At 64.6% G+C, this 53,844-nt stretch carries 60 protein-coding genes and 1 pseudogene (2 of these 61 cut by a window edge); 30 read left to right on the forward strand and 31 right to left on the reverse strand.

From position 1 onward, the window contains the following. On the reverse strand, positions 1-425 hold the start of the coding sequence (locus tag ACFEMD_RS03980) for a polysaccharide deacetylase family protein (RefSeq protein ID WP_394739590.1). Its footprint begins 949 nt before the window's first position; the window shows 425 of its 1,374 coding nt (coding positions 1-425); its start codon is at positions 423-425; its stop codon lies beyond the left edge, outside the window. 170 nt (positions 426-595) lie between these two features. On the opposite strand from ACFEMD_RS03980, the gene ACFEMD_RS03985 reads away from it, so the two are divergent. Further along, entirely contained in the window at positions 596-982 is a 387-nt protein-coding gene (locus ACFEMD_RS03985) for a hypothetical protein (protein ID WP_394739591.1), read from the forward strand. Positions 983-1,033: 51 nt separating this feature from the next. On the opposite strand, the gene ACFEMD_RS03990 is transcribed toward ACFEMD_RS03985, so the two are convergent. The 4 genes from ACFEMD_RS03990 to ACFEMD_RS04005 form a co-directional block, all read right to left on the reverse strand. Then, positions 1,034-1,492, reverse strand: coding sequence for a MaoC/PaaZ C-terminal domain-containing protein (locus ACFEMD_RS03990; protein WP_394739592.1), 459 nt, complete (start codon positions 1,490-1,492; stop codon positions 1,034-1,036). After that, positions 1,493-3,454 (reverse strand): 3-hydroxyacyl-CoA dehydrogenase/enoyl-CoA hydratase family protein, encoded by a 1,962-nt coding sequence (locus tag ACFEMD_RS03995; protein WP_394739593.1) that lies wholly within the window; start codon positions 3,452-3,454, stop codon positions 1,493-1,495. Between the two features lie 113 nt (positions 3,455-3,567). After that, complete coding sequence (locus ACFEMD_RS04000; protein ID WP_394739595.1) at positions 3,568-4,023, reverse strand: MaoC family dehydratase; 456 nt, start codon at positions 4,021-4,023, stop codon at positions 3,568-3,570. Then, the gene (locus ACFEMD_RS04005; protein ID WP_394739596.1) at positions 4,023-5,132 is read right to left on the reverse strand and encodes a phosphotransferase family protein; all 1,110 of its coding nucleotides are present in this window, start codon (positions 5,130-5,132) and stop codon (positions 4,023-4,025) included. Before ACFEMD_RS04005 ends, ACFEMD_RS04000 begins: the two co-directional genes overlap by 1 nt. A gap of 155 nt (positions 5,133-5,287) precedes the next feature. Between ACFEMD_RS04005 and ACFEMD_RS04010 the strand changes: the two genes are divergently transcribed. Further along, complete coding sequence (locus ACFEMD_RS04010; RefSeq protein WP_394739598.1) at positions 5,288-6,502, forward strand: acyl-CoA dehydrogenase family protein; 1,215 nt, start codon at positions 5,288-5,290, stop codon at positions 6,500-6,502. Between the two features lie 15 nt (positions 6,503-6,517). Here the strand turns inward: ACFEMD_RS04010 and ACFEMD_RS04015 are convergent, their stop codons facing one another. From ACFEMD_RS04015 to ACFEMD_RS04025, 3 genes are all read right to left on the reverse strand, one after another. Next, a complete protein-coding gene (locus tag ACFEMD_RS04015) occupies positions 6,518-7,639 on the reverse strand; it encodes a GNAT family N-acetyltransferase (RefSeq protein ID WP_394739772.1) in 1,122 nt (373 codons plus the stop codon). A 185-nt stretch (positions 7,640-7,824) separates the two neighbouring features. After that, complete coding sequence (locus tag ACFEMD_RS04020; RefSeq protein ID WP_394739600.1) at positions 7,825-8,559, reverse strand: HAD family hydrolase; 735 nt, start codon at positions 8,557-8,559, stop codon at positions 7,825-7,827. Continuing rightward, positions 8,556-9,740 carry a lactate 2-monooxygenase gene (locus ACFEMD_RS04025; RefSeq protein WP_394739602.1) on the reverse strand — a complete coding sequence of 395 codons (1,185 nt, stop codon included), beginning with the start codon at positions 9,738-9,740 and terminating at the stop codon, positions 8,556-8,558. Before ACFEMD_RS04025 ends, ACFEMD_RS04020 begins: the two co-directional genes overlap by 4 nt. A gap of 165 nt (positions 9,741-9,905) precedes the next feature. Between ACFEMD_RS04025 and ACFEMD_RS04030 the strand changes: the two genes are divergently transcribed. Together ACFEMD_RS04030 and ACFEMD_RS04035 are read left to right on the forward strand one after the other, a co-directional pair. Then, the gene (locus ACFEMD_RS04030) at positions 9,906-10,682 is read left to right on the forward strand and encodes an SDR family NAD(P)-dependent oxidoreductase (RefSeq protein ID WP_394739603.1); all 777 of its coding nucleotides are present in this window, start codon (positions 9,906-9,908) and stop codon (positions 10,680-10,682) included. After that, a complete protein-coding gene (locus ACFEMD_RS04035; RefSeq protein ID WP_394739604.1) occupies positions 10,679-11,686 on the forward strand; it encodes a TIGR04024 family LLM class F420-dependent oxidoreductase in 1,008 nt (335 codons plus the stop codon). Before ACFEMD_RS04030 ends, ACFEMD_RS04035 begins: the two co-directional genes overlap by 4 nt. Positions 11,687-11,733: 47 nt before the next feature. Here the strand turns inward: ACFEMD_RS04035 and ACFEMD_RS04040 are convergent. Then, a pseudogene (locus ACFEMD_RS04040) lies at positions 11,734-11,910 on the reverse strand (arsenic resistance protein); the annotation flags it as partial. Between the two features lie 22 nt (positions 11,911-11,932). Between ACFEMD_RS04040 and ACFEMD_RS04045 the strand changes: the two are divergent. Both ACFEMD_RS04045 and ACFEMD_RS04050 read left to right on the forward strand, forming a co-directional pair. Next, positions 11,933-12,490 (forward strand): hypothetical protein, encoded by a 558-nt coding sequence (locus ACFEMD_RS04045; protein WP_394739605.1) that lies wholly within the window; start codon positions 11,933-11,935, stop codon positions 12,488-12,490. A 140-nt stretch (positions 12,491-12,630) separates the two neighbouring features. Next, positions 12,631-13,587 (forward strand): tyrosine-type recombinase/integrase, encoded by a 957-nt coding sequence (locus ACFEMD_RS04050; protein ID WP_394739606.1) that lies wholly within the window; start codon positions 12,631-12,633, stop codon positions 13,585-13,587. 126 nt (positions 13,588-13,713) lie between these two features. Here the strand turns inward: ACFEMD_RS04050 and ACFEMD_RS04055 are convergent, their stop codons facing one another. The 3 genes from ACFEMD_RS04055 to ACFEMD_RS04065 form a co-directional block, all read right to left on the reverse strand. Further along, on the reverse strand, positions 13,714-14,475 hold the full coding sequence (locus tag ACFEMD_RS04055) for a hypothetical protein (protein WP_394739609.1): 762 nt from the start codon (positions 14,473-14,475) through the stop codon (positions 13,714-13,716). 41 nt (positions 14,476-14,516) lie between these two features. After that, entirely contained in the window at positions 14,517-14,897 is a 381-nt protein-coding gene (locus ACFEMD_RS04060; protein WP_394739611.1) for a hypothetical protein, read from the reverse strand. Between the two features lie 367 nt (positions 14,898-15,264). Further along, the gene (locus ACFEMD_RS04065) at positions 15,265-17,328 is read right to left on the reverse strand and encodes a hypothetical protein (protein WP_394739613.1); all 2,064 of its coding nucleotides are present in this window, start codon (positions 17,326-17,328) and stop codon (positions 15,265-15,267) included. A gap of 971 nt (positions 17,329-18,299) precedes the next feature. On the opposite strand from ACFEMD_RS04065, the gene ACFEMD_RS04070 reads away from it, so the two are divergent. The 4 genes from ACFEMD_RS04070 to ACFEMD_RS04085 all read left to right on the forward strand — a co-directional run bounded on the left by ACFEMD_RS04070 (position 18,300) and on the right by ACFEMD_RS04085 (position 20,170). After that, the gene (locus ACFEMD_RS04070; protein ID WP_394739615.1) at positions 18,300-18,914 is read left to right on the forward strand and encodes an adenine nucleotide alpha hydrolase family protein; all 615 of its coding nucleotides are present in this window, start codon (positions 18,300-18,302) and stop codon (positions 18,912-18,914) included. Beyond that, the gene (locus ACFEMD_RS04075) at positions 18,907-19,107 is read left to right on the forward strand and encodes a hypothetical protein (protein ID WP_394739616.1); all 201 of its coding nucleotides are present in this window, start codon (positions 18,907-18,909) and stop codon (positions 19,105-19,107) included. Before ACFEMD_RS04070 ends, ACFEMD_RS04075 begins: the two co-directional genes overlap by 8 nt. Before the next feature lies 1 nt (position 19,108). Next, entirely contained in the window at positions 19,109-19,330 is a 222-nt protein-coding gene (locus ACFEMD_RS04080) for a hypothetical protein (protein WP_394739617.1), read from the forward strand. Positions 19,331-19,567: 237 nt separating this feature from the next. Beyond that, complete coding sequence (locus ACFEMD_RS04085; protein WP_394739618.1) at positions 19,568-20,170, forward strand: hypothetical protein; 603 nt, start codon at positions 19,568-19,570, stop codon at positions 20,168-20,170. Positions 20,171-20,236: 66 nt separating this feature from the next. Here the strand turns inward: ACFEMD_RS04085 and ACFEMD_RS04090 are convergent, their stop codons facing one another. Further along, positions 20,237-21,244 carry an arsenic resistance protein gene (locus tag ACFEMD_RS04090; protein ID WP_394739620.1) on the reverse strand — a complete coding sequence of 336 codons (1,008 nt, stop codon included), beginning with the start codon at positions 21,242-21,244 and terminating at the stop codon, positions 20,237-20,239. Between the two features lie 97 nt (positions 21,245-21,341). On the opposite strand from ACFEMD_RS04090, the gene ACFEMD_RS04095 reads away from it, so the two are divergent. Then, the gene (locus tag ACFEMD_RS04095; protein WP_394739622.1) at positions 21,342-21,743 is read left to right on the forward strand and encodes an arsenate-mycothiol transferase ArsC; all 402 of its coding nucleotides are present in this window, start codon (positions 21,342-21,344) and stop codon (positions 21,741-21,743) included. 95 nt (positions 21,744-21,838) lie between these two features. Beyond that, positions 21,839-22,849, forward strand: coding sequence for an AIR synthase family protein (locus ACFEMD_RS04100; RefSeq protein ID WP_394739623.1), 1,011 nt, complete (start codon positions 21,839-21,841; stop codon positions 22,847-22,849). On the opposite strand, the gene ACFEMD_RS04105 is transcribed toward ACFEMD_RS04100, so the two are convergent. The 4 genes from ACFEMD_RS04105 to ACFEMD_RS04120 form a co-directional block, all read right to left on the reverse strand. Continuing rightward, positions 22,813-23,949, reverse strand: coding sequence for an ion channel (locus ACFEMD_RS04105; protein WP_394739625.1), 1,137 nt, complete (start codon positions 23,947-23,949; stop codon positions 22,813-22,815). The two genes, ACFEMD_RS04100 and ACFEMD_RS04105, sit on opposite strands and share 37 nt — an antisense overlap. A 66-nt stretch (positions 23,950-24,015) precedes the next feature. Continuing rightward, entirely contained in the window at positions 24,016-25,359 is a 1,344-nt protein-coding gene (locus ACFEMD_RS04110) for a lactate racemase domain-containing protein (protein ID WP_449560115.1), read from the reverse strand. Between the two features lie 56 nt (positions 25,360-25,415). Further along, complete coding sequence (locus ACFEMD_RS04115; RefSeq protein ID WP_394739628.1) at positions 25,416-25,643, reverse strand: hypothetical protein; 228 nt, start codon at positions 25,641-25,643, stop codon at positions 25,416-25,418. Positions 25,644-25,750: 107 nt separating this feature from the next. Then, entirely contained in the window at positions 25,751-28,510 is a 2,760-nt protein-coding gene (locus ACFEMD_RS04120) for an AAA domain-containing protein (RefSeq protein WP_394739629.1), read from the reverse strand. 164 nt (positions 28,511-28,674) lie between these two features. Here ACFEMD_RS04120 and ACFEMD_RS04125 point away from each other — a divergent pair, with 164 nt between their 5' ends. Next, complete coding sequence (locus ACFEMD_RS04125) at positions 28,675-29,196, forward strand: SPW repeat domain-containing protein (protein ID WP_394739631.1); 522 nt, start codon at positions 28,675-28,677, stop codon at positions 29,194-29,196. Between the two features lie 65 nt (positions 29,197-29,261). Here ACFEMD_RS04125 and ACFEMD_RS04130 read toward each other — a convergent pair whose 3' ends face one another. The 5 genes from ACFEMD_RS04130 to ACFEMD_RS04150 form a co-directional block, all read right to left on the reverse strand. Next, on the reverse strand, positions 29,262-30,026 hold the full coding sequence (locus ACFEMD_RS04130) for an amino acid ABC transporter ATP-binding protein (RefSeq protein WP_394739632.1): 765 nt from the start codon (positions 30,024-30,026) through the stop codon (positions 29,262-29,264). Next, the gene (locus ACFEMD_RS04135) at positions 30,026-30,742 is read right to left on the reverse strand and encodes an ABC transporter permease (protein ID WP_394739633.1); all 717 of its coding nucleotides are present in this window, start codon (positions 30,740-30,742) and stop codon (positions 30,026-30,028) included. The genes ACFEMD_RS04130 and ACFEMD_RS04135 overlap by 1 nt, the downstream gene beginning before the upstream one ends. A 9-nt stretch (positions 30,743-30,751) precedes the next feature. Beyond that, positions 30,752-31,681, reverse strand: coding sequence for a substrate-binding domain-containing protein (locus tag ACFEMD_RS04140; RefSeq protein WP_394739634.1), 930 nt, complete (start codon positions 31,679-31,681; stop codon positions 30,752-30,754). Between the two features lie 234 nt (positions 31,682-31,915). Continuing rightward, a complete protein-coding gene (locus ACFEMD_RS04145) occupies positions 31,916-32,221 on the reverse strand; it encodes a hypothetical protein (RefSeq protein ID WP_394739635.1) in 306 nt (101 codons plus the stop codon). A 47-nt stretch (positions 32,222-32,268) separates the two neighbouring features. Further along, positions 32,269-32,514 carry a hypothetical protein gene (locus tag ACFEMD_RS04150; protein WP_394739637.1) on the reverse strand — a complete coding sequence of 82 codons (246 nt, stop codon included), beginning with the start codon at positions 32,512-32,514 and terminating at the stop codon, positions 32,269-32,271. A 119-nt stretch (positions 32,515-32,633) separates the two neighbouring features. Here ACFEMD_RS04150 and ACFEMD_RS04155 point away from each other — a divergent pair, with 119 nt between their 5' ends. The 3 genes from ACFEMD_RS04155 (at position 32,634) to ACFEMD_RS04165 (ending at position 33,890) form a co-directional block, all read left to right on the forward strand. Beyond that, a complete protein-coding gene (locus ACFEMD_RS04155) occupies positions 32,634-33,185 on the forward strand; it encodes a hypothetical protein (RefSeq protein ID WP_394739638.1) in 552 nt (183 codons plus the stop codon). A 61-nt stretch (positions 33,186-33,246) separates the two neighbouring features. Continuing rightward, positions 33,247-33,672, forward strand: coding sequence for a nuclear transport factor 2 family protein (locus tag ACFEMD_RS04160; RefSeq protein ID WP_394739639.1), 426 nt, complete (start codon positions 33,247-33,249; stop codon positions 33,670-33,672). Next, positions 33,669-33,890 (forward strand): hypothetical protein, encoded by a 222-nt coding sequence (locus tag ACFEMD_RS04165; protein ID WP_394739640.1) that lies wholly within the window; start codon positions 33,669-33,671, stop codon positions 33,888-33,890. The genes ACFEMD_RS04160 and ACFEMD_RS04165 overlap by 4 nt, the downstream gene beginning before the upstream one ends. Positions 33,891-33,908: 18 nt before the next feature. Here the strand turns inward: ACFEMD_RS04165 and ACFEMD_RS04170 are convergent, their stop codons facing one another. Next, on the reverse strand, positions 33,909-34,865 hold the full coding sequence (locus tag ACFEMD_RS04170) for a zinc-dependent metalloprotease (RefSeq protein WP_394739641.1): 957 nt from the start codon (positions 34,863-34,865) through the stop codon (positions 33,909-33,911). A gap of 416 nt (positions 34,866-35,281) precedes the next feature. Between ACFEMD_RS04170 and ACFEMD_RS04175 the strand changes: the two genes are divergently transcribed. Continuing rightward, the gene (locus ACFEMD_RS04175) at positions 35,282-35,464 is read left to right on the forward strand and encodes a hypothetical protein (protein ID WP_394739642.1); all 183 of its coding nucleotides are present in this window, start codon (positions 35,282-35,284) and stop codon (positions 35,462-35,464) included. A gap of 35 nt (positions 35,465-35,499) precedes the next feature. Here the strand turns inward: ACFEMD_RS04175 and ACFEMD_RS04180 are convergent, their stop codons facing one another. From ACFEMD_RS04180 to ACFEMD_RS04190, 3 genes are all read right to left on the reverse strand, one after another. Further along, positions 35,500-36,291, reverse strand: a complete 792-nt coding sequence (locus ACFEMD_RS04180) for an ABC transporter ATP-binding protein (protein ID WP_394739643.1) — start codon at positions 36,289-36,291, stop codon at positions 35,500-35,502. Positions 36,292-36,293: 2 nt separating this feature from the next. Then, positions 36,294-37,940 (reverse strand): hypothetical protein, encoded by a 1,647-nt coding sequence (locus ACFEMD_RS04185; protein ID WP_394739645.1) that lies wholly within the window; start codon positions 37,938-37,940, stop codon positions 36,294-36,296. Between the two features lie 112 nt (positions 37,941-38,052). After that, entirely contained in the window at positions 38,053-38,394 is a 342-nt protein-coding gene (locus tag ACFEMD_RS04190; RefSeq protein ID WP_394739646.1) for a carboxymuconolactone decarboxylase family protein, read from the reverse strand. 140 nt (positions 38,395-38,534) lie between these two features. Between ACFEMD_RS04190 and ACFEMD_RS04195 the strand changes: the two genes are divergently transcribed. The 5 genes from ACFEMD_RS04195 to ribB all read left to right on the forward strand — a co-directional run bounded on the left by ACFEMD_RS04195 (position 38,535) and on the right by ribB (position 42,344). Then, positions 38,535-38,840 carry a hypothetical protein gene (locus tag ACFEMD_RS04195; protein ID WP_394739647.1) on the forward strand — a complete coding sequence of 102 codons (306 nt, stop codon included), beginning with the start codon at positions 38,535-38,537 and terminating at the stop codon, positions 38,838-38,840. 107 nt (positions 38,841-38,947) lie between these two features. Further along, positions 38,948-39,979, forward strand: coding sequence for a 4-demethylwyosine synthase TYW1 (gene twy1, locus ACFEMD_RS04200; protein WP_394739649.1), 1,032 nt, complete (start codon positions 38,948-38,950; stop codon positions 39,977-39,979). A gap of 75 nt (positions 39,980-40,054) precedes the next feature. Beyond that, on the forward strand, positions 40,055-40,822 hold the full coding sequence (locus ACFEMD_RS04205; RefSeq protein ID WP_394739650.1) for a DICT sensory domain-containing protein: 768 nt from the start codon (positions 40,055-40,057) through the stop codon (positions 40,820-40,822). 125 nt (positions 40,823-40,947) lie between these two features. Beyond that, positions 40,948-41,655, forward strand: coding sequence for a DUF120 domain-containing protein (locus ACFEMD_RS04210; protein ID WP_394739651.1), 708 nt, complete (start codon positions 40,948-40,950; stop codon positions 41,653-41,655). Further along, positions 41,652-42,344 carry a 3,4-dihydroxy-2-butanone-4-phosphate synthase gene (ribB, locus tag ACFEMD_RS04215; RefSeq protein WP_394739653.1) on the forward strand — a complete coding sequence of 231 codons (693 nt, stop codon included), beginning with the start codon at positions 41,652-41,654 and terminating at the stop codon, positions 42,342-42,344. The genes ACFEMD_RS04210 and ribB overlap by 4 nt, the downstream gene beginning before the upstream one ends. 9 nt (positions 42,345-42,353) lie before the next feature. Here ribB and ACFEMD_RS04220 read toward each other — a convergent pair whose 3' ends face one another. After that, positions 42,354-42,704: a DUF7471 family protein gene (locus tag ACFEMD_RS04220; protein ID WP_394739654.1), complete on the reverse strand. Its 351-nt coding sequence runs from the start codon at positions 42,702-42,704 to the stop codon at positions 42,354-42,356. A 141-nt stretch (positions 42,705-42,845) separates the two neighbouring features. Here ACFEMD_RS04220 and ACFEMD_RS04225 point away from each other — a divergent pair, with 141 nt between their 5' ends. The 4 genes from ACFEMD_RS04225 (at position 42,846) to ACFEMD_RS04240 (ending at position 47,826) form a co-directional block, all read left to right on the forward strand. After that, the gene (locus tag ACFEMD_RS04225) at positions 42,846-43,373 is read left to right on the forward strand and encodes a winged helix-turn-helix transcriptional regulator (RefSeq protein WP_394739655.1); all 528 of its coding nucleotides are present in this window, start codon (positions 42,846-42,848) and stop codon (positions 43,371-43,373) included. A 141-nt stretch (positions 43,374-43,514) separates the two neighbouring features. Next, entirely contained in the window at positions 43,515-44,771 is a 1,257-nt protein-coding gene (locus ACFEMD_RS04230) for a YncE family protein (RefSeq protein ID WP_394739656.1), read from the forward strand. 3 nt (positions 44,772-44,774) lie between these two features. Further along, positions 44,775-46,823, forward strand: a complete 2,049-nt coding sequence (locus ACFEMD_RS04235; RefSeq protein WP_394739658.1) for a copper resistance CopC/CopD family protein — start codon at positions 44,775-44,777, stop codon at positions 46,821-46,823. 73 nt (positions 46,824-46,896) lie between these two features. Next, positions 46,897-47,826: a branched-chain amino acid transaminase gene (locus tag ACFEMD_RS04240; RefSeq protein ID WP_394739659.1), complete on the forward strand. Its 930-nt coding sequence runs from the start codon at positions 46,897-46,899 to the stop codon at positions 47,824-47,826. A 50-nt stretch (positions 47,827-47,876) separates the two neighbouring features. Here ACFEMD_RS04240 and ACFEMD_RS04245 read toward each other — a convergent pair whose 3' ends face one another. The 4 genes from ACFEMD_RS04245 to ACFEMD_RS04260 form a co-directional block, all read right to left on the reverse strand. Further along, on the reverse strand, positions 47,877-48,356 hold the full coding sequence (locus ACFEMD_RS04245; protein ID WP_394739660.1) for an acyltransferase: 480 nt from the start codon (positions 48,354-48,356) through the stop codon (positions 47,877-47,879). 69 nt (positions 48,357-48,425) lie between these two features. After that, positions 48,426-48,863 carry a hypothetical protein gene (locus ACFEMD_RS04250; RefSeq protein WP_394739661.1) on the reverse strand — a complete coding sequence of 146 codons (438 nt, stop codon included), beginning with the start codon at positions 48,861-48,863 and terminating at the stop codon, positions 48,426-48,428. 89 nt (positions 48,864-48,952) lie between these two features. Continuing rightward, positions 48,953-49,675, reverse strand: a complete 723-nt coding sequence (locus tag ACFEMD_RS04255; protein ID WP_394739662.1) for a DUF502 domain-containing protein — start codon at positions 49,673-49,675, stop codon at positions 48,953-48,955. A gap of 39 nt (positions 49,676-49,714) precedes the next feature. Then, positions 49,715-50,551 (reverse strand): proline dehydrogenase family protein, encoded by an 837-nt coding sequence (locus tag ACFEMD_RS04260; RefSeq protein ID WP_394739663.1) that lies wholly within the window; start codon positions 50,549-50,551, stop codon positions 49,715-49,717. 106 nt (positions 50,552-50,657) lie between these two features. Between ACFEMD_RS04260 and ACFEMD_RS04265 the strand changes: the two genes are divergently transcribed. From ACFEMD_RS04265 to ACFEMD_RS04280, 4 genes are all read left to right on the forward strand, one after another. Continuing rightward, positions 50,658-51,203, forward strand: a complete 546-nt coding sequence (locus tag ACFEMD_RS04265) for a CDP-2,3-bis-(O-geranylgeranyl)-sn-glycerol synthase (RefSeq protein ID WP_005559961.1) — start codon at positions 50,658-50,660, stop codon at positions 51,201-51,203. Between the two features lie 219 nt (positions 51,204-51,422). Beyond that, a complete protein-coding gene (locus tag ACFEMD_RS04270; protein ID WP_394739664.1) occupies positions 51,423-52,805 on the forward strand; it encodes an aspartate aminotransferase family protein in 1,383 nt (460 codons plus the stop codon). Positions 52,806-52,816: 11 nt separating this feature from the next. Continuing rightward, complete coding sequence (locus ACFEMD_RS04275) at positions 52,817-53,212, forward strand: Rid family detoxifying hydrolase (protein WP_394739665.1); 396 nt, start codon at positions 52,817-52,819, stop codon at positions 53,210-53,212. 96 nt (positions 53,213-53,308) lie between these two features. After that, positions 53,309-53,844 carry the 5' portion of an amidohydrolase gene (locus ACFEMD_RS04280; RefSeq protein ID WP_394739666.1) on the forward strand. Its footprint extends 745 nt past the window's final position, so only the first 536 of its 1,281 coding nucleotides appear in the window; its start codon is at positions 53,309-53,311; its stop codon lies off the right edge, out of view.

Genomic DNA, 53,844 nt, shown 5'->3' on the forward strand with positions numbered 1-53,844 from the left:
ATCTCCCGCTCGACGATGACGTCCTCGCCGTCCTCGGCGGAGAGTCGAAGGCTCTGGGAGCCCTCGAACGCGACCTCCTCGTCGGGCTCGGCGGAGCCGCGAACGACCTCCCACTCCTCGGCGTCCTCGAAGTCGTCGAACCCCTCCCCGGGCTGGCCGAACTCCTCGCGGCTGTCGTACTCGGTCTCGAGTGCGAGTTCGGGGGACTCGACCTCGTCTTCGTCCTCCTCCTCGTCTTCGGATTCGTCGTCACCCTCGTCTTCAGTGTCGTCCTCCGGTGGGTCGTCGTCACCGTTCGTCGTCTCGTTCGTCCCATTGCCGTCGTCCTCGGACGTGTCGGAGTCGGAACAGCCGGCCAGGCCGGTGGCCATCGTCGCTCCGGACAGCGCGAGGAATCGTCGTCGAGTGTTCGGTCGGTCCACCATAATATAACTTGTATTGAAAGTCAATCCTCTTTATACTTCTGTCTGACTTGCTGACGAATCCCTCCGACGAAGCGGTTCGGAGCCCATGGCCGGCTCGAGCCAGGGTCTCGATACGTCCCTCCACACGAAAGCCCCGACCTCTTCCCGTCGCCGACGCTACGACAAGCGCTATGATTGGCGCATTCACCGTCGGGAAGAAGGCCGTCACGTTCGGGTACAAACGCTTCGGCATCCCGGGAGCCGTCGCCTCCGGAGGGGTTGCCCTGGCGGGATACGTCGCCGTCCGTCGGGCGCTGCAGTCGGCCTCGGAATCGGGCGACGTCGATTCGGCCATCGACGCGACGACGATCGAATCCGCCGTCGAGGACGACGGAATGGGCGCGGTTACCGATTCCGAGGTCCTCGAGGATGCGATCGACCGGGACGAACTCGAGTCGGACGTCGAGATGGACGACGTGCAGTCGTCGGTCGAGGACGAGGCCGACGCCGCCGAGGACGAACTCGACGACGTCGACGGCGAAGACGACGAGACGACGGACGAAGGCGACGAGAGCTAGACGTCGGCGGTCGAGCGATCCTGCCCCGTCTTCGAGAAGACACCCACGCCGTTATCTCACGAGCGTCAGCAACTCACAGGAGAGCGCGACCGCCCCGTCGTCGGTCACGAGGCGCGTCTCGTAGCGGGCGAGGCCGTTGCCCACGGGGTGATCGCGAGGCTCTTTCTCGATCAGTTCGGACTCCGCGTGAACCGTCGTTTCCATCGTGACCGGCTCGGTAAACCGCAGGGAGTCGACGCCGTAGAACGCGACCGTCTCGGGTCGCTCGTGGCGGTGTTGCCAGAGCAGCCCCGTCGTCACGGCAAACAGCAAGGCGCCGTGAGCGATCGGCTCGCCGAACGGCAGATCGGCCGTGTAGCTCTCGCTCAGGTGCAGCGGGTTGAAGTCGCCGCTGACCCCCGCGAACTCGCGCACGTCGGCCTCGGTGAGCGTCCGCGAGTGGGTGATCGTCTCGTCGCCGACCTCGAGATCCGCGAACCTGACGGCCCCGTCGTCGTTCGCGTCGCCCATCTACCGGCCCTCGAACTCCGGCTCCCGGTCCTCGGCGAACGCCGCGGTCCCCTCGCGGACGTCGTCGGTGCCGATGAGCAGGCCGAAGCCCTGGCTCTCCATCGCCAGCGCCGCCTCGAGGCTGGCGTCCTCGCCGCGGTTCATCACCTTCTTCGCCACCTCGAGGCCGATCGGCGGCCCCTCGCGTAGGTCGTCGACGAACGCCTCGACCGTCTCGTCGAACTCGTCGCGATCGACCGCGCGGTTGGCGAGCCCCCAGTCGGCGGCTCGCTCGGCGTCGATGTGGTTACCCCGGAAGACCAGTTCCTTCGCGCGCGTCTCGCCGAGGACGCGCATGAGTCGCTGCGTCCCGCCGCCGCCGGGAATGAGTCCGAGGCCGATCTCCGGCGCGCCGAACGACGACCGCTTCGTCGCGATCCGGAGGTCGCAGGCCAGCGCGAGCTCGAGGCCGGCGCCGAGGCAGTAGCCGTCGACCTTCGCCAGTACGGGGCGAGGGAACTCGTTGACCGTCTCGAAGGCGGGCGTCACGTCCATCGCGTCGGTGGGCTCGAGCGAGCCGAAGCCGCCGATGTCCGCGCCGGCGCTGAACGCGCGGTCGCCGGCTCCCTCGATCGTCGCGCAGCGAATCTCGTCGGTGTCGACCGTCGAGAACAGGTCGTCGATCTCGCCAAGCAGGTCCGCGGAGAGGGCGTTCATCCGCTCGGGACGGTCGAGTTCGACCTGCAGGACGCCGTCGTCGATCTCGGCGTCGAGATAGCGGTAGGAGTCGAGGTCGCCCGCGTCGGCGTCGCCGTACTCGTGAAAGCCCGCGCCGGCGTCCTCGCCCGTTTTCCCCGCCGCGACGAGCTCGCGCAGGTACGGGTGGGGCTCGAACCGATCGTCGCCGGTCTCCTCGAGTTTGGTCTCGAGCTTCTCGAGGACGGTATCGAGCCCGATCTTGTCCGCGCGACGGCAGATCCCCTCGGGGAAACCGAGACCGAGGCGGACGCCGATATCGATCGCCTCCGGCGTCGCGACGTCCTCGCCGACCAGGTAGGCCGCGCGGTTGATCATCCGGGCCTCGACCTGCAGCGTGTCGAACCCCTCCCCCTGGCCGGGTTCGTAGTCGGGACCGTCACCACTCTCATAGTCGTAGAACCCTCTGCCAGTCTTCTTGCCGAGCTCCCCCGCCTGCACCTTCTCCGCCGTAATCGGCGGGACGTCGTCACCGGCCTCCTTGCGGACGTGGTAGCCGACGTCGATGCCCGTCAGGTCGGCGAGTTCGAACGGCCCCATCGGGTAGCCCCGTTCGTGGACCATCGCGGCGTCGGCCTGCCGAATCTCCGCATCTCCCGCCGAGACCATCCAGGCCGGTTCGCCGACGAACGGACCGACGATGGTGTTGACGACGAAGCCGCGGACGTCCTTGCGGACGTAGATCGGCGTCTTGCCGATCGACTCGACCCAGTCGTGGCCGGCCTCGGCCGCCCCGTCGCTCGTCTCCGCGCCGTAGATGACCTCGACGAGGTCCATCTTCACCGGCGGGTTGAAGAAGTGCAGGCCGAGGACGCGCTCGGGGGTGTCGACCGCCTCCGCGATGTCCGTGATCGGCAGACTCGAGGTGTTCGTCGCCAGCAGGGTGTCCTCGTCCGCGTAGCGCTCGAGGTCGGCGAAGATATCGTGTTTCAGCTCGAGGTTCTCCGGCGCGGCCTCGATCACGAGATCGGCGTCGGCGACGGCGTCCTCGAGGTCGGTCGTGGTCTCGATCCGCTCGAGGATCGCGTCGGCGGGCTCGTCGAGACGGTCCTTCTCCTCGAGTTTCTCGAGGCTCCACGCGATCGACTCGTAGCCGTCTTCGACGTACTCGGGCTCGATATCCCGGAGCGCGACGTCGTACCCCGCGATCGCGGTCACTTCGGCGATTCCGTGACCCATGTTCCCCGCGCCGAGGACGGCGACGCGTTCGATGGTGTCGTCTGACATGGCCGTGTGATCGGTCGGAGTCGTCTTAACTCCACCGAACTTAGTTACCAATGTTAACCAATTAGCTGTAGCGGCGTACGAACTGTGTCAAATCAACTCAGACGCGTACGACGCTAACTGACGTCGTCGCGTCGTCGATAGATCGTGTCCGCGACCCAGCTCATGACAAGCTCGTCGTCCCCGTTGTACGTCTCGAGCCGGCTCGTCACGTACCCCCGATCCTCGCGGCTCTCCGAGGGCCGCTTCTCGAGCACTTCGGTTCGCACCGAAAGCGTGTCGCCGGGTTTAACGGGCTGGTGCCAGCGCAGCTCCTCGACGCCGGGGGACCCCATCGCGGCCCGGTCGTCCTCGTCGTCGGGACCCTCAACGAGCAGCCGCATCGACATCGCGGCGGTGTGCCAGCCCGAGGCGACCAGCTCGCCGAACATCGACTCCTCGGCGGCCTCCCTGTCGACGTGGAACGGCTGGGGATCGTACTGCTCGGCGAACTCGACGACCTCCTCTTCGGTCACCTCGTACTCGCCGAACTCGCGGGTCTCGCCGACCTCGACGTCCTCGAAGTACCGCATCAGAGCGGTTCCTCCCCCTCGATGATCCGCACCGCGCGCGCGGCCAGCGCGGGCACCCGTTCCTCCATCTTCGGGTACATCGGATCGTCGCTGTTACCCTCGAGATAGCGCCGGAAGAACATCTCCCCGAGCGCCGCGAGCTTGTACACCGCGAGCGTGCGGTAGAACCGCTCGTCTGCGAACTCGAACCCGGTCCTCGACTCCCAGCGCTCGACCAGCTCGAGCCGGCTCGGATACCCCTCCCGTTCCATGAACGTCGCCGTCAGCTCCGGAACGGCGGGGTCGGGGTCCTTGGGGTCGCGCCAGTAGGATAGCATCCACCCCAGGTCGGCACGGGGGTCGCCCAGCGTGGCCATCTCCCAGTCGAAGACGCCGACGAGTTCCGGCGTCGCCGGCTCGCGGATGTCGTCCGCTCGCTCGTCCCGGGACGCGTCGCGTCCCGCTGGGCCATACATTACGTTATCCAGTTTGTAGTCGCCGTGAACGAGCGCGTGCGGGTGCTCCTCGGGGACGTTCTCCTGGAGCCACGAGCCGACCTCGTAGAGGTCCGGCACCTCACGCTCTTCGACCGTGGTCTCGAAGGCCCACATCAGCTGCTGGCCCCAGCGTTCGACCTGCCGTTCCGTGTACCCCGGCGGGTAGCCGAACTCCTCGAGCCCGACCGCCTCGTAGTCGACCTCGTGGATCGCCGCCAGCGTGTCGACCAGCTCCTCGCCGATCCGCTCGCGCGAGTCGGGATCGGCGAAGCGGTCGGGTTCGTCGTCCCGGAGAACGTCGCCCGCGAGTCGCTCCATCACGTAGAAGTCGCTGCCGATGACGTCGTGGTCCTCGCAGGCGAGCACCGGCTCGGGGATGGGGACGTCGGTGTCGACCAACGCCTTCGTCACCCGGTACTCCCGGAGGACGTCGTGGGCGGTGTCGGCCGTCTCGCCCGGCGGCGGCCGCCTGATCACCAGCTCGTGGTCGCCCCAGGTGAGAAGCAGCGTCTCGTTGGAGTGACCCTCCCGATGACGTTCGATCTCGTAGGTCTCGACGGTGCCAAGCTGGTCCTCGAGGTAGGCCGCCAGGGCGTCCTCGTCGACCAGCCGCTCGTAGTACGTGTCGGTCATGGCTCGAGCCGATCGGCCCGCTGGTCCGTCGAGGCGTCCCGATTCGTCGACTGCGTCGAGTGGGTGGGTGCACGCGGCATGGTACTACCCGCGGTCCGATTAACGAAAATAGTTACGACCGAAACCTTATCTTACAATGTTCGTGTAGCTAGGGTATGGAGTACCACGACAGCGATCGGGCGCGCGAGCTGGCTGCTGACGTTCGCGAGTTCGTCGACGAGGACGTGATCCCCGCCGAGCGGGAGGTCCTCGGCGAGGGTCCCGTCTCGGAGGGGACGGTCGAAGAGCTACGCGAAGCGGCCCGCGAGCGCGGCCTGTACGCCCCGCAGGTCAGCGAGGAGTACGGCGGACTGGGCCTCGCCTTTCGCGACGTCCTGCCGGCGTTCGAGGAGGCGGGCCGCAGCCTGCTCGGCCCGCTGGCGCTGCGGGTCGACGCGCCCGACGAGGGGAACATGCACACCCTCGAGATGGCCGGCACCGACGAACAGAAGGAACGGTGGCTCGAGCCGCTGGTCGACGCCGAGATCCACTCGGGGTTCTCGATGACCGAGCCGATGCAGGGCGGGGGGTCGGATCCGAAGATGATTCGGACCGAAGCTCGAAAGGAGGGCGACGAGTGGGTAATCGACGGCCACAAGTGGTGGACAACCCAGGGCAGCGAGGCCGACGTCCTGCTGGTGATGGCCCGAACCGATCAGGAGGCCCACCCCTACGAGGGGTGTTCGATCTTCCTCGTGCCGAGCGACGCCGACGGCGTCGAGTACCAGCGCGACATCCCCCACGTCGGCGGCGAGGTGACGGGGACGAGCCACGCCGAGATCGTCTACGACGGCGTGCGGATTCCCGAGGAGAACCTGCTGGGAGCCGAGAACGCCGGCTTCGCCATCGCCCAGAAACGACTCGGCCCCGCGCGGCTCACGCACTGCATGCGCTTTTCGGGAATGGCCCAGCGCTCGCTCGAGGTCGCGAAGGCCTACACGAGCGAGCGAGAGGGGTTCGGCAGCGCGCTCTCGGAGAAACAGAGCCTGCGCTACGGGATCGCCGACGCCGAGACGCGGCTCCACGCGGCCAGAACGATGGTCCGCCACGCCGCCCGCGAGATCGGTGAGGGGCGGGAGGCCCGCGTCCCGGTCTCGATGGCGAAGGTTTTCACCGCCGACGTCGTCCAGGACGCCGTCGATCTCTCGATCCAGTGCTGTGGCGCCAACGGGATCGGCAAGGACCTGCCGCTGGCGGACTTCTACGAGAACGTCCGCGCGTTCCGCCTCGTCGACGGCGCCGACGAGGTCCACAAGCGCGTGATCGCCCGCGACGCCTTCGAGGACGTCGACGAGCGCGAACTCGACCCCGTAACGCGGTTCCGCGGCTGAGGTCCGCTGACCCGCTCAGGTCGTGTCGAGATCGAGCCGCGAGAACGTCCAGTCGTCGATCGAGCTGTTTTCGACCGCGGCGCTGCCGTCGAGGTCCCGCGCCAGCAGCGTTCGCGACGACGGCCGAACCACCGTCGAGAGGGGTGGCCGCGTATCGGGGAAGAACCGGTACCGAATCGGCCTCGGCAGCGTCTCGCCGAAGGCCGTGACGAACTCCCGGCGCTCGCGGTCGGCGAGCGCGGCGACCAGCAGTCGTTCGAGCGCACCCCGTTCGGCCTCGAGCGCTCGTGGGACCGCCTCGACGATCCGGACGCGGTCGTCGACGTCCGCGGTGACGAGCGCGGCCACCGGCTCGCCGTCGCGTCTCGCGACGTACGTCGTGTACGCGTGTTCGGGGTTGGCGAGCCGCCAGCGGTAGAACGTCGCCGTTCGGTTCGTGTGCATCGCCTCGGGGATCGATCGTCGGTAGGCCGTCGCGAGCGCCTCGGCGGGCGTCGATTCGTGGCGCTCGAGGGCGATCTCCGCGTCAGGCGCCAGGAGCCGATCCCCGGTTCGATGGGCACCCTCGGCGACCCGAGTTGTAAACGATTTCGCGACCGCGGTCGCAGCGCGTCCGTCGGCCCGCGCCGGCGCTTCGGCTCCCGTTCCGGCAGTCCAGCGCTCGAGGGCGCCGACGGGATCCCGAACTCGGTAGTACAGCGGGACGGTGCCGATCTCCCGCCAGCCGTGGTTGAGATTTCCTCGCTTCGAGGCCTCGTTCGGGAAATTGAAGAAGAAGGCGGGGCCGCGTTCGGCGTACCGCTCGAGGGTCCGTTCGTTCATTCGGTCGAACAGCCCGCGCCGACGGTAGTCGGAGTGAACCATCGTATCGCAGGGCTGGAACGCCGTCCGAACCGCGCCGTGGCCGCGCATCTCCTGGGCGAACAACGAGCGACAGCCGACGAGTCTGCCGTCGTCCTCGGCGACGACGATCGGAACGTGGTCGACGTAGGGGTTGTCCTCGTACTTCCAGCGGAACCAGGCGGACGACCGCCCGCGACCGAACACCTGCTCGTACAGCGAGAGGAACGCCTCTCGGTCGCCGGACTGGAACTGCCGGATCGTAACCCGTGACGTCCGTCGACTGGCCGTTTTCATGGTGTGGAGATTGTACAGCGGTTCATCCGGGATCGAGCGCGCCACCGATCACGTTCGTTCTCCACCGGACTCGTAGATAGTTCTTGAGCCTGAATACGCCGTAATTTACGGGATAGAGAACTTCTAGAGTCGATCGACGTCATATACGCGTACACGTTTTGGAGCGAGATCGCCTCCCCGATCCGTCAGGCGTCTCGCTCTCCGTCGACGATCTCGAGGACCTCGAGCGGTGACTCGATACGGTAGGCGACGGCGGGGCCGTCCTCGGCGCCGAAGGCGACCCCGTGCAGTCCCGCCTCGTCGGCCCCGCGGACGTCGTGGTCGTACCGGTCGCCGATCATCAGCGATCGTTCGGCCGGGACGCCCGCCTTCTCGAGAGCCGTCTCGAACATCGCGAGATCGGGCTTCGTTCGGCCGACCTCCTCGGAGGTCGTGATCGAGTCGAACCGCTCGCGGACGCCGAAGCGCTCGAGCATCCACTTCCCCTCGTCGTCGTCGACGTCGCTGACGACGCCGACGTGAAGCTCTCGGTCGGCCAGCCGCTCGATCGTCTCCACGGCGCCGGGAACGGGTTCGATGGATTCCCGGGCGGCTGCCCGAAACGCCGGCTCCCACTCCTCGCGGGGGACCGGGTCGCCGACGACCGCCTCGACGCCCTTCCGGTAGCCGTCGCGGGCGGCCCGAAACTCCGTACCCTCGCGTCCGCGGAAGTGATCGCCGACCGTCGACCGCCAGGTCGCGAGCGCCTCCTCGATCGTCGCGTCGACCGCGCGGCGCTCGAGGAGCTCCGCGACGAACGCGACGTGAGCGCTCCGGACCGACTCGAGGTCGAGGATGACGCCGCCGATATCCCAGAAGACGGCCTCCCACTCCTCGACTGTGTCCGGATCGCCGGCGCCGTCGTGCGAACCCGGACTCATCGCTCGGCCCGCCGAATCGTCGATCGGTCGAGTTCGTCGACGCTCGCACAACCCGAGAGTCCGACGGTGAGATCGAGGTCGGCGAGGAAGTTCCGCAACACGGCCTCGACGCCGTATTCACCGCCGATGCCGAGCCCGTATGCGTACGGTCGTCCGAGCAGGACGGCGTCGGCGCCGAGCGCGATCGCCCGGACGGCGTCGCTGCCCCGGCGAATTCCGCTGTCGAACAGCACGGGGACGTCGTCGCCGACGGCCTCGGCGATCTCGGGGAGGGCCTCGAGCGCCGGGACGGCACCGTCGACCTGGCGCCCGCCGTGGTTCGAGACGATTAGGCCGTCGACGCCGTGCTCGACGGCGCGTCTGGCGTCGTCGGGGTGGAGCACGCCCTTGAGGACGATCGGCAGATCCGTATGCTCGCGCAGGAACGAGAGGTCGTCCCAGGTGAGCGAGGCGTCGCCGAAGCAGTCGATAAACGACTCGAGCGAGGCCTCGGGGTCGGCCCACGGATCATCGGTCTCGAGGCGGTCGCAGAAGGCGTTGTCCTCGAAGTAGTTCCTGATCCCCTGGCCCTCGAGGAAGGGCAGGTAGGCGAGTTCGATGTCGCGTTCGCGCCAGCCCATCTTCGGCGTGTCGAGCGTGACGACGATCGCCTCGAACCCCGCATCCTCGGCGCGCTCGAGAAAGCTCGCGGCCACGTCGCGGTCGGCGCTCCAGTAGAGCTGGAACCAGCCCGTCGTCTCGAGTTCGTCGGCGATCTCCTCCATCGTGTACGAGGAGACGGAACTGGAGATCATCGGTACCCCGACGGCGTTCGCTGCACGGGCGACCGCGAGTTCGGCCTCGTCGTGGAGGATTCCCTGGACGCCGATCGGCGCGAGAAAGACGGGTGCGGAGAGCTCGCTGCCGAACAGTTCGACCGAGAGGTCGCGATCGGAGACGTCCCGAAGGATGCGCGGGACGATCTGCCAGGCGTCGAAGGCGCGGTCGTTCGCCTCGACGGTCGATTCGGCGCCCGCTCCGCCGGCGACGTAGGCGAACGCCTTCTCGTCGAGCTCCTCGCGGGCCCGCTTCTCGAGGTCCTCGTAGGCGACGGGAAACTCGGGCGGCTCACCCTCGAGCATTCCCTGTCGGTACACTGTCTCCTGTCGCTCCGGCCCGTAGTTGGTGTCTTCGCCTGTCATAGTGGTGCGAAAGCGGCGACGAGCGTCGCCAGAGTGTGCGTACTGGTGACGATTCACCTCGACGCCCTTAACGATGCGGGAGTTGTACCTATCTTTATTAACAGTGTCTTCATATTGTCTACTGCATCTAACAATGGTAAGCATACTCGCAGCGGGTGATCGCCGATGAGCACCGACCAGTTCGGCGTCGACGGCGACGTCGCGATCGTTACGGGCGCCTCGAGCGGGATCGGCGCGGCGATCGCGAAGGGGTTCGCCGACGACGGGGTCGACGTTGTGATCTGCTCGCGCGAGCAGGACAACGTCGATCCCGTCGCCGAAGAGATCGAGGAGAGCGACCGACCGGGCGGGGCCCTGCCCGTCGAGTGTGACGTCACCGACCGGGAGGCCGTCGACGCGCTGGTCGAGGCGACCGTCGAGGAGTTCGGCGGACTGGACGTTCTCGTCAACAACGCGGGCGCCTCGTTCATGGCGAGCTTCGACGACATCTCCGAAAACGGCTGGAAGACGATCGTCGACATCAACGTCCACGGCACCTACCACTGCACGCAGGCCGCCGCCGAACACCTCAAGGACGGCGGCGGGATCGTGATCAACCTCGCCAGCGTCGCGGGGCAGCTGGGGTCGCCGTACATGAGCCACTACGGCGCCGCGAAAGCCGCGGTCGTCAACCTGACGACGACGCTGTCCTACGAGTGGGCCTCTGAGGGAGTGCGGGTCAACTGCATCGCGCCCGGCTTCGTCGCGACGAAGGGCGTCGAAAACCAGATGGGCATCTCGGCCGACGAGGTCGACCGAACGGAGGTAAAACGGCGGATGGGGACCGTCGACGAGATCGCCGACCTCACGCAGTTCCTCGCGAGCCCCGCCTCCTCCTATATCGTCGGCGAGACGATCACCGCACAGGGGGTTCCGCGCGTCGAGGAGTCCCCCGAGATATGACCGACCGGGACGTCCACCTGCCCGTCGCGGCCCAGCCGAGCGTCGACTCGCTGGCCGACTACGCCGGACGGGCCGAGAGCGGCGGGTACGACTGCGTCTGGCTGCCCGAGACGTGGGGTCGGGACGCGGTGACGGTGCTTTCGACGATCGCCGAGCGAACCGACGAGGTCGACCTCGGCTCGAGCATCGTCAACGCCTACTCCCGGTCGCCCGCCCTGCTGGGCCAGACCGCGGCGACGCTCCAGGAGGCCAGCGACGGCCGGTTCCGGCTCGGGATCGGCCCCAGCGGCCCCGTCGTGATCGAGAACTGGCACGGCCTCGAGTACGGGAACCCGCTCAAGCGGACCCGCGAGACCGTCGAAATCGTCCGGCAAGTGCTGTCGGGCGAGCCCGTCAACTACGACGGCGACGAGTTCTCGCTGTCGGGGTTTCGGCTCCGCTGTGGAGCGCCCGACCCCGCCCCGCCCGTCGAGGTGACCGGGATGGGACCGAAGGCGGTCGAACTCGCAGGGCGGTTCGCCGACGGCTGGCACGGCATTATGCTCACTCCCGACGGCGTTCGGGATCGGCTCGCGGATCTCGAGCGCGGCGCCGACCTCGGTGATCGGGATCCGGCGGACGTCGCGGTCACCGTCGGCGTCACCTGCTGTGCCCTCGGGGACGACGCCCGTGCCCGCGAACTCGCCCGCCAGCACGTCGGGTTCTACGTCGGCGGGATGGGCACGTTCTACCGGGACGCCCTCGAGCGCCAGGGGTACGACGAGGCCGAGACGATCCACGACGCCTGGCAGGACGGTGATCGAGAGCGGGCGCTCGAGGCAGTCTCCGACGAGTTGCTCGACGATCTCTGTGCCGTCGGTGATTCTGAGACGGCTCGAAAGCGACTCGAGCGGTTCGAGACCGTCGACGGCATCGACGCCGTCGCGGTCAGCTTCCCGCGGGGTGCCGAGGAGAGCGAGATCGAGGCGACGATGGACGCGCTGGCCCCCGCCCCGAAGAACTGACCGGCCCGGAGACGGGCGACGAACGGCGAATCCGCTCGTCGCGGTTTTTAGCTTCTCTCCGGGAACGAATCGATCGGCCACCAGCCCCGATCGGCGATCCCCGTGTGGATCTGCGCGATCAGCCCCAGCAGCGGGAGCTCGAGCAGCGGCCCGATAACCAGCGCCAGCGGGATCAGGGGCTCGTGGGGGGAGTCTGATTCGAGGTGGGTAAAGTTTATACAAACAGCTATGGAAATCGGAGTCGAGATGAGCGAGAAAACCAAGCGAGTCAATCTCGCAGTGTCCGAAGAAAAGAAGCAGAGATGGGAGGAATACCAGCAGAACGATCCTGAACTACAGTCGATGGCTGATTTGGTTCGGACTGCTGTCGAACGTGAGATAGCTCGAGATAGCCAAGAGACTCCCGTTGAATCGGGAGCATCGGATCGAAAGGTAGCAGAGGTCTTGGATGAAGTGACTCGGCTCAGCGACCAAATGAGAAGCTTCGAGGGCCGTCTCAAGAACATCGAGGATCAGACGACGACTAATCCTGAGATCGAGCGGCTGAAGGGAGAGGTCTATGATCTCCTTCCCGATGAAAAGCCCGGTACTGAGGGATGGGAAGATGAGGTCTATACGATCAATAAGGCGAGTGGAGAGGGAACGACAGAGGGTATGCCGGACGGATGGGAGGGAACTCCGGACGCTTTCGCTGATGCTCTCAGTGAGCCGATTCATCTCGTAGAAGAAGCCGCTGAGAAGCTCCACTCGGAGAGTCGGAGTGTTCTGAAAACTGAGGATGGAGAGTACTACATTCACCGATGAGCGACTCTGAACTCTGTGGAGTCACTCTGAACGATGGGGTGAGTAGTTGCTCGAATAAGGCCAACTACGAGGATGGGAAGTGTGGGATCCATAGCGACTATTCGGATTATCAATCCAGTCGAACGATCGAGGATCGAGAGATGCAGCAGTTCCTCCGAAGGGAGCAGCGTGATCCGAATAGTAGCTCAGGGATGTATAGGAACCGAAAGACGGGCTTGAAAGCACTATCAGAGTGGCTCGAGGTAGAAGGCCCGGATGGAGTTCGAGAGATGACTCCTCTCGATGTAGAAGACTATGCGATTTGGCTTCAGTCGGCCGATGGCCGGGGAGTATCGGAGCCGACTGCTCAGAACTACATCGATCAGTTATCAGCCTATGCTCAGCATCTCGAGAAGAAGGGTGAGGATATCGAAAACCCAGTTCGTGATGCTGATCTCCGGCTCAATACCGAGTCTGAGATGAGCAAGCAGCTCAAGAACGATACTGGATACGTCGCTATGAGTCCTGATCAGTTCGATCAATTCATGGATCACCTCCCCGCTCCGACTTCGAGGAATCAGTTGCTCTTTCAGTTGATTTGGGACTGTGGTCTCCGACCGATCGAGGCCACTCAAATCGAATACCGTTCCGATATAGACCGTGAGAAGCGTCAGATTCGGATTCGCTCGGAGAAGAATAAAACGAACAGTAGCCGAGTAGTCTTCTATAGCGAGACTGCTGAGACGATGCTCGCTGAGTGGCTGGATTGGGGAGAACGGAATCGCTTCAATACCGCTGAAAGCTCTCCATACCTGTTTATCAGCCGAGAGTCAGAGCAAATGACCTCGAGAGGTATCAACTACATTTTCCGACAGACTGCTCAGGAGGCTGACCTCTACGGAGAGGAGGTCTATACTGATGCTGGAGGGAACCCTCAGTACGATCTAAAAACCTACTCACTTCGCCACGGGTTCGCTGAGAGGATGGTTGATAGGGGAGTAGACCTCGAGACTCTCAGGGCTACGATGGGTCATGAGACGATTGAGACGACGAAACGCTACGTCAATCCCGACCTCGAGACTCGCCGCCGCCGGATCCAAAGCGCATTGGACGACTGAAGGCTACGATCGATTCTAAGGCTTCTGAGTGTCGCTCTCATCAATCTCCTCGAGTTGTAAGTCCCAACCACTGTAGAGAGATAGGATCGATTGTATGGAGCCTCACGGACTCTCAAAAACCGATCATTATGATCCAATCATAGGATCCAGCAAGATAAGATAGGTTAGAGTAGCTACTGGAACCGTTATTAGAAAATAGATGAGAACTGGGTTGATTCGATTTGTGATTTTTTGACCGGTATTCGTGGCTTCAAGTAATTTCTTCGCTATCCAAAATGCCACTATAGCGGGAAGCAACGAGAGTGAGAAAAGCAACAAGTCTGGGAAAAAGTAGGTTATAAACCCAACAGGTAGTAGAATACTTGATCCGATGATCACAAATTGTAATTTATTGTACACTTCGGTTAAGTCGGAGCTGTGTTCATCAATTGTATTCTGATTTTGCTTGATCCAGCTCTCATATTGTGAGATAGTTGCCGAATGAGGCTTCTTACTCACTTTTAGATGAGTATCTTGCTCTGAGAAGGGTTTCAGCTTTGGAGCAGATAGAATACTGATTGCGATTTTTATCCCGTCATATAGCTCGCCTAACAATAGTATTGATCCCAAGATAACGATTACAGTCGAAAAGAGGACGACCAAAGTGAAAAACGCTGAATCGACTATATCTGGGTTATAGACCGGGAGAAAGGGATCAAACTGGATGCTGAAATTCGTAATAAATATAGATAGAGCAGCTATGGCTATTCCAAAGAAAGCTAATAATGATCTCACAACGGAGAGAGCTTGATCTTGGATATGCTGATAGACGGTTATTTGGCCAGAGAATATGTCTGCCGCTTCTTCTTCGGAGATATAGACTGTCTCACCTTCCCCTTCTTCAGCCATCACCCCATATCTGAATTATCGGATGATAGTAGTTTCCGTTCCTACCAGTTGCAGTCGGCTGCAGAGTTCATGAGAGGCTCCGATGAAGCTCCCTCACTCGAAGGCCCCCATACGGCTCTCTCAGGCGATTCAGGCGATTCAGGACTATCGATAGTATCTCCATCATCCTTCTCCGAAGAATCGCTTGAGCTGTCGCTCTCGTCTCTCTCGACTACCTCAAGATCATCGTTCAACTCGAGTCCGGAGTGAGCATCGTCACTGCTCTGAGCAACGTGGGAGAATAATCCAACTCGATCATTAACGACTACCCGGCCACACTCGTCGATGGGGCAGCGATAGATCGTAGGACTACTCGAGTCATCGTCTCCCTCTCGAGCTTCTCTGATCCTATTAAGATCCTCCGAGGGATCAATGAGGCTCATCGGTGATCACCCGAGTAGTGCTGATTCAAGCAGTCGATCGAGCAGTAGTACTCTCCTCGATCTCCCTCTACCGGATCGAACTCTCTCGAGTAAGACGAGAGTCCACAAGCAGGACACAGAGAGGCAGGGATCGGATCAGTATGGTGACTTCTCGTAGAGGGATCCTCTCGATCCGGAGCGTTGATGCTCCAGGCAAACTCGGTGCCGAACTTATCCGAGTCCTTCGAGTCGATGAGATCAAACTTCGAGAGATATCCGAGATGCTCTCGGACTTCCCCCCTCTCGAGACTGAGACTATCTGATATGTCTTTGACTGTCGCTCCACTCTCCCCCTGATCCTGCAGGTAGGAAGCGATCACTTCTCTATTCATGCTTCACCTCGGAGGTACTGCTTCTCCTGTTCCTTATTCCATGAGACTCGAGCCTTACGCTGAATCTCTCTTATCCAGTCCGGCTCTCTCCTCTCCTTATTCGCCAGAGGATCACGAACCGGAACGATCGGATCTGATTCTATCGGGAAAATCCCGTTACTACTACTATTGAACGGAGTTTTACCGATAGAACTGAGATCGACATCTCCAGCAGCATTGATCTCATCGAGTCCGGTATCGTAGTATCTCGCCCATCGACGTTCTCCTTCTTTCTCGACGAGTCCTTTCTCCTGTAACGACTGTCGAATTTTCTTGGCCGCTTCTTTCTTCACCCCCTCGTTTGCTAATTTGTTAGCAGACTCAACGATTTCACTCGCAGAGATTTCTTCTGCTCCCTGCATTGCCTCGATAACTGCTTTCTGTTTCTCAGTCCGAGTACTCCAACAGGCATCAAACTCCCCGTTAGACTTTCTCTGGCCGACTTTCTTAGTCTCGAGCCACTCAGGAACCATCCCGGTAGCGATATAGACGGTCGCTTCAGTCCCATCTTCTCGCCCTGCTCTCATCGCTGCTTGGAACACTCCCCCTCTCCGAGTAGTCTCAAGAACATCGTTTGCGACTTCACTCTGGTAGTCCCTATCTACTCCTCGAAGGAGATTCCCATCACTGTCAGTAGCTCGCTCAGCGTGTTCTCTGAATAGAGCAGCGATACGCTGATAGTGTTCATCCGACCGAGATGGAGATCCAAGAACTACCAGCAGCTCCGAGTCTTTGAGATCGTTTTTGCCTCTAAGGTTTCCGTAGTGCATCTCCCGATCCCAGAGGTGATCCAGTCCTTTCTCTCTGAGAGCCTTGATCACGGCCTCGCTCGTAATAACATCAGGCCGCTCACCATGCTCTCGATGTGCTTCTCGGAGGTAGGCTTCAGACTTTTCGAGATTAAGATTCCCTCCCTGAGAAGGCCATACATGGGAGTTCAGTTGGATTAACTCATGACCCTGCTCTCGGAGGTACTGATTTCGCTTCTGATCATCGAACAGTCGGTAGTGCTCGAAGTCATCTCCGAGGATGAACTCCCACTGTTTAATCGAGGGAGTAGCATCGAGAGCTAACACTGATTCCGCTCCAGAGAGATCCGGGGGGTTCGGGATCCACATCACAGGCTTGCCATCGTTGTGTTGATCTCCGTTCACCTCGTGAATCCGCTTGAAGTTGGCATGACCTCCAGAGGGGAGTTTCCGAGCGACGAGACTCCCTTTACCCTTTAGACGAGTCCCTCCAATGATCGTATAGGCCATCTTAGGAGCGAGAGCATGGAAATCCCCGACTGAATTGGGATAGTCAGTTGATTCGAGTCCCTCCTCCTTGATCATCTCAAGGGCTTTCTCCTGCTTCTCCTCCTCTCCCAGTTCGGGACGACGGACTTCATCAAAGGGGAACTCATCACCGAATACGTGGTCTACGAACTCCTTAGCCTTCTTAGCGGGATGTTGGATACGATCGATGAAGGTATTGATGCAGTCTTCATCGATAACGACCACTCGATCCTCGATGTATGCAGGATTGTATCCCTGAGAGTAGTGTCCGATGAGCATCTCCCCTCCATCAGGATCGATCTCAGAGAGTTTCTCGAGGTATGAGCAGGTTTCTCCGTTCTGCTCACAGGGAGGATCGAAAATTCGATGAACCTCACTCAGCGACCAACCAGACTTCAATGCAGCCCGTGCTTTCTCAGCTTCAGGATCGTCTGGATGAGTAGGATCCTCGTTTCGGAGAGGGGGACAGTCTTCCCGAGTAGGAACCTTCTGACCTTCTACTCCGTGTTCCTCCGACCACTCCTCCATCTGATCGTAGTTATCAGTGAGGCTGGTAAGGTAGGTGATCGGCTTCTGAGTCCCATCGGCTATCCGGGGAATAGCTCCCGTCTTTCCGATACTCGGGAGAACATCGAATAGAGCCGTCTCTCCATTGAGTACAGGCTCCGTTTCTCCGTACTTCAGAACTTCTCGGGGACGATACTTGGCGGTAGGTCTATCCGTTAGAATCTCTTTGTTACTCATGGCTCGATTGATTGACTCGATTGAATTGACTCGATTTGAATCGGATCGATTGAATCGGCGAAGATTGACGGTCGAAGTTCAGTCGCTCGATGCGGCTCAATTCGGAACTGACCGAGCCAACCTCTCCATCCTCAGCATCCCGGGAGATCCCTACTCTCCCGATCAATCCCTGCATCATCATTGAGCTTGCTCGCTAAGCTGGCTCAGTTCGTTCTCAAGCGCTTTGATACTCAGGAGGAGGAACAGGACTCCCATCACTCCGAAAGCGACTTGAGCGACTGTCACGGCTTCTAAAATGATGATGAAACAGGTGCATGCTGTCATCATCAGCGAATAGCGAGTGGACTCTCGCAACATTTTCTTAGTCGTTCTCCTCGTGAAGTTCCTCGACGGCCATCTGGAGCCACTCTCCGTAAGTCATCCCAGCCGAGTCTTTCGCTTCTCTCACTTTGTCTCGAGTTGATTTCCGGACTCGGATCGATTTCGTATTCTTGAACGGCATAGTAAATCAGTAGGACACTACCTACTTTAGTTTACTGCTCCTGAAAGGGGACAAATATGTGCTCTCTCAACCCCCTATTGCGGTTTTACTGAGAGCCCTCAGATATGAATGATACATTCACCGATGGCTCTAAAGGTGATCCTCTCCTACTCGATAACACCGAGGAATTGACTCCTCGGACTCGACTCGAGCGCATCAGTTGGGCTTTTGCATGATCGGTTCGGATCCTCACCGGATCCTCCTTTCCGATCTCAGGCAACTCAGATATCCGTCAGTCGCTTCTCTCTCCCGCTCGGTCCCAGTGATCGGACTCATCTCAAATCGATTCAGCGGCTTCTCACGACTTTGAGAGGATAGCTGATCAGAGGGAGGTAATCGAGGAGAGAATATCGAGGATATAGGCTCTGTTGAGAGTGTTATCGACCGTTTCGCCGATATTCTTTTGACTCTCGATGAGGAACTGATAGGTATGGCAAGTCCGATTGTTGAGAACGCGCTTCGAGTGGGTGGAAAGCAGTTTGCAAAAGAGGTCGCTCGGTTCGAAGCTCACCTTGAGGAAAAGGCCAACACTGCCGATGAGGAGGAACAGCTCAATCAGCGTATTCGTGCCAATAGCTCGATTCCTGAGTCTGCTCTCGAGGAGATGACTCGGGGCGAAAAGCGGGAAGTCGCTGAGGAGTTCGAGGGTTCGAACTCTGAGGAGATCGAGATTCCGGTCGCTGGTAGCCGGACTAATTCGAACTCGACTCAGGTCAATCGAGATAGTAACTCTGAGACGTATACTGAGGAGATTTCGATCCCCTCTCCCGGGAGTGGAGCAAAGGGAGATGATCAGAATACGATCGAAGTTGAGCGAGAACGAACCCCTGATCTCATGGAGCAGAAAGGGCGCTTCAACCGGGAGATGAAGTCGCTTCGAGAGGAGCGAAAACGAGAGAAGAAAGAGCGAAAGGAGAAAGCCAACTCCGGACAGACTAATGATGGAGTCTATACGGGCTTCTCAACGACTAACGTCGATACTGATGGCTCGATGGATATCCCAGAACCCGGCTCTGGTGCTCAGGAGGATGATGACGATGAGTGATGACCTCACAGAACGTCAGAAGAACGTCAGAAAGGCTGTAAAGCACAATGTGAACCATCATCGGAATCCGGTCGTTACGACCGAGGAGGTCGCTGAGGAACAGGATATTCCGATCGATGTGGCTCTGGAGCTTCTTCGAGATGAGCCGACTGTCTCGAGTAAGCAGATTGGCGATCACTACGTTTGGTGGTAAGATGACGGGACGTAGGTTCGATTACCAGAGAGCTAAACGATACGGTACTGAAGTCGATGAATGGGTCATCGAGCAGACTGGTACATGGGATAACCCAGTTGTAGGCTTCAAGGAGATCGTTGATGAGTTCGATGAGATGGATCAGAAGGAGCTTCGAGAACATCTCCTAACCAGTGAGCATCTCTCGAACAAAGAAGTCGGTAGTGAGACTGTCTTCTGGTAGCCTTCATTCTCCCTCTCATCCGACTCATCATCATCCGAGGGGAGATAGTAGTAGAACAATCCGATCGATTAGAAAGCGACTGAGAGCCTTAGAAAAGAAATCCATGAGTCGATACAACATCAGTAGAGAAGAAGAAGATACGATACCAGTTACAGAAAATATCCTCAATACCTTGCCTAAGCATCCTCGAGAGCAGTCATTCTCAATATCAGATATTAAAGTCATGGAGGAGATCCGATGAGCCTCGAGAGGGAGGATGAACTGATCGGAGAACCCTCCGAGGATGTTCCGAAGATAGAGCCGGGAGAGGATTGTAACGGGAAGAAGATTGACCGGACTGATGAGGGAGATGTTCTATTCAATGGATACTGTAACAATCCAGCCGGGTTCTCGACTGATCACGTAGGAGAGGGCCGATGTAAGTTCCATGGAGGATACTCGAGCGGACCACCGGAGGGTTCTCGGAACGCGGCTACTCATGGCCTCTCATCGGATCCTGAGACGTACTTCGAGAGTCAGAGTCCTGAGCGACAGGCAGAGATCGAACGGACTACAGAAGCCATCCTCGAGCGATTGAGAGCAAAGTATGATCATGAGGACAAGATCGATCACGAACTCGCTCACCGAGTAGCAATCAAGCTCGATATCGCTGAGCAAGCCTCAGTCTACATCCAAGAGACGGGCCTGATCCAAGTGATCGAGACTGCTCACTCGAGCAAGGAGACTCGGAATACTCTGCTTGCTCAGTTGAGACGATACGATAAGTCGATCATCGATGACCTCGAGAAGCTCGGAGTGTTCGATCATCAGACTGAGAGCAATCCGTGGAGTCTCGAGTGAATCTCGTATAGGCTGTGAGTCGCTCCTCAAGCGATTCTTCTTCTATACGACCAACCCCTTTCACCACTAAGAGAAATCCGACTGAGCAGACTGTGAGAGCTTCGAGTTCTGATCAGAGTGATTGATCGACTCGAGTAAGGTCGAATCTCGGTCAAATCCTATTTCACCCCATCTCGGACTGAATATTTGTGTAAGTCTGTATATGGCTAAGCCCGTCTCGTGTGGGAAGGCGACGACGGCGATCGCCAGCGCCGTCGGCGAGTTCCGCGAGAGGATCGTGTTGTTGAAACAGACCATCTCTCCGTAGGAAAACGAGAGGAGGCGGCCGATCCCGAACCCGATCGCGAGGTTCAGTGCGTAGAAGACGATCACGGGAACGGCGAGCAAGGCGAGCAGTCCGGGGTTCTCGAGGATTGCCTGGCCCTGCGAGGCGAACATCGCACCGATGGCGAGACTCAAGAAGACGATCTGTACGGGGCCGAGTTTCGGCAGGAGCGTTCGGCTGAACCACCGATCGCCCCGCCAGCGGATCAGTCCCTTTCGGGCGATCCCCGCAAGGACGAGCGGGACGATCAACACGAGCACGATGCTCTCGAGCAGCAACTCGAGCGGCAACTCGACGAGCTCGCCCGCGAAGACGTAGAGGTAGACGGGCAGCAAGACGAGTTGTAACACGAGGTTGTAGGGCAGGATCGACGTCGCCAGCGGGACGTCGCCGTCGGCGATATCGGTGAAGATCAGGTACCAGTCGGTACACGGCGTCACCATGAGCATGAGCAGTCCGACCCACAGCGCGGGGTGGTCGCGGAGGAAGATCGCGCCGAGCCCGACCGCGAACAGCGGGTTCCAGACGAAGTTCACGAGGAGGCTCGAGCCGGCGACCCGGCGGTTGCCGAACGCTGATCGGAGCTTCGAGAGCGGCATCCCGGCGAACGCGCCGAACAGCATCACCATCAGGAAGGGAAGGATGAGCGCGTCGGCGACCGCAGGAACGCCCTCGAGCTGGCCGAGCGCGAGCCCGACGACGATCGCCGCGAGGACCACGGCGGTCTGATACTTCTCGAGGACGTTCACGGTGATCGGTTTAGTGAGACCGGGGTGGAATGGGTTGGGATTCCGACTCGGGCTCGCCGGGCAAATACTGGTAAGGATCGCGGGTGTAGGACGGTCGATGACGAAAATCGTGTTCGCCTGCGTCGGAAACGCGGGCCGCAGCCAGATGGCGACCGCCTACGCCGAACGGGAGCGGGATCGACGCGGACTCGAGGTCGAGCTCGTCACCGGCGGCACCGAGCCCAAAGCGTCGATCAGCGAGGACGCCCTCGAGGTCCTCGAGGAGGACGGCCTCGACGTCGGCGGCCGGACGCCGCGACGGATCGAGTCGGAGGACGTGGCCGACGCCGAAACCGTCGTGACGATGGGCTGTTCGGCCTCGGAGTTCGTCCCCGAGGACTGGGACGGCGAGGTCCGGATCTGGTCGCTCGAGTCACACGGCGGCGGGATCGAGGCCACCCGCGAGCAGCGCGACGAGATCGAACGCCGCGTGACGGCGCTGTTCGACGACCTCGAGTGAGCAGCCTGACGCGGCCCGCTCCTCGAAACCGACCGTCGGAGAACGAGTCGACCGCGGTCGACAGCTACAAACAGGCGATCCGCCCAGTACGTCGTATGCCCGGAAAGGTACCGCCGGCGGCACTGCTCGAGCACGTGTTCGGTCGCACGGGGACCGCGAGCGACGACGAGTCGGTGATCCAGGGCCCCGCCGACGGCGAGGACGCCGCGGCCATCGCCTGGCCCGAGGGCGAGGGCACCCTCGTCGTCAGCTCTGATCCGATCTCGCTCGCGGCCTCCCAGGTCGGTCGCCTCGGCGTCCACGTCGCCTGCAACGACGTCGCGGCCTCCGGCGCCGACCCGAGCTGGCTCACGACCGTCATCCTGCTGCCCGACGAAGCGTCGCCCCTCGAGGAGATCACGGCCGACATCGACGCCGCGGCCCGCGAGGTCGGCGCGTCGATCGTCGGCGGCCACTCGGAGTACGTCGACCAGCTCGAGCGTCCGCTGGTTTCGCTGACCGCGATGGGGTCGACGAACGCCTTCGTCCCGACCGGAGGCGCCGAGCCCGGCGGCCGCGTCGTCCTCACGAAAGCCGCGGGAATCGAGGGGACGGCCATCCTCGCGGCCGATTTCGGCGACGAACTGGGAGTCGACCCCGACGTCCGCGAGCGGGCGGCCGACTTTCTCGAGGAGATCAGCGTCGTCCCCGACGGCCGCGTCCTGCGGGAGTACGCGACCGCGATGCACGACCCCACGGAGGGCGGCGTCGCGGCCGGGTTGCTCGAACTCGCCCGCGCCTCCGGGGTCCGACTCGCGGTCGATCGCGATGCGGTTCCGATCCGTCCGGAAACCGAGACCCTGTGTACGGCGGCGGACGTCGATCCCCTCCGGATCTTCGGCTCCGGCGCCCTGCTCGCGACCGTTCCCCCCGACGCGCTCGACGACTGTCTCGCGGAACTCGAGTCGGCCGGGCTCGAGGCCGCGGCGATCGGAACGGTCGAGGAGGCGGGGCCGAGCGACGACGAGGGCGACGAGTTCGCCCTCGAGCTCGGCTCCGAGACGATCACCGAGCCGATCGAGGACGACCTCTACCCGCTGTGGGAGGCCGCCGACGCCGACGACTGAGCCGCGGCGTCGGACTCGCCGAGCGTCGCAGCCGTCGTCGCGTCGGCCGCGACCGCCAGCGGATCGATCACGACGTCGGCCCGCCTCTCGACTTCCGGAGCCGTCGGCCCGTCTGCGATCGCAATCACGCGAGCGTCCATCGTGGCCCGTGCGACGGACGCGAGCGCCGGCTCGTCGCTCGCGGCGATAACCACCGCATCGCACGCGCCGAGGTCGACCCGCTCGAGCGTCTCGTTGGCAGTCGGCTCGCCGAGGACTCCATCGACCGAGTTCGGGAGCGCGCGCAGACGCTTCTCGTCGCTCGCCGCGACCGTTACGGCAGTCCGATCGGCGAGCCGTTCGACCGCGGCGACGGTTATCTCGTCGAGTCCGAGGACGGCGACGCGGTCGGTCTCGGCGGGGTGATGGTTCGTCACTCGACGACCGGTCCTGGCGAGTCGCGTTTCGATGGCTGGACCGAACAGGCTGCCGACGGCGACCGCGACCGTCGTCGGCCCGAGCAGGAGCAGCGAGACGGCGAACAGCCGCGCCGCCTCCGTCGTCGGGTGGATGTCACCGTAGCCGACCGTGCTCGCCGTGGCGAGCGTGAAGTAGACGGCGTCGACGACGGTCTCGAGTTCGGAGAACCCGTTCCGGAGCGTGTACGCGCCCGCGACGCCGTAACAGAAGACGCCGACGATGGCGACGAACGATCCGGACTGGGTCGGCGAGAGGTCGAGCCGACTCGAGCGCGTAAACCGGGTGCTGGTCAGCGCCAGAACCGCGAGCCCGCCGATCGAGAGCACGATCAGGGGCACCGACAGGAGGCGAAGCTGGACGACCCCGTGAGCGGCCGCGAGCAGGACGAGCGCCCCGGCCGTGAGGTAGGCGATGCGGTAGCCTCGACGCATCCCCCAGGCGGCGACGAGCAGCGCGAACCCGACGACGGTCCCGCTGAACTCGGCCGCGGCCTGGAGATCCGCGAGCGGCCCCGCCGCCTCGAGGGTGGGATCCGTGAGGATCGAGAGGATCCCGGTCGCGACGGAGACGAGCGCGATCGCGGCAACGATCCGACCGGCGACGCGACCGGTCGGTCGGTAGCTTCGAAAGTGGTCGAGCATACCGCTCGCACCACCTCGAGCGGGGTAAAGCTAGATCCGCGTTCGCAGGCCGCCGTCGGCTCGACATCACGCGACTAGCAGCGTGTTCAGAGCGTCGGGAACGACGAGGACGTCGCTCCCCGGTTCGATCGCGTCCCGAACGTCGTCCGCGGCGCGCATTAGACACTCCTCGACGACCCCCGGCGCTCGCGAGTTCGTCACGACGAGGTCGCGCTCGCGGAGGACGCGGGCGACGACGAACGCTCGCTGGGCGCCGGGTTCGTACCCCTCCCGGAGGTCGTCGTACAGCGACTCGGGATCGTCGGCGTTCCGAAGCCGTCGGTAGAACCGTCGCTCGCCCGTTCCCTCGCCCGCGCCCTCCGGCAGCGCCGCGGGAACGACCAGTTTGCCGCCCTTCCGAAGCGGGTTTCGGTCCCCCAGGGCGACGTAGGTCGCGCCGCGGGTCGCCTGGTAGAGGTTCGCGTCCTTCGGCGCGCCGACTCCGCAGACGACGGCGTCGTACTCGCGCTCGACCGGGACCGAGCGGGCGTCTCGAGCCACCGTCGCCAGCTCCCGGACGATCCGCCTGCCGTCGCCGGCTCGGACGCCGAGGACTCCGGTCGGACCGTGGGTCAGGTTGAGCGAGAAGTCGATCCCGACGAGATCGCCCGCCTCGTCGAGCAGTTCGCGAAACGGGTTCCCCTCGAGCCGTCCGAGGCGAACGCCCTCGCGGGCGAGCGTCTCCGGGCCGTGCGTGTGGCGGATCAGCGACTCCCCGCCCGCGCCGATCACGACCGTCTTCGCGCCGCCGCTGAAGCCGGCGTACTGGTGGGGCTCGACGACGCCCGTCGAGAGGACGGTGTCGGCGTTCGCGACCGGGAGCCCGATCTCGACGGGGACGCCGTCGCCCGCGGCGGTACCGCTCGCGTCGTCCGAGGCGTCCGCAGAACTGCGTTTCACTTCCGATGGGCTGCGAGACTCGTCCTGGGATTCTCGAACGCCGTACGCCTCGCCCCTGCCGACCGTGCCGATCTCGACGGTCGACTCCGGATCGTGGTTCACCGCCAGGTCGGCGTGGGGGCCGAGCATCGACTCGAGTTCCGCGTCGGTCATCGGCCGGTGAAGGCCCAGCCCGACGACGACGGTCACTCGCTCGCGAGCGACGCCGAGATCGGCGAGGCGCTCGAGCAAGACGTTGAGCAGGACGTCGTCGGGCACCTCGCGCGTCAGGTCGGTGACGACGATCGCGACGTCGTCGCCCGCGTCGATCCGTTCCTCGAGTGGCGATCCGAGCGGCTCCTCGAGCGCTCGCTGGGCGGCCGCTCGGACGTCGACGGCGTCGCCGCCGGGTGGCTCGGCGACGGTCACCTCGCAGTCGGGAAGCGCAACGCCGATCGACCCACATCCGAGTGGAACGTTCACGGATCGCATTCGATCGCTATCGTCAAAAATCACCGCGGTCAGTACGCCGTCGATCGCGGTCCTGGCTACCCCGACGATCCGTCGTCGCGGTAGTCGTCGATGAACAGTCGGACGCCCATCACCGGAATGAAGAGCAGGAACGCCATCAGGACCGTTCCCGCCAGCACCGAGACCGCGAAGTCGAACGCGAGCGCGGGCGGCAGGGTCCAGGCCGCGAGCAGGAATCCGCCGAGTATCGAGACGACGATGAGGACCAAGATGTCGTTCGCGTGTACCGGAACCTCCTCTGACATACTCGAACTTGCGGACGGGGATACATAACGCTGCGCGGTTTCGATCGACGGCCGTCGTCCAGCCGGTCTCGAGCGGTCGCGTCGGAACTGACGGACGAGAGTACGTCTCAACGGCGCGCCCACTCGAGCATCCGTCCGTACACCGGATCGGACGAAAGCGCCCTCGAGTCGCCGACGAGGACGAGCGTGCGCTTCGGTCGGGTGAGCGCGACGTTGATCCGCCGGTAGTCCTCGAAGATCGGCCCCTCGAGCGCCCCCGTCGCCGTAAAGGAGACGATTATGACCTCCTTGCTCGAGCCCTGGAAGCGGTCGACGGTGTCGACGGCGACGCCCTCGGGGACGTGCCTCGAGATCTCCGAGACCTGGGCGCGGAAGGGCGCGATGACGCCGACGTCGGCCGGGTCGACGCCCGCGGCCTCGTAGGCCGCGATCAGCTCGGCGATACGGGCCGCTTCCAGGCTGTCGGTGTAGCGCTCGTTGTCGCCCTCGACGTCGACGAACGCGACGGGATCCTGGAGCTCGGCGGGGAGGTCGTCGCGGGAGACGCCCTCGAGGTCGTCGAGCGTCCGCCCGGCGACTGCGGGTTCGGCGGGCCGGAGCTTCCCGTCGTAGAACTCCCGGGAGGCGAAGGCCTGGATGCGCTGGTTCATCCGATACTGGCGATCGAGCATCACGCCCGCCTCGGGGTGAAGCTCGACGAGCCGTTCGAACAGTGACTCGGTGAGTTCGTTCTCGGCACGCACGACGGGCGGCAGCTGCTCGTGGTCGCCCACGAGGACGAACCGCTCGGCGAGGTTGATCGCCGCGAACGTTCCGGGCTCGGTGAGCTGAGCCGCCTCGTCGACCAGCGCGGCGTCGAACGACTGCTCTTTCATGATCCGGGAGCCACAGGTCGCCGTCGTCGCGGCGACGACCTGCGCGTTCTCGAGCTCCGCGAGCCGCGCCTCGGGGTCGCCGGCGCGCTCGAGACGGTACGGTTCCATGTCCTCGCGGACGCCGCTCTCGGAGCCCACGCGAACGATTCGATCCTCGTCGATCACGCCGTCGAGCTGCTCGAGCAGCGCCTCGAGGGCGTTGTCGACCGCCCGATTGGTAAACGCCGATAGCAGGACGCGCTCGCCGCGCTCGACCATCGCGCGGATCGCTCGAGCGATGGTGTACGTTTTGCCGGTGCCCGGCGGGCCGTGGATCAGCGCACAGTCCCGGGCGCCGACGGCCTTCCGAACGGCCTCGTCCTGGGCGTCGTTGTTGTCGATGAACGTCTCCTCGATCTCGTCGAACTCGGGTTCGGCGCGACCGAACAGTACGTCCTTGCGTCGCTCGCTGCCCTTCAGGAGCGTGTCGTGGAGCGCGACGAGCAGTCGGTCGGTCGTCAGCTCGGAGGGGTAGACGTCGAGCCGGGTGACCTCGACGGGTTCGTCGGCCGTCAGAATCACCTCGTCCTCGTCTAACCGCTCGATCCGCGCGAGTTCGGACTGCCCCCGAACCGGGTGGCCGTCGCTCGCGAGCACCAGGTCGCCCTCGCGAATCTTGGAGTTCGCCCCGCTCGTCCGACGGGCCCGGAGCTCCCAGCGGCCCTCCTCGAGCGGGCGTTTCTCCGCGAACTCAAGGTCGATCAGCGCGCGGTCGTCGTCGGCCCGCTCTTTTGCACTTTGCTCCCAGAGCTTGGCGTACTCGCGGTGGACCTCGCGTCGCTCCTCCTCGATCGCGCGCGAGAAACGCTCGAAGAACTCGCGCTCCTCGGCGGGCAGGGGCTGGCCGATCTGGCCGGCCTTCGACTCCTGGTCGAGCCGGCCCGAGACGACCATGCAGGTGTCCTGCTCGAAGCAGTACTCGCACTTGGCGTTGCCCTCGTACCCCGTTGGCACGTCGCCCGCGACCTCGGCCGCCGCGATCTCGTTTCGCAGCCGGACGACGTACTTCAGGAGCCCCGCGCCCATCGAGAACTCCTTGGCGGGGGTGAGGTCGCCGGTCTCCTCGTTGCGGTCCAGCGCCGAGTTCTTCGTGTACAGCAGCGTCCCCGTATCGACGTCGCCGCCGTGTTCCTCGAGCAGGAGTGCATAGCAGGCGGCCTGGACCTTGTCCTTGAACCGGGGCTCCTTCTTCAAGTTCTTCCCCGTCTTGAGCTCGACGGGCGCCCCCCGCCGGATGGCGTCGGCCCGCCCGCGGATGCCGAACGTCTCGCTGATCAGCAGCTGCTCGGAGCGCCAGCTGCTCTTCGCGGGCGAGAACGCCCGCTCCGAGTTGTCGGCGGCAGTAGCCGCCCTATCCTCCTCCGTCAGGCGCCCCTGCTCGAGCCAGCCCTCGATCGCCGAGGCGTTCTGTCTGACGTCCTCGGCGACCGACTCCGGGTCCTCGCCGAGCAGCCCCAGCTGGAGGCCCCGCTCCTCGACGCGGGCGTCGATCGACTCCTCGAGTTCCCGGCCTCGAAGGAGGTCCCCGAACACCTCGTGGACCAGCGTCCCCTTCACGACGGGGTAGTTCAGCGGCACGCCCGAGAGCTTGTTCAGGTAGTACAGCCGAGGGCACTCGGTCCAGTTCCGGATCGCCGTCACGTTCACCAGGAAGCTCGGCTCGACGACGACGTACGAGTCGCCCGTCGTCTTGTACCGCGTTTCCCCCTGGTACTCGTCGATTTCCGCGTCGGTAACGAGCAGTTCCATCCCAGGCTCGAGCAGCTCGGCCGACTCGGTCCACTTGTTCCACAGCGTCACCGTGATCGGTTCGTGGGCTTCGACCGGGCGGTCGTCCTCGCCCGCCGGGCCGTCGTCAGTTACCAGCCGGACCTCGGCGAGGTCGCTCTCGCCGTAGCTGGTCGATACCGAGCGAACCTCGACGTCGTCCGCGACGGTTCCGCGTACGTCCACGCCTGTCGTCAGGCGCGAGGCGTCAAAAACGCTATCGGTCACGGACCGCGAGGCGATCGTCGGCTCCGTTTCGACCGTAACCTCGGATTACCTCGGGGACGGCCCGTTCGCGCAGCGTAACGGTCGCGGTTCTTTTGGATTCTCGTGGCGAAGCGCCGACCGCCATGAACGACGCCAACAGTGACGACCCTCGCGGCGACGCCCCCGAGAACCACACGCCGACCGAGACCGATTCGGGAACCGGCGCGGGCGACCGGGACGACCGCGGGCGCGACCCGCGGGACGACTCCACCCAGATCGCGAACGAGGAGCGACGGCGCCACACGCCGTTTATCAGCGCGATCGTCGCCGCCATCGGCGCCTGGGTCGCGCTCTCGGTGCTCATCTACGACGTCGGCGCGGCCGGGCTCTGGAACAACGTCCTCGTCGGCGGCGCCGTCTTCGTCGCGGGTGCGTACAACTACTACCGGCTGGTCAACGACCTTCCGCTTTCCGTCGGCGTCGGCTCGCTGGTCGCAATTCTGGGAGTCTGGCTGATCGTCGCGCCGGCCCTGCTCGGGATGACCAGCGGCTTCTGGAGCACGCTCGCCTCCGGACTGCTCATCGCCGGACTGGCGGGCTACAACGCCTACGAGGCTCGAGAGGCGCGGACGGTCGCGACGGAACCCGACGCCGGAGCACCGTAGCCGACGCGAACCGACCGACGGTCGTCGACTCTCTCGAGGCTCGTCTGAACGCTTGGCAGTGTCGGTCAGTAGATCAGTTCACCGTCGATGAACTTCCGGGTTCGTTCGTCGGTCGGATCCTCGAAAACGGTCTCGGTACGGCCGATCTCGATGATGTCGTTCTCGAGAAGCACCGCGACCCGATCCGCGACGCGCTCGGCTTGATGCATGTCGTGTGTCGCGACGACGACGCCGATGTCCCGATCGCGGGCCTCGAGAACGGCGTCCTCGATGAGCGCGGTGTTTCGCGGGTCGAGGTCGGAGGTCGGTTCGTCGAGCAGGAGGATCTCCGGGTCGTACGCGAGTGCGCGAGCGAACGCGACGCGCTGCGCTTCGCCACCGGAGAGCGACGAGGCGTCCTGATCGATCTTCTCGCCCAACCCGACCGTCTCGAGCGCCTCGATCTCGGCACCGGTGCCGTTCGTCCGTCCGACCAGGCTGGCGAACTCGTGACGAAGCCGATCCGTCCAGGGTTGACGGACGCGCAGTCCGTACTCGGCGTTGCGACGGACGCTCGCGTCGAACAGGCTCGCCTCCTGAAAGACCATCCCGATCCGGCGTCGGAACTCGAGTCGCCGCTGTTCCGAGACCCCCCACACGTCGGTGTCGCCGTACTCGATCGTCCCTCGGTTCGGCGAGTCGAACAGCGCGAGTAGCCGAAGGAGTGTGGACTTCCCGACGCCGGACGGGCCGATGATCGCGACGACTTCGCCCGGCGTTACTGACAGCGAGACGGATTCGAAAACCGTCTCGGTACCGTAGCCGTGGTGGATGTTTCGTGCGTCGAGCATTATCGGTATCCTCCGTTACCGCTACCCAATCGGACCACGATCGCGTTGACGAGGAGCACGAGCACGACGAGGATCGCCCCGAGGATCATCGCGGTCTCGAACCGACCCTGTCGGGCCTCGAGCTGGATCGCGGTCGTGAGCGTTCGCGTGTACGATTCGCCGTCCGCGCCGGCGATGTTCCCGCCGACGATGAGCACGGAACCGACCTCGCTGATCGCCCGGCCGAAGCCGGCGAGCAGCGCCGTCGCGATTCCGTAGCGGGCCTCCTTGATCGTGACGAGGGCGACGTCGAATCGCGTCCCGCCCATCGCGTACGCCGCGTTGCGGACGTTCTGCTCGACGCTGCTGACCGCCGCGAGGCTCACGCCCGTAATCACCGGCGTCGCGAGAACGAACTGCGACATGATCATCGCCTCCGGCGTGAAGACGAGGTCCAGCGAGCCGAGCGGACCCTGGCCCGAGACCGCAAACAGCACGACCAGGCCGACGACGACGCTGGGAAACCCCATCCCGGTGTTGATGATCGACGTGAGCAGCGTCTTCCCGCGGAACTCCTTGAACCCGATGAGGAGTGCGACCGGGAGGCTGAACAGGGTGCTCAGTATCACCGCAACGAGGCTCACGTACAGCGAGACGCGGATGATGCTTCGAATGTAGTTCCACTCGAAGGGAAACTCGGCAAACAGTGGAAGTAGCGTCGCTGGCTCGAGTGGCATCGGTTTTGTTTAGTCGTCGGTCTCCGAGGGATCCCAGTCTTCGGGTACGTACTGCTGGAAGTTCGGTTCCTCCGAGATCGCTTCGGGGAAGAACAGCTGTTCGTCCTCGACGGTGTACTCCTCGATGATCTCCTGGCCTTCGGGGCTCGTCAGATAGCCGATGTACGCCATCGCCAGGTCGTACTCGACGTCGTCGTGAACCCCGGGGTTGACCGCGACGATCCCGTAGCGGTTCGCGAGCAGCTCGGGGCCGCCCTCGATCGGACCCTCGACGTGGATCTCGAGGTCGATCTCGGACTGCATCGAGAGGTAGGTCCCGCGGTCGGCGAGCGTGTAGTCACCGGTCTGGCCGACCTGCGTGATCACTTCGCCCATCCCCTGGCCAGCCTCCTGGTACCACTCGCCGAACTCGTCGACGCCGGCCTCCTCCCAGATTTCGAGTTCCTTCGCGTGGGTTCCGGAGTCGTCGCCACGCGAGACGAACGTCGCGCCGTCCTCGGCGATCGTGGCAAACGCTTCTTCGACGTCGTCTCCACCGCCGATCCCGGCCGGATCCTCGTCGGTTCCGATGACGATGAAGTCGTTGAACATAATGTCGCGGCGGTTCACGCCGTAGCCGTCCTCGATGAACTCGTCCTCGAGCGAGCGGGCGTGAACCATGACGACGTCCGAGTCGCCGCTCCGTCCGGTCTCGAGGGCGGCGCCCGTCCCCTGCGAAACGGTGTCGACGCTGACGCCGTACCGATCCTCGAACGGGGCGTTGAGCTCGTCAAGGAGACCCGTATCGTACGTGCTCGTCGTCGTGGTGAGCGTAATCGCCTCGCCGCTGATCTCCGGCCCGTCGCCGTCATCGCCCTCGTCGCTACTGGTGCAGCCGGCGAGGCCGATCGTCGCACCCCCGCCAACTCCGGCGAGTATCTCGCGGCGATGTATCGACATGGATACTTCGTCGGACGCTCAGTATAAATGGGTTTCGAAGGTTGGTTTACTCGACTCCGCTATACCCGAAAATACACTTTGACATAACCATTTTTGGTTTCCAGCGAAGATGGGACGTACGGTGTTCCCTCTCGGGAGTTGGACTCTATCGGCCCGTACGGACGGATCGATCGCGGAGCGCTGGCCGACGAAATCGCGAACCAGTGAGCAAAGTGTACGGGCCGAGGACAAGCCCTACACCCAGGGAAACAGCGTGCGCCGGATCCGGCGAAGCAGCGACGATCCCTCGTGTCGGACCTCGAGGACGGTTCCGTCCGCATCGAAGACGACCTCGTCGGCGGGGAGTTGCTCCCCGTCGGGGAGTGTGATCCGACGGTCGGCTTCCGGAACCGTTCCGCCGCTGCTGGCGCCGAACAGCGACGCCGAACGAAGGGAGGGTTCGGGGACCGGTTCGCTGTACTCGATGACGTACACCGTCGTCCCGTCGTCGGTCGTCCGCTCCCAGTCGACGATCTCTCGAGTCGGCCCCGTCCCGATCATGTAGCGGTGAGGTCCCGTCGCCTGGGAGGAATAGGTATCGGTCGGCCTCAGCGCTCGAGGTCGGCCTCGAGCCGCCGTCGACGGAAGCGGGCGGCGTGGTGGTCCGTCGCGACGACCGCGAACGCGACCATGACGACGGCAAACGAGAGGGTGATCGTCGGCGGGAGATCGTTGCGGTAGCCGTTGGCGAGCTGGCCGGCCGCGAGAACGAGCGGGGCGACCGAAAGCAGGACGCTGGTTGCCGGTTCGGTACGGAACAGTTCGCGAAACGACGGGCGTCGGCGTGAGGCCATGGGAACTCGGCGGTTGCGTGTGCTGTCGGGAGCGCGATGGTATGCCTTTCGGTTCCCCGCCGATCCGACGTCTCGAGGTAACCGATACGTTCATTCTGCCCGCGCGACAAGCGTTCCCTATGCGGATTCGCGAGTGGCAGGACGTGCTCGAGGACGTCACCGAGCGCAGCGTCGACCCCGAGGACTGGCGAGCCGTCGCCGGCGACCGCGCGGGCGGCGTCGGCGAGGACATGTACCTCGCACATCCCCGGGCGGGAGTCTTCTTCCTCAAGACGTACGCGAAAAACCCCTTCAAGGTCCGGGGCGTCGGGACGAAGGTAGCCCGCAGTCTCGACGACGAGATCGGCTCCTTCCTGCCCGACGACGAGTCGGGCGGGCGCTTTGCGGTCCAGTCGCCGCCGGAGGACGCAGACCACGCCGAGACGGTCTCGAAACGGCTCGAGACCGTCCTCGAGACCCACTCTGACGCGCCGACCCGACCGCAGGACCTGTTCGACGACGTGATGGACGCCCTCGAGAGCCCCGCGTTCGGACCGATGGCCTACGACCAGTACGACCGGCCCGACGAACTCGAGGACCTCTCGGATCGGTTCGAGGAGGCCGACGAGCTGCTGAGCGCCGAACTCGACGACCTCATCGAGACCGACGAGGTCGATCGCGGCTTCATGTGAGTTTGCGGGCCTGCGACTGCGTCCGATGAGCCTTTGACGACTGACTCCGACAGCCTACGGTATGAGCGACAAAGCCGCGGCCGTCGTCCGCGAGTACTACGAGGCCCTCCGACAAGGTGAGCCCCTGCCGCCGTACTTCCTCGAGGACGCCTCGACGACGAAGTTCGGGATCAGCGAGGCAGCCTTCGGGTACGACGCTGTCGCCGACGCTCTCGAGAGCCAGACCGAGACGACCACCGACTGGAGCGTCGAGAGCCACGGCCTCTCGATCAACGAGGACGGAGGGTACGCCACGTTCGTCGACGAGGTGACGATGGCCTGGACCGACACCGAAGCCGGGACCGATCGTCGGTTCGACACTCGCTGGAGCGGAACGCTGGTTCGTCCCGAGGTCGTCGAGTCGGGATCGAAGGCCGTCGACGCGGGCGACGATGCCTCCCCGTGGCTGTTCCGGACGATGCACGTCAGCACGGCCGACGAGCTATGAGTCGGCGGCGGGGCCCCGACCGTCGATCACCGCAGTCTAGCGTGGTGACGAGTCCGTCGACTCGAGCGGGAATCGCGTTCGTCCTGCTCGTTGGACTCTCGAGCGGACTGATCGCGCTCCACGGCGAGGCGTCGCCGACGGAGATCGGAACGGCGATCGGCATCGGGCTGGTCGCTGGAAGCGGGCTGCTCTGGTACCTCCACTGGATCGTGGCGTAGAAGAGCTGATCGGAGGCGTCAGCGACCCATTCGCTGGATCCACAGCCCCGGTGAGTCGAGCTCGTCCTGGGTCGGGAGGTTTTCGGGTCGGTCCCAGACCCGACTCGCGGTCTCGACGTCCCGCACCGCGACGACGTGTTCGAAGAAGTTCTTTCCGCGCTCGTACTGGCGTTCCTTTAGGCCGAGTCCGAGCAGCCGACGGAACAGCCGCTGCAGGGGGCTCCGGCCCTGCCGTCGCTCGTCGAGTTTCCGCCGGAGGTCCTCGTACTCGTCGTCGAAGGCGTGATCCATCAGCAGCTCCGCGTAGCCCTCGACGACGGTCATCGCCGCGTCGAGATCCTTGAACGCCGCCTTGTTGAACGACCCCGTCGAGAGGTCCGCGATTCCGTCCTGCATCCGCTCCTCGAGATGCTCCGAGAGCCACGGCGCCGCGCCGAACTCGGCGGCGTGAGTCACCTCGTGGAAGGCGATCCAGCGGCGGAACCGGTCGACGTCGACCTCGAGGGCGTCGGCCGCCTTGTGGATGTTCGGGCGGACGAAGTACAGCGCGTGGTCCTCGGAGGGCGTGTCCGCGAGCAACAACGGGTCGTACTGACCCAGCACGTTCCGTCCCAGAAACGCCAGCAACACCGTCATCGTTCCGGTGTTGATCGTCCGGGCAGCGCCCGGGAAGGCGCTCGCAGGGGTCTCGAGGGCGCCCATTACCCGTTCGAACGTCTCAACGTTGGCGTCGATCCAGTGGTGGCGGTTCTGGATCTCGACGGTGTCGGGGACGTCGAACTCCGCGCCCGAGACCGCCCGGACGGCCGCGCGAGCCTCGCGAACGTCGCGGGCGTAGGCCTCCCGCTCGCCGGGCTCGAGCTCGAGCGATCCGGGGTCGGTCGCCGCCTTGGCACCCTCGGCGGCCGACTGCCAGTCGATCACGCTGTCGCCGGAGGCGCCGGCGACCGCGCGGGCACTACGATAGAGATTCACGGCGTGAGCTACGGGCAGCGAACGCAAAAGGGTTCGGCTCGCCTACTCGCGGTCCAAGAGCGCGGCTCGGGCGTCCCGGTGACAGGCGGTTGGAGTCTGGTTTCAGCGTTCAAACGATCCTCAAAACAGGATCGGAGGGTTCGGTAACGACATGTGCGTATGGAACGGAGAGGAATACGCCGAGCGAAGCGAGGCGTTTCACCGACGGCGAGCCCCGTGGGCGAGCCGTCGGCCTTTTTTCATCGAAGTTTTTTGCCGGGGGTTGAGGCTGACGCCTCGGCGTCAGCCGATGCCCTCGGTAAAAAAAGTTCGCTACACGTACCGCGAGTTTCATACCTCACACTGAATAACGAAACCGTGCTACCAACCACCCATTAGTAACATAACAACTTGCCCGTACGGGACAGACGGCCACTATGGTTCGAACACGAATCGTCGGATTGGGATTGGTCCTCGCGACCGGACTCCTCCTCTGGACGACGACTCGAGTCAGCGGCTACGAACGACAGGTCCTCTCCGCGCTGCTGACGATGGGCGTCGCGCTCGCCGCCGTCGTCGTCCTCTTTCGCTCGCTCGAGCGCGTCGATACACGCGAGTAACTCGCTCGAGCGACGCCGACGCTGGATCTCCCTGTTCACTCGGTTTCGGTCGTCACCTCGAGAAAGACGTCCTCGAGCGTCGAGTCCGCCCCGGACTCCAGTCGCCCGAGGAGCTCCTCGGGCGCCCCCGACTCGACGAGCCGTCCCTCGTAGCAGATCCCGACGTCGGTCGCGATCCGTTCGACGACGGGGAGGACGTGCGTCGAGAGGAAGACGGTCGTCCCGTTCGCCGCCAGCCCCGTCAGCAGCTCTCGAACCGTACGCACGGCCCGCGGGTCCAGCCCGGAGGTCGGCTCGTCCAGGAAGACCACGTCGGGGTCGGAGAGGATCGCCTGGATGAGCCCCGTCTTCTGGCGCATTCCCTTCGAGTACGTGACGATCCGGTCGTCGGCGTCCTCGGCGAGCTCGAGTCGCTCGAGCAGTTCGTCCAGCCGACCCTCGAACTCGTCGAGGCTCATTCCGCAGAGCCCGCCGTAGTACTCGAGTTGCTCGCGGGCCGTGAGCTGTTCGGCGATCGGCGGCGACTCGGGGAGGTAGCCGATGCGGTCGACCAGCGACTTGCGATCCGAGATCGGGACGCCCGCGACGGTCCCGGAACCGCTCGTCGGGGTCGCCAGCGCGGTTAGCAGTCGAATCGTCGTCGTCTTGCCAGCGCCGTTCGGGCCGAGAAAGCCGTAGATCGAACCGGGGTCGACCTCGAGCGTGAGGTCGTCGACGGCGATCGTGTCGCCGTAGCGCTTCGTGAGGGCGTTCGCGACGATGGCAGGTTCGCCGTTCGGATCGTCGCTCGGATCGTCGGAGGTGTCATCGTTCGATTGCCGTGTCATAGTTACTCGAGTCGGTAGTCGCGGTAGCGTTCGACCGCGACTCGAAACGCGAGCCTCGAGACGCCGACCGCGAGGACGATCGTACAGCACAGTGCGCCGAGGCGGACGGCCAGGGTCGGAACGCCGAGGGCGGACACCCGCTCGTAGACCCACCGGGCGTTCCCGAGAAACGCCGGGAGCGCGACGAGCGAGACGATCCCAAAGGTTTTCGCCAGTCCCGAAAACGCTCCCCAGCCCGGTTCCGAGTACACCGGTCCGTCGGTGAAGAAGCCGGGGACGGCCACGAGATCAGCGCGGTCGACGTCCAGCTCGACCGCAGCGTTGACCGTCGCGGTACACGCACAGAGCGCGATCCCGGTGAGCGCGAGTCCGAACGTCTCGACGAGACTCGCGTCGCTGACGATCCCGAGCGGAACGACCACGAGAACGACGAGCGGAACGCCGAGCAGGAGGCTCGCGAGAACCAGTCCCCCGACGAACTGCCGTCCTCGGACCGTCGTGAGCAGCATCGGGAGAACCCGATAGGCACTGCCGATTGCCTCGGCGGTGAAGACGATCCCCGCGGCTACGCCGAGGCCGAACACCACCAGCAGGAACCCGGGCGCACCGAGCAGGGCGCCGAACACCGGCAGCCCGACCAGGGCCACGAACAGGAGGACGTACCCCGTCGACAGCAGTCCTCGAGGAGCGCGTCGCTCCGCGAGCAACCGCTCCCGGGCGACGGTGAGCGTCGGTTGCGAAACGAAGTCACCTAGTAGACGTTCCAGTCGGCCGCCGCTGGCCAGCGAGCGCGAGTGCGATCGAGACGAGGTCGGCGAGCGCGTCGAACCGACGGGTTGGGTCACCCAGAGACGCCTGACGACGGTGGTCGTCAGTCCCAGCAACGCCGGAACGACGACCGCGACGGCGCCGACCGCGGCCAGCGCGCGAAGCGGTTCGACCTCGGCAGTCCCACCGGCCCCCAGAAACGCGAGGTCGACCAGCAGCGCCAGCGGCAGCCACTCGAGCCACGCTCCCAGCTCAGTAGCTGACACCGACAGCTCCCGGAGAAGGAACCAGAGCGCCACGAGCGGCATCCAGCCGAACAGGACGAGTAGGTTCCGGTACAGGCCGCCCCGCGCCAGTCGGCGACCGACGAGCGAGCCCGCGAGCCTGCCCGCAACGCCGACCGCGACGGCCAGCACGGCGAGCGCTGCGATCGCGGTGGCGGCGGAGAGGGCGAGAGCCGGTGTTCCAGCACCGAGCGCGAGCCCCGAGGCGACGCCGACGGTCGGAAGCGCGATCGCGACGCCGACTCGAGCGAACACGAACGATACCAGCCCGAGGACGGCGCTCCGCACGTGAACTGCGGTCAGCAACGCGTCGGGAGACAGTCCCTCGAAACGTCTGTGGGTCAGCGAGGCGCTGCGGACGACGATCCAGCCGAACGCGAGCGTCGCCGCGAGCGACCCGACGGCGGTGGGTGCCGTCTCCGTTACAGCCAGCTCGCGGCCCACGATCCACGCACCCGAACCGAGGACGACGGCGACCGCACAGTAGGTCAGGACCAGCCCGATCCGACGGCCCCTCGAGCGTCCGAACTCGCGCTCGTGTCGTCGCCACTCGATCCGAGCGATTCGCCCGCCGTCGCCGAGCCAGCCGTCGAGCATTCGATCCGTTCTCGAGCGAACGTGCAAACGCTGAACACATATCTCTTTACCCACAGCTTCCTCGAGTACGGTCGCGAAAGAACGAGAACGCGGAAAACGGTCGTCCGTTACGTCAGGCCTCGTCTTCGTCAGTGAGATCCTCGATCCAGCTGATCGCGGCCATCGCCTGCGGGAATCCGAGCGTCGGGATCGAGAGCGCCGCGACCTGTTTGAGCGCTTCGGGGTCGATGTCCTCGTCGAGCCCGCGCCGGACGTGGGAGTGGACGGCACCCTCGGACCCGGCGCCGATCGCGAGCGCAAGTTTGACGAGCCGCTTCGTCTCGTCGTCGATCGGGCCGGCCTCGGAGCACGCCTCGCCGAGGTCGGAGTACGCCTCCCAGACCTCGGGGTAGTCGTCTGCGAACTCGCCCGCCGTCGACGGCAGTTCGTCGGGATCGTCTATCTGATCGCCCATCTGTGTGCGAGGCGTCAGTCCGAACCGACAAGATAGTTCTGCCGGAGCCCGGACCGTGGGAATCTGCTCGCACGGCCGGGCGATCCGCTCGAGCGAGCGGTCGCAGAACGCTTTTCTATCGACCGCCCCGACTCTCGGGTATGGACGGATTCGACGTCGCAGTCGGGGCCTTCGGTCTCAGCGCGACGGCCGCGATCTTCGCGCTCGTTCACCGGGACGCGATCGGCCAGGAGATCTCCCGGCCGCGGCTGTGGGCCGCGATCGCGGCGGTCCCGTTCCTGCTCGGGGTGGGACTGTACCTGTTCGCCCCGGCGCCGATGACGGGCGTGATCATGACCGCAAACACCGGCATCGTGCTCTACACGTTCGAACGGGAGATCGTCAACGAGGACGACGAGGGCGAGGACGAACCGGTCGAGCCCGGGACGTTGCCCCACCAGAAGTAGCGTTACTCGCCGCCTCGCTCGTCGAGTCGGCGACGGCGTGCTGGGCCTCGAGCGAGCGAACCGACACCACACGGCTTTTGCCCGCGCCCGAGCAAGGAGGGTTCAACATGAGCGACTCCGCGGATCCCGCAACCGGGTCGGGGACGCCCGAGGCTGACGACGGAGGAGCCGACGACACTCCCGCCCAGGTCTCGAGCCCGAACTACCACAGCGAGAACCACACCGCGGCCCAGACCTGCGGCTGGACGGCGAACGCCCTCCGGGGTGAGGGACGGTGTTACAAGAACGTCTTCTACGGCATCCAGTCCCACCGTTGCATTCAGATGACGCCGGTCGTCAAGTGTAACGAGCGCTGCGTCTTCTGCTGGCGCGACCACCGGGGTCACGCCTACGAACTCGGCGACGTCGAGTGGGACGACCCCGAGGCGGTCGTCGACGCCTCGATCCGCCTCCAGAAGAAGCTGCTGTCGGGCTTTGGCGGCAACGACGACGTCCCCCGCGAGGTGTTCGAGGAGGCGATGGAACCCCGTCACGTCGCCATCTCGCTGGACGGCGAGCCGACGCTGTACCCCTACCTGCCGGAACTGCTCGAGGCCTTTCACGACCGGGATATCACCACCTTCCTCGTCTCGAACGGCACCCGTCCCGAGGTGCTCCGGGAGTGCGATCCGACCCAGCTGTACGTCAGCGTCGACGCCGCCGAGCGCCACACCTTCGACCAGGTGGTCAAGCCCGTCGAGGACGACGCCTGGAATCGGCTGCTCGAGACGATGGACGTCCTCCGCGAAAAGGACGAAACGCGGACCGTCCTGCGGACGACGCTGGTCAAGGGCGAGAACATGCACCACCCGGACTGGTACGCCGGCTTCTACCAGCAGGCCGACCCCGATTTCATCGAACTGAAGGCGTACATGCACGTCGGCCACTCCCAGGGGCGGCTCGATCGCTCGTCGATGCCCGACCACGAGGAGGTCGTCGACTTCACCGAGCGGGTACGGGAGTACATGCCCGAGTTCACCGAACTACGGGGCGTTCCACCCTCGCGCGTGACGCTGCTCGCGAAGGACGAGGAAACGTGGGTGCCCAAACTCGAGCAGGGAAGCGAGTTCTGGGCGCGCGACCCCGTCACGGGGGATTGATCGCGCGGGCTTTCCTGCGAGGACGGTCGAAACGGCGAGAACGTTTACGGACCAGGTTTGAGTACTGACACGTGTATGGTCGTTCGCTCGCTCATCGACGAGGTCGACGATGTCGACTACACCATTACCGTCGTCGGCGACGGCTCGGACCCCTTCGAGACGCTGCTCGTCGACTCTCTCGCCGGCGGTCCGATCGACGTCGCGTCCGATCCGGTCGACGCCGACGCGACGGGGTTCGCGACCGAAGCGGGGACGGCCGTCCTGCTTGCGGACGGGGTTCCGGTCGCGACGTCCCCGCTCGAGGAACTGTACGAGTCGGTTCTCGCGGTCAACTCCGATCTGTTCGTGACCGGCAGCCGGGGGCTCGGCGAGATCGACCTGCCGGACGTGTTGGCAGGGCTCTCCGACAGCCGGCTCCGGCTGCGGGGATATCCCCTCGCGGACAACGAGAAGCTGCTGTTGATCGTCCTTTCGCGGTATATCGAACAGTTCGCCTGGGAAGACGGCGAGGGGACGCTTCGAAGCGCATTCCAGGGGCTGTCGCGGCTCGACGACGAACACGGTACTCGCGAAGTGTACTCGCGGCTCGCCGACACCGACGTTGACGTTCACGTCTACGGCGTCGCCGACGGAACGACCGCGGATCTCGAGGCGACGGTCCACGCCGGTTCCGATCGGGTCTACCGCAACTCCTGGTTCGTCGTCTACCGGCCGTCAAGCCCCGGAAACGGGGCGGCGCTGGTCTGTTTCGAGACCGACGCTCGCGTCTGGGAGGGGTTCGTCACGTTCGACGCGGATCGCGTCGCGAGCGTCGAGGAACGGATCGCGGCCGCGCTCGGGTGACCGCTACCGGTGGGCTTTTGCGGCCACCGGACCGAGATCGGATGAACCGTCGCGAACGGCATCACAGTTCTGTTACGCATACCACATTCGATACGCTTTTGAGTGCCCCCGCGAATTTCCTAGGTATGTCAGTGTCAGCCGAGTCCGCTGTCGGCCACGACGAACTCGCCGTTCTCAAGCTGCTCGCGCTCGAGGGCGGGCTCGAGGGTGACGTCAAGATCTCCTGTTCCCGCCTCGCGGACCGACTCGAGGCGTCGAATCAGACGGCCTCGCGCCGCCTCCAGCGCCTCGAAGCGTCCGACCTGCTCGAGCGAGACACCGTCAGCGATGGCCAGTGGGTCGCGGTGACCGACGCGGGCGAACGCGCCCTCCACGCCGAGTACGAGGACTACCGTCGCATCTTCGAGGCCGATCCGGAGGTCGAACTCGAGGGCACCGTCACCAGCGGGATGGGCGAGGGTCGCCACTACATCTCGCTGTCGGGGTACAAACGCCAGTTCGCCGAGCGCCTGGGGTACGAGCCGTTTCCCGGCACCCTGAACGTCGACCTTCGGGAGGACAGCGTCCGTCGCCGGAGCGCGATGGCCTCCCTCGAGCCGGTGTCGATCGACGGCTGGGAGGACGAGGACCGGACCTACGGTCCCGCGGTCTGTCACCCTGCGACCGTCGAGAGCGCCGACGGCGGGCGCTACGAAGAGGCGCACATCATCGCGCCCGAACGAACCCACCACGACGAGGACCAGCTCGAGGTCATCGCCCCCGAGAAGCTCCGCGAAACGCTGGCGCTCGAGGACGGGGATCGCGTGACGGTCACTGTGGGTGATCGCCGATGACCGGGCGCCACGCCAGCGCGAACGCCGGCGCGGGTTCGCAGGCACCGACGGCGTTCGAGCGCGCCCTCGAGTCGCTGCGGGCGGGCGAGCCGGTGCTCGTCCACGACGCGGCCGACCGCGAGGGCGAGACGGATATCATCTACCACGCGGACGCGGTCACGCCCGACGCCGTCGCCCACATGCGAAACGACGCCGGCGGGCTGGTCTGTGTCGCGCTCGCTCACGAGGTCGCGGAGGCGTTCGACCTCCCCTTCTACACCGAGGAGATCGATCACCCCGCCGCGGCCGACCACGAACTCGGCTACGACGAGCGCTCGTCGTTCTCGCTGACAGTCAACCACCGCGACACCTACACCGGGATCACCGACGCCGACCGTTCGCTGACGATCCGAACCCTGGGCGAGGCCGCGGCCGAACCGTCCGCGACGGAGTTCGCAACCGAGTTCCGCGTCCCCGGTCACGTCCACCTGCTGAAAGCGGCTCCCGACCTGCTCGCCCAGCGAGAGGGTCACACCGAACTCGGCCTCGCCCTCGCCGGCGCTGCCGACCTCCCGCCCGCGGTCGTCGTCTGCGAGATGCTAGACGACCAGACCGGCGAGGCGCTCACCCCCGCCGACGCCCGCGCCTACGCCGACCGCCACGACTACGTCTACCTCGAGGGCCGGGACGTTCTCGAGCGGCTGGCCTGATTTCGGTCGTCAGTCGCCGTCGGTTTCGAACCGGGACCGGTCGGCTCCGGGACCGCTTCGATACACCGCATAAAGGATGAGCACGGCGATCGAGACGTCGACCCCGTGCTCGACCAGGTGGTGGACCGTCATCGGAACGAGCCCGAAGACGGTCCCCAGTCCGACGATCGAGCGGGTGACGAGTAGTCCGAGCGCGATCGTAACCAGCAGATACCGCGTCGACCGCCGCCGGGAGTAGGCGACGACTCCGATACAGAACAGCACCGCCGTTCCGACGACCGCGAGTACGATAATGGCGAGCAGGACGGGCGTCAACTGGGGGTCCACCCACTCGACGTTGAACGGGTTCGTGTGCTGCATCTCCGTTGGTAGACGTCGAGCGGAGAGCTACCTATGTGCTTCGATCAAAAAACAGGGTTATAGTCGTCCGGAACGGAGCGCCGGTACGAACCGCGGACGACGAAGCGAGAGTCGACACCGTCGCCGTCCGCTCTACTCACAATGACAGAGACGAGACGACAGATCAGAGCGCACGTCCACGCCAACGCCGGGATCCACTTCAATGAACTCGTCAGGGAGTCGTCGTTCGCACCGGGCCAGATCCAGTATCACGTCCGCCGATTGATCGACGACGGCGAACTCGTTCGCGGGGAGTTCTACGGTCGAACGCACTACTACCCGCCGGAGTACGACGAACGCGAACGGGCGATGCTGGCGCTGTTCCGGCGTGAAACTGCCCGTGAGATCGTCGTTCACCTGATCGAACACGAGCCGACGGGACCGAGTGGGGTCGCCGACGCGCTCGGGATCGCCCGGAGCACGCTCGAGTACCACCTCGAGCGACTCGTTGAACAGGGGGTCGTCGAGAAGACCTACGACGAGCGCAACCGTGTCGTCCTCCGGATCGCGAACCGCGAACGCACCGCGGAGTTGCTGTCGACGGTCGAACCGACGGTTCCGGACCGCCTGCTGGACCGGTTCACCCGCCTCGTCGACGACCTGCTCGAGGGCGGGCCGGGCTCGAGGTAGCGCCGAGCGTCGACCGCCCGGTCTCGATCACTCGGGGACGAGAGGTGCATCTCCCTCCTGTGACTGGTAATTTCGAGAGTCGTACCCTAATTTCGACGATCGCACCAGAAGGAACGTAGTCGATCGGGAGTAGAATCGAGTATGGACCGTTCGGTCAAGCGACGGCGTTTCGTACAGGTAGCTGGAAGCGGACTCGTCGTCAGCATCGCGGGCTGTGCCGGTGAGGATGGCGACGACGACGCTGCCAACGGCGATGACACCGCTGACGACGGCGACGACCACGATCACAACGGCGACGACGAGGAGTCGGAGACCGACGGCGAGGGGCTGATCTATGCCTTCGCGCCGAACACGATCGCGGTCATCGATCCCGAGAACGGCGAGGTCGTCGACGAGATCACCGACGGGCTTGAGGACGAAGCGTGGGGTGATCCCCGCATCACGGCCGACTACGACGAGATCTACGTCATTAGGGAGTCACCCTCCCAGGTACTCGTCATCGACACCGCGGCCCACGAGATCGTCGACGAGGTCGACATCGGGCCGGACGGGACCCACATGTACCATCCCAACGACGACGAGATGTGGGCTCACAGCGACGAGGAGGGGACGTTCTACGTCATCGACACCGACTCCCACGAGGTGACCGAGATCGTCGACTCCGGCCTCGAGGAGGAGGGCCACGGCAAACTGCTCTACCACGAGGACCTGGGGTCGATGGGCTACGCGACGAACGTCAACGACCCCGCGGCGCTGATCATCGACCTCGAGGCGTACGAGCGAACCGACTACATCGAACTCGAGAACGAGGAGGAGGGGACCCACTACAAGGCCTACGCCCCCGAGACCGGACTGGCGTACTTCGAACACGGCGACGAGACCGCCGTCGTCGACACCGAGAGCGACGAGGTCGTCGAGTACCTCGACTTCTCGGGCGGGATGTATCTCTCCCCGGACGAGGAGGTCCTGGGCGCTCTCGACGGCGACAGCATTCGGTTTCTCGACGCGACCAGCGAGGACAGCGAGGAGCTCGCGGTCGTCGAGGTCGACGAGGGGCCAGACGCGCTCCGGTACCACGAGAGCGAGGACGGGACGCTGTACGCCTACACCGCACACACCCAGACCGACGAGGCGTCGGTTATCGACGTCGAGGCCGGCGAGATCGTCGAGACCCTCGAGATCGGCGATATCGTTCGCCCCGATGATGCGCCGTTCCTCCACCGAACCGGCGTCGCCGGCGGCGACTACTTCGTCAGCCCCGCGGACGCCGACGGAATCGTCGCGATCGTCGACATAGACGCACAGGAGCTCGTCGACCACGTCGAGGTCGAGGAGGGGGTCGACACGGTCCAGTACGTCGGCGACTCGGGTACCGGCTACACCGGAGCGCTCCGTTAACCGATGCTCTCGGACTCGTCGCTCGTCGGCCGCGGCTCGCGAACGCAAAAATCGCTCCTCGCGGCGGTACTGGCGTGTCTCGTCGTTGCGGGCCTCGCGACCGCCCTCGTCGCGACCCCGGTCGCCGCCCACGCCTACCTCAGCGAGACGGATCCGGCGAACGGCGAGCAGGTCGACGACGTACCCGACGAAGTTACGCTGACCTTCTCGGGCGACGGCGTCGTCAACGCCGATATCTCCGTCGAGGATCCGGACGGTGAGGTCGTCAGCGGGGAGCCCGAGATCGATCCCGACGATACCCAGATCGTCCGCGTCCCGATAGACGATGCCGACGGCGAGGACGGTATGTACAGCGTCGACTGGGAGGTGCTGGCCGACGACGGCCACACCACGTCGGGCTCGTTCTTCTTCGCCGTCGGCGACGAACCGCTCGACCGCGACGCGGTGCTCGAGTCACACGAGGAGGACGAGACCGACGAGTCGATCTCGCCGATCGAAGCGGGCTCGAAGGGGCTGTTGCTCGTCGGAATCGTCGGCCTGGTCGGGATTCCGGCGACGGCCGCCGTCGCTGCCGGACCCGTTTTCGCTCGAGCCACCGGCGATCGGCGGGCCCCCCTCGACCGACGAATCGGCCGACTGCTCGTCGGCGCCGCGCTCCTCTCCCTCGCGAGCGCACTCGTACTCGGGCTCGCCCGGAGCACGAACCTGGGCCCGCTCTCTGTCGACACCGTCTCGCAGTTCGTCGAGACGCCGCTCGGGCAGGCCTGGCTCGCACAGCTCGCCGTGGCGGCGCTCGTCACCGCGGTCGTCGTCCGGCGGAGCCGAGGCGGTGCCCGTCGGCCCGCGCTCGTCGCCACGTTCGTCGGAGCGCTCGCCCTCGCGGGAACGGTCGCCTGGACGAGCCACTCGGCGACGGCGATCGATCGGCTTCAGGGGACGATCGTCGACTTCGTTCACGTCGTCGGTGCCGGGCTCTGGATCGGTGGGCTGGCGGTGCTCGCCCTCGCCGTCGTTCCGACGGCCCGGGAGGCCGCAGTCGGCGACCGAACCACGCTCGTCGCCGACACGATCCGGCGGTTCTCGATCCTCGCACTGGGCGGTGTCACCCTCGTCGTGGCAACGGGGTTCGTCCTCGCCTCCTGGCACGTTCCCGAAGCGGACGGCCTCACCGACACCACGTACGGGCTGACCCTCGTGGCGAAGCTGGCGCTGATCGCGCTCGCTCTCGGACTGGGCGGTGCGACGCGGTTCGTCCTTCTGGGTCGGCTCGAGCCGTCGGGCGCTGCCGATGCGTCGGCCCCCTCGCGGCCGACGAGCACGGACGGTGGCTCCGCTTCGGAGGACGGCCGACTGCGGACGATCGTTCGAGCGATCCGACTCGAGCTGGCCGTCCTCGTCGCCGTCCTCCTGCTGTCGGGGCTGCTCACGTCGGCGCCGACGGCCGCCGTCACCGAGGGGGACGAACTCGTCGAATCGACGATCGAGCGCGAGTACGACGACGGTCTCCTCGAGATCGGCGCGTTCCCGGCCGCGGAGGAGGCCGACGGGGACGACTACTTCGTCCTCGAGGCCGACGAGCCGATCGTCTTCGAGGTCGCGTTCCTCGACGGCGACGGCGAGCCGATGAGTTCGGACCAGGCCGTTCGGTTGCTCGCGAGCAGCGAGGACGGGACCGAAACCGAGGTCGAACTCGAGGAGACCGACGACGGCGCGTACGCCACGGTCCAGCCCCTCGCCGACGACGGCCGCTGGGAGCTGCGGGTGACCGGCGCGCCCGAGGGCTCGTACGTGAGCGAGTGGATCGACGTGATCGACGTCTCACCCGACGGTCACGGGGACCACGACCACGGAGACGACGACCACGATCACGACAGCGACGACAGTCACGACCACGGGGACGACGCCCACGACCACGAGGACGACCATGATCACGACGGCGAGAGCGACGACTCGGCGTTCGCCGTCTTCCTCCAGTTCGGCGCCGTCGCGGTCGCCGTCGTCGGAACGGTTGCAGTCGCCGTCGAAACCCTCCGGGTTCGCGACCGCGACTAATCGCTCGAGGGGACTCTCTTTCGGCTTCCCGAATAGCGAACACTTAGTATCGTGGTCTTCAACACCTACGATCATGGGATTCGACGAGATGGACGTCGACACGATCTGGATGGACGGTGAGTTCGTCGACTGGGACGACGCGCAGATTCACGTCCTGACACACGGACTCCACTACGGCACGGGGATCTTCGAGGGGGCGCGCTGTTACGACACCGAGGAGGGGCCCGCCATCTTCCGCTGGGAGGAGCACCTCGAGCGGCTGTACCAGTCCGCCAAACCCTACGAGATGGAGATCGACCACGATATCGAGGAGCTGACCGAGGCGACCCTCGAGCTCATTCAACGCCAGGATCTCGCCTCCTGTTACATCCGCCCGATCGCCTTCTACGGCTACGACACCCTCGGCGTGGGGCCGGGTGACTGCCCGACGCGGATCGCGATCGCCGCCTGGCCGTGGGGGGCCTACCTCGGCGAGGACGCCCTCGAGAACGGGATCGAGGTGATGGTCTCCTCGTGGCGGAAACACGCCTCGAGCCAGATCCCGACGAACGCGAAGACGACGGGACTGTACGTCAACAGCCTGCTCGCCGGCGAGGAGGCTCGACGCAACGGGTACGCCGAAGCGATCGTGCTGAACAAGGAAGGCGACGTCGCCGAGGGGCCCGGCGAGAACATCTTCATGGTCCGGGACGGCGAGATCTACACGCCCGGGCTCTCGGAGTCGATCCTCGACGGCATCACCCGTCGAACCGTGATCACGCTCGCGGAGGATCTGGGCTACACCGTCCACGACAGGGCCTCGATCTCGCGAGGCGAGCTCAACACCGCCGACGAGCTGTTCTTCACGGGCTCGGCGGCGGAAGTGACCCCCATCCGAAAGGTCGACAACGTCGTCATCGGCGACGGCGACCGCGGTCCGGTCACCGAGGACATCCAGTCGAAGTTCTTCGAGGTCGTCGAGCGTCGCACGGACGAGTACGACGAGTGGTTCACCTACGTCTAGCTACCCCTTGCTAGGTCGCCGCTCGAGCGACCGTTCCTTCCACTCTCGACTCAGCGCTCCAGCCACTCCGTCAGGGGTACGATCCGCTGTGTCGGCGGCGACCCGAGGACGACCGTTTCAGGACCGACGTCGTCGGTAACGGTCGCGCCCGCGGCTACCACCGTTCCCTCGCCGATCTCGAGTCCCGGGCCGACGACGCTGCCGGCGCCGAGGAACGCGCCCGCGCCGAGCACGATCCGCTCGAGGACGTCGTTGCGAAACGCCATCCCGTCCTCGCGTAGCTCGTGGGTGACGCCGACGACGCTGCAGTTCGGGCCGATCTGTACGCCGGGTCCGATCTCGGCGTTCTCGACGTACGTCCCCACGTTGACGTCGACGTCGCCCTCGAGCCGGGATTTCTTGATCGACGTTCGCTCGTAGAGCCGGCAGCCGTCGCCGATCGCGGAATCGTGGATCGTTACGAACTCCCGAATCTCGGCTCGGCCGACCTCGGAGTCGACCACCCTCGCCGCGTCGTCGACGGTTGGCATACCCGTACTCGCGCCCGAATCACCATCAATCCGGGCGAACAGCTCTTGGCTCGACCGTCGGCTCGGTCCTCATCCGTTGGTCGACACCTCGAGAATCATCTCCTCGCCGTCCTCGAGCGTGTGTTCCGTCGGGTCGACGGACTCGCCGTCGACCAGGAACGTCACCTCGGTGTCGGCGTCGGCCTCGTCGTAGGTGTCGCCGTCGTGCTCGAGGACGTGGTCACCGTCGTCCGTTTCGAACGAGAAGTACGGCAGCAGGTCGATCCCTTCGGCGAACGTGACACACTCCTCGCCCTCCATGTACCATTGGTCGCTGGTCTCGTGAAGGTGAAAGTCGATCGAGTGGTTCTGAGCGTGTTCCGCCTGGTACCGATCCTCCGAGAGGTTCAGCGGTTCGTCGTCGATCAGGATCTCGATCTCGCCCCGTTCGTCGATCTCGTCGTCGGAGAGACAGCCGGCGAGGGCGGCGAGACTCGAGACGCCGGCGAGAACCGCACGTCGTTGCATGGTCGATCGGAGCGGGCTGTCGATGCAAAAGGTTCTGGTTCCCCCGTCGAAAGCGCGGCGAGTAGGAGGATTCCGGTTCCCCCTCGAGGTCAGTCCTCGAGCCGCCTCCGGTCGGAGTCGGGTTCGCTCTCGCCGCCGTCAGTTGTCGCCTCGTCGACGACGTCGATCGAGACGCCGGCGGCCATGTCTCGGTTGCGCTTCGAATCGCCGAAGCCGGCGCTCAGCACGCGTGTCAGGGCGTCCTCGACGTCCTCGTCGAGTTCGGTGATTCGGCTCGACTCGACCTCGATGACGAACCCGGTCGTGATGTTCGGCGACGTCGGCAGGAACAACACCTCGCGGCCGTCCTCGGTCACTTTCCCGGTTTTGAACGCGGTCATTCGAAGCCCCTCCCAGGTCTCGAGCTTGACCGGTTTCTGCAGGGAGTCCTGCTCGCCGAAGGCGGTCTCGGCGGCCATCTTCGAGGCGTTGTAGACGACCCGGATCACGGGGACCCGGTTGGCGACGTTGTCGACCAGCCGCTCGACCAGTCCGCCGACGGTCGTTCGCATGAGGTAGCCGACGGAGAACGTCAGGATCACCAGGACGGTTAGGGCGACGATCACCCGGAGGAACTGGGCGACCTCCTCGCGGGTCTGCTGGGCCTGGGCGCCGTCGCCGGGGATCAGCGGCCGGAGCGCGGCCTCGTCGAGGATGAGGCCCGGAGTCAACCCCGCGATGAGGCCGTAGAGCCAGTAGATAACGTAGAGGGTCACGAGAATCGGGCCGAGGACGATCAGCCCGCTTGCGAAATCCCGCTTCCACGAAGCCATGTACGCCACCTCACACTAGGGGCTAATGAGCCCTTTCCTTTACCGGCCGAGGACGGCTCGAACCGCGAACCAGAGGTTCTCCTTGCGTTCCATCGCCCGGCGGTAGAAGTACGACATCCAGCGGTCGCCGTAGGGGACGTACTGGTAGACCTCGTACTCCTCGGCGAGTTCGACCTGGGCGTCGTCGCGGACGCCCATCAGCATCTGGATCTCGAAGTCGGTGCCGTGCTCCTCGTGGAGTTCGATCGCGCGGTCGATCATCGCCGGATCGTGGCTGCCGATCGCGATCCCGTCCTCGAACTGTTCGAAGGCGTACTCGAGCAGGGTCTCGTACTCCCGGTTGACGGCCTCTTTGCCCTTGTAAGCGATCTCGACCGGCTCGTCGTAGGCGCCCTTGACGAACCGAACCTTTCCGGGGACGTCCGCGAGCCGCTCGACGTCCCTCCGGGTGCGCTTGAGGTTCGCCTGGACGCAGACGCCCATTCCTCCGCCGTACTCTCGAGCCAGCTCCTCGTAGGCGTCGAGGGTCGCGTCGGTCGTCGTGTGATCCTCCATGTCGATCCAGACGAACACGCCGCGTTCGGCCGCCGTCTCGACGATCCCCTCGAGGTTCTCCCGGAAGACGTCCTCGCCCAGATCGAGGCCGATCTGGGAGGGTTTGACCGACACCGTCGCCTCGAGGTCGGACCGCGCGATGTCCTCGACGAGCTCGCGGTACTCCCGGGCGTCGGCATCGGCGGCCTCGCGGTCGTCGTAGTGTTCCCCCAGCAGGTTCACGATCGCTTTCACGTTTCGGTCGTTCAGCTGACGAACGTGCTCGAGGGCCTCGGCTGGTCCCTCCCCGGCGACGAACCGGCTCGCGACTGGCAACATCATGTGTGAGCTATGTCACCGAGCTCATATGGAACTGATGTTATCGACGGCGCGAGAGATCGGGGACGAACCACCCCCGATTAAGACCTGCGGGTTCGTCCCGCCGAACATGGCAGTACTCGAGACGATCGTCGTCGCCTTCTGGGCGATGTTGCCGGCCTACGTTCCGAACAACGCCGCGGTGCTGGCCGGCGGCGGTCGGCCGATCGACGGCGGACGGACGTGGGACGACAAGCGCGTGCTCGGCGACGGGAAGACCTGGCGGGGAACCGCCGCGGGGATCCTCGCGGGCGTGCTCCTCGCAGGTGCGCTGACCCTCGTTGCCGACGACGTGAGCGCGGCGATCGGAATCGACGTCCCGGCGTTTACGCCGCTCGCGGCTGTCGGCCTCGCCGCGGGGGCGATGCTCGGCGACATTATGGCCTCGTTTCTCAAACGTCGATCTGGGCGCGAGCGCGGCGCGATGTTCCCCGGACTGGACCAGCTCGACTTCGTCGTCGTCTCGTTGCCCCTGACGGCGCTGCTCGCGACCGAGTGGTTCTTCGAGGTGTTCACGTGGGGCGTGATCGCCGTCGTCGTCGTGCTGACGCCGATCCTGCACGTCACGACGAACATGATCGCCTACCAGCTCGGACTGAAGGACGAGCCCTGGTAACCCCTCGAGTCCACGGAAGAGTTTCTCTCGTCCCGTTCCTGCGGCGGTTCGCCGACGTCTTTCGGCCCGTTTATCTCACTGCTTCCCATCGGTAGTGACTACCTATCGAACGGTGGGTGTTTGCACACTCCGACCGACGGCTTTCGAACCGATTTCTGTGTACGTCCTCTATAGTTACTGTGGACAAATTATTTATCACTGTTCCACCTGGCCCTACGTATGACGAGCAGTCCACCGATCGACGAGCTCCACTACGACGAGGCACCAAACGTCGACAGCGTCCCCGGCCAGCGCTCGCGAGAGCTACTCGAGAAGCAACGCGAGATCGACAGCAGCGCGGTCGCCTACCCCGAGGACATCCCGGTCGCGTTCGAGGAGGGCTCGGGCGCGACGGTTCGCGACGTCGACGGTAACACCTACATCGACATGTTCGCGGGCATCGGCGTGCTCAACGTCGGCCACGCGAACCCCTACGTGCTCGAGGCCGTCCACGAGCAGGCCGACAAGCTGGTCCACACGGTCGACTTCCCGACCGAGGCCCGACTCGAGCTGATCGAGAAGCTCGACGAGATCGCCCCCTCGGGACTCCAGGGCAACCAGAAGGTCGTCTTCGGCGGTCCGACCGGCAGCGACGCCGTCGAAGCCTCGATCAAGCTCGCGAAGTACAACACCGGCGGCGACGGTTTGATCGCGTTCCGCGGGGCCTACCACGGCGCGACGCCCGGCGCGATGAGCCTCACCGGCAACAAGGGGTTCAAGGAACACTACTCGCCGCTGCTGTCCGACGTCGTCCACGCGCCCTACCCCAACCCGTTCGAGCAGGGGAAAGCGCCACAGGAGGCCGTCGATCACGCCCTCGAGGAGGTCCAGGCGATCCTCGAGGATCCCTACGGCGGACTCGCGAACCCCGCGGGGATTTTCGTCGAGCCGATCCAGGGGGAGGGCGGCGTCGTCACGCCTCCGGAGGGCTTCCTGCAGGGACTCCGTGACCTCGCCGACGACAACGACGTTACGCTCATGTTCGACGAAATCCAGAGCGGGTTCGGCCGCACCGGCGAGTGGTGGGCCAACGACTGGGCCGACGTCACGCCCGACGTGATGACCTCGGCGAAGGCGCTCGGCGGCGTGGGCTTCCCGCTGTCGGCGACGATGTACCACGAGGATCTCGACACGTGGGGCTCGGGCGACCACGCCGGCACCTACCGGGGCCACGTCGTCGCGATGCGGGCCGGCAGCCGCGCCATCGAGTACATCCAGGACCACGACCTGCTCGCTCACGCCCGCGAGCTGGGCGAGCATATCCGCAGCCGACTCCGCGAGGTCGCCGACGGGAACGACCACCTCGGCGACGTCCGCGGTCAGGGGCTGTTCATCGGCGCCGAGTTCGTCGACGGCGACGGCGCACCGGCCGACGACCTCGTCGACGAGATCCAGCAGTACTGCTTCGAACACGGCGTGCTCGTCTGGACGGCCGGCCGCCACGGCAACGTCCTCCGGCTGCTCCCGCCGCTCGTGCTTACCCAGGAGCTCGCGGAGACAGCGATGGAGGTCATCGCCGACGCGATCGAACACGCGACCGCCGAGACCAAACAGACCGCCTGACGACCCGAACGATGCCCGACACCGAACCCATCAGTACCGACGGCGCACCGAGCAACGACAACCCCTACTCCCAGGGTGTCCGTGCCGGGGATACGCTCCACGTCTCGGGCTACGGTCCCGTTGACCCGGACACGGGCGAGGCCGTCGACGACGATATTCAGGCCCAGACCGACCGCGTGCTCGAGAACATCGCTGCGGTCGTCAGCGAGGCCGGCGGCGACGGCCTCGCGGACGTCGTGAAGGTCACCGTCTACCTGACCGATCTCGAGGACTACGAGCGAGTCAACGAGGCCTACGGCGAGAAATTCGGCGAGACGCCGCCCGCCAGGGTCTGCGTCGAGGTCTCGCGGCTGCCCGAGGACGTCCGGGTCGAGATGGATGCGACCGCCTACCTCGGCTCACAGTAGGAGCGGATTCGATCTTCGTTTTCGGGTTGAGCGGATTCGAACCGAATCCCGGTATTGACTATCGTTAAGTGTACCGGCTTCTTACCGCCACGACAGATGGTGTACGACGTTCGAAGCAGGCTGTCGGAACTCAGGCGGGAGTTCCACCAGTGTCCGGAGCCGGGGTGGCGCGAGTTCCGGACGACGGCCCGTATCGTCGAGGAGCTCGAGCGGCTCGGGGTCGACGAGATCGCCGTCGGTCGCGAGGCGCTCTCGACCGACCAGCGGATGGCGGTACCCGAGGGGAGCGAACTCGAGCCCTGGCTCGAGCGTGCCCGCGAGGCGGGTGTTCGAGAGGACGTCCTCGAGCGAACGGCGGACGGCCACACCGGCGTGGTCGGCGTCCTCGAGCGCGGCGACGGGCCGACGATCGGCCTGCGGGTCGACATGGACGGGATCTCGATGGCCGAGTCCGATTTGGCCGAGCACCGACCCGCTGCAGAGGGGTTTCGCTCCGAACACGAGGGGTACATGCACGCCTGCGGTCACGACGCCCACATCGCGATGGCGCTGGGAACGATCGAGGCGATCGCGGGGAGTAGTTTTGAAGGGACGCTGAAGGTCTTCTTTCAGCCCGCCGAGGAGATCTCGGG

This window comes from Natronococcus roseus (assembly GCF_043677095.1).
Lineage (GTDB): Archaea > Halobacteriota > Halobacteria > Halobacteriales > Natrialbaceae > Natronococcus > Natronococcus roseus.

Excerpts from the sequence above, each read along its gene's own strand:
- ACFEMD_RS04195 (WP_394739647.1), top strand. The coding sequence starts at position 38,535 with ATGGACGGATTCGACGTCGCAGTCGGGGCCTTCGGTCTCAGCGCGACG.
- ACFEMD_RS04095 (WP_394739622.1), top strand. The coding sequence starts at position 21,342 with ATGACGAAAATCGTGTTCGCCTGCGTCGGAAACGCGGGCCGCAGCCAG.
- ACFEMD_RS04110 (WP_449560115.1), bottom strand. The coding sequence starts at position 25,359 with ATGCGATCCGTGAACGTTCCACTCGGATGTGGGTCGATCGGCGTTGCG.
- ribB (WP_394739653.1), top strand. The coding sequence starts at position 41,652 with ATGACCGGGCGCCACGCCAGCGCGAACGCCGGCGCGGGTTCGCAGGCA.
- ACFEMD_RS04145 (WP_394739635.1), bottom strand. The coding sequence starts at position 32,221 with ATGATCGGGACGGGGCCGACTCGAGAGATCGTCGACTGGGAGCGGACG.
- ACFEMD_RS04265 (WP_005559961.1), top strand. The coding sequence starts at position 50,658 with ATGGCAGTACTCGAGACGATCGTCGTCGCCTTCTGGGCGATGTTGCCG.
- ACFEMD_RS04045 (WP_394739605.1), top strand. The coding sequence starts at position 11,933 with ATGAGCGAGAAAACCAAGCGAGTCAATCTCGCAGTGTCCGAAGAAAAG.
- ACFEMD_RS04025 (WP_394739602.1), bottom strand. The coding sequence starts at position 9,740 with ATGACAGGCGAAGACACCAACTACGGGCCGGAGCGACAGGAGACAGTG.
- ACFEMD_RS04070 (WP_394739615.1), top strand. The coding sequence starts at position 18,300 with ATGGCAAGTCCGATTGTTGAGAACGCGCTTCGAGTGGGTGGAAAGCAG.
- ACFEMD_RS04130 (WP_394739632.1), bottom strand. The coding sequence starts at position 30,026 with ATGCTCGACGCACGAAACATCCACCACGGCTACGGTACCGAGACGGTT.
- ACFEMD_RS04060 (WP_394739611.1), bottom strand. The coding sequence starts at position 14,897 with ATGAGCCTCATTGATCCCTCGGAGGATCTTAATAGGATCAGAGAAGCT.
- ACFEMD_RS04055 (WP_394739609.1), bottom strand. The coding sequence starts at position 14,475 with ATGGCTGAAGAAGGGGAAGGTGAGACAGTCTATATCTCCGAAGAAGAA.
- ACFEMD_RS04010 (WP_394739598.1), top strand. The coding sequence starts at position 5,288 with ATGGAGTACCACGACAGCGATCGGGCGCGCGAGCTGGCTGCTGACGTT.
- ACFEMD_RS04160 (WP_394739639.1), top strand. The coding sequence starts at position 33,247 with ATGAGCGACAAAGCCGCGGCCGTCGTCCGCGAGTACTACGAGGCCCTC.
- ACFEMD_RS04125 (WP_394739631.1), top strand. The coding sequence starts at position 28,675 with ATGAACGACGCCAACAGTGACGACCCTCGCGGCGACGCCCCCGAGAAC.
- ACFEMD_RS04255 (WP_394739662.1), bottom strand. The coding sequence starts at position 49,675 with ATGGCTTCGTGGAAGCGGGATTTCGCAAGCGGGCTGATCGTCCTCGGC.
- ACFEMD_RS04235 (WP_394739658.1), top strand. The coding sequence starts at position 44,775 with ATGCTCTCGGACTCGTCGCTCGTCGGCCGCGGCTCGCGAACGCAAAAA.
- ACFEMD_RS04205 (WP_394739650.1), top strand. The coding sequence starts at position 40,055 with ATGGTCGTTCGCTCGCTCATCGACGAGGTCGACGATGTCGACTACACC.
- ACFEMD_RS03995 (WP_394739593.1), bottom strand. The coding sequence starts at position 3,454 with ATGTCAGACGACACCATCGAACGCGTCGCCGTCCTCGGCGCGGGGAAC.
- ACFEMD_RS04210 (WP_394739651.1), top strand. The coding sequence starts at position 40,948 with ATGTCAGTGTCAGCCGAGTCCGCTGTCGGCCACGACGAACTCGCCGTT.
- ACFEMD_RS04035 (WP_394739604.1), top strand. The coding sequence starts at position 10,679 with ATGACCGACCGGGACGTCCACCTGCCCGTCGCGGCCCAGCCGAGCGTC.
- ACFEMD_RS04065 (WP_394739613.1), bottom strand. The coding sequence starts at position 17,328 with ATGAGTAACAAAGAGATTCTAACGGATAGACCTACCGCCAAGTATCGT.
- ACFEMD_RS04275 (WP_394739665.1), top strand. The coding sequence starts at position 52,817 with ATGCCCGACACCGAACCCATCAGTACCGACGGCGCACCGAGCAACGAC.
- ACFEMD_RS04245 (WP_394739660.1), bottom strand. The coding sequence starts at position 48,356 with ATGCCAACCGTCGACGACGCGGCGAGGGTGGTCGACTCCGAGGTCGGC.
- ACFEMD_RS04225 (WP_394739655.1), top strand. The coding sequence starts at position 42,846 with ATGACAGAGACGAGACGACAGATCAGAGCGCACGTCCACGCCAACGCC.
- ACFEMD_RS04155 (WP_394739638.1), top strand. The coding sequence starts at position 32,634 with ATGCGGATTCGCGAGTGGCAGGACGTGCTCGAGGACGTCACCGAGCGC.
- ACFEMD_RS04030 (WP_394739603.1), top strand. The coding sequence starts at position 9,906 with ATGAGCACCGACCAGTTCGGCGTCGACGGCGACGTCGCGATCGTTACG.
- twy1 (WP_394739649.1), top strand. The coding sequence starts at position 38,948 with ATGAGCGACTCCGCGGATCCCGCAACCGGGTCGGGGACGCCCGAGGCT.
- ACFEMD_RS04115 (WP_394739628.1), bottom strand. The coding sequence starts at position 25,643 with ATGTCAGAGGAGGTTCCGGTACACGCGAACGACATCTTGGTCCTCATC.
- ACFEMD_RS04005 (WP_394739596.1), bottom strand. The coding sequence starts at position 5,132 with ATGACCGACACGTACTACGAGCGGCTGGTCGACGAGGACGCCCTGGCG.
- ACFEMD_RS04180 (WP_394739643.1), bottom strand. The coding sequence starts at position 36,291 with ATGACACGGCAATCGAACGATGACACCTCCGACGATCCGAGCGACGAT.
- ACFEMD_RS03985 (WP_394739591.1), top strand. The coding sequence starts at position 596 with ATGATTGGCGCATTCACCGTCGGGAAGAAGGCCGTCACGTTCGGGTAC.
- ACFEMD_RS04230 (WP_394739656.1), top strand. The coding sequence starts at position 43,515 with ATGGACCGTTCGGTCAAGCGACGGCGTTTCGTACAGGTAGCTGGAAGC.
- ACFEMD_RS03990 (WP_394739592.1), bottom strand. The coding sequence starts at position 1,492 with ATGGGCGACGCGAACGACGACGGGGCCGTCAGGTTCGCGGATCTCGAG.
- ACFEMD_RS04000 (WP_394739595.1), bottom strand. The coding sequence starts at position 4,023 with ATGCGGTACTTCGAGGACGTCGAGGTCGGCGAGACCCGCGAGTTCGGC.
- ACFEMD_RS04240 (WP_394739659.1), top strand. The coding sequence starts at position 46,897 with ATGGGATTCGACGAGATGGACGTCGACACGATCTGGATGGACGGTGAG.
- ACFEMD_RS04165 (WP_394739640.1), top strand. The coding sequence starts at position 33,669 with ATGAGTCGGCGGCGGGGCCCCGACCGTCGATCACCGCAGTCTAGCGTG.
- ACFEMD_RS04140 (WP_394739634.1), bottom strand. The coding sequence starts at position 31,681 with ATGTCGATACATCGCCGCGAGATACTCGCCGGAGTTGGCGGGGGTGCG.
- ACFEMD_RS04080 (WP_394739617.1), top strand. The coding sequence starts at position 19,109 with ATGACGGGACGTAGGTTCGATTACCAGAGAGCTAAACGATACGGTACT.
- ACFEMD_RS04085 (WP_394739618.1), top strand. The coding sequence starts at position 19,568 with ATGAGCCTCGAGAGGGAGGATGAACTGATCGGAGAACCCTCCGAGGAT.
- ACFEMD_RS04015 (WP_394739772.1), bottom strand. The coding sequence starts at position 7,639 with ATGAAAACGGCCAGTCGACGGACGTCACGGGTTACGATCCGGCAGTTC.
- ACFEMD_RS04260 (WP_394739663.1), bottom strand. The coding sequence starts at position 50,551 with ATGATGTTGCCAGTCGCGAGCCGGTTCGTCGCCGGGGAGGGACCAGCC.
- ACFEMD_RS04150 (WP_394739637.1), bottom strand. The coding sequence starts at position 32,514 with ATGGCCTCACGCCGACGCCCGTCGTTTCGCGAACTGTTCCGTACCGAA.
- ACFEMD_RS04185 (WP_394739645.1), bottom strand. The coding sequence starts at position 37,940 with ATGCTCGACGGCTGGCTCGGCGACGGCGGGCGAATCGCTCGGATCGAG.
- ACFEMD_RS04020 (WP_394739600.1), bottom strand. The coding sequence starts at position 8,559 with ATGAGTCCGGGTTCGCACGACGGCGCCGGCGATCCGGACACAGTCGAG.
- ACFEMD_RS04050 (WP_394739606.1), top strand. The coding sequence starts at position 12,631 with ATGCAGCAGTTCCTCCGAAGGGAGCAGCGTGATCCGAATAGTAGCTCA.
- ACFEMD_RS04100 (WP_394739623.1), top strand. The coding sequence starts at position 21,839 with ATGCCCGGAAAGGTACCGCCGGCGGCACTGCTCGAGCACGTGTTCGGT.
- ACFEMD_RS04270 (WP_394739664.1), top strand. The coding sequence starts at position 51,423 with ATGACGAGCAGTCCACCGATCGACGAGCTCCACTACGACGAGGCACCA.
- ACFEMD_RS04135 (WP_394739633.1), bottom strand. The coding sequence starts at position 30,742 with ATGCCACTCGAGCCAGCGACGCTACTTCCACTGTTTGCCGAGTTTCCC.
- ACFEMD_RS04175 (WP_394739642.1), top strand. The coding sequence starts at position 35,282 with ATGGTTCGAACACGAATCGTCGGATTGGGATTGGTCCTCGCGACCGGA.
- ACFEMD_RS04220 (WP_394739654.1), bottom strand. The coding sequence starts at position 42,704 with ATGCAGCACACGAACCCGTTCAACGTCGAGTGGGTGGACCCCCAGTTG.
- ACFEMD_RS04250 (WP_394739661.1), bottom strand. The coding sequence starts at position 48,863 with ATGCAACGACGTGCGGTTCTCGCCGGCGTCTCGAGTCTCGCCGCCCTC.
- ACFEMD_RS04190 (WP_394739646.1), bottom strand. The coding sequence starts at position 38,394 with ATGGGCGATCAGATAGACGATCCCGACGAACTGCCGTCGACGGCGGGC.
- ACFEMD_RS04075 (WP_394739616.1), top strand. The coding sequence starts at position 18,907 with ATGAGTGATGACCTCACAGAACGTCAGAAGAACGTCAGAAAGGCTGTA.
- ACFEMD_RS04105 (WP_394739625.1), bottom strand. The coding sequence starts at position 23,949 with ATGCTCGACCACTTTCGAAGCTACCGACCGACCGGTCGCGTCGCCGGT.